Here is a 57,671-nt window from a genome sequence, read left to right as displayed (position 1 = left end):
TTGCATGGCCACGAAATTGAAAAATTACAAAAGGGGCAAACCCTACAAGGGTACACCATTGTGCCGTTGAACATTCACCTCAGTAAAGGCCGTGCAAAATTACAAATAGCCTTAGCGAAGGGAAAACATCTCTATGACAAACGTCAAACAGAGAAAGAACGCAGCCAAAAACGAGATATCCAAAAGGCCATGAAAGGTCAGTATTAGAGCCAGCGAAAGCGGCTCTTTTCCTTTAATTGACAATCAAATGCGAACGATGTACTATTAAAGTAATACAGGAGGTATCCGATATGATTGGATTATACGTATTAATAGGAATTGTTGTTATTGTGGCATTCTATGCGATTGCGCAATACAATGGCTTTGTAAAACTTAGAAATCTTGTGGAAGAAGCATTCTCAACAATGGATGTCTACCTCAAAAAACGTTATGACTTAATTCCTAACTTGGTGGAAACAGTCAAAGGCTATGCAGCACACGAATCAGAAACACTAGAAGGTGTTATTGCAGCTCGAAATGCCGCAGGACATGCGTCAACTCCAGAAGCACGTATGCAAGCAGAAGGTGACCTTAGTCAAGTAATGGGAAGACTCTTTGCATTAACTGAGAGCTACCCAGACTTAAAAGCGAACACAAACTTCATGGATCTACAGGGACAATTGAAGACCATTGAAACAGAAATTGCACAATCACGTAAGTACTACAATGGTACCGTACGTCAATACAATACGAAACGTGAATCATTCCCATCAAATATTATTGCTGGAATGTTTAACTTTACAGCGAAACCACTTTATGAAGTAACAAATGTGGAAGAACGCGAAAACGTTAAAGTTCAGTTTTAAGAAAAAGGGAGAATCTCCCTTTTTTTAACATAAGGAGAATGCTATGAAACATTTTAAACGCATGCTCGTCATGATGGTTGTACTCTTGGGGCTATGGAGTACACCGGTCCATGCAGCTCAAGATCCAAATATTATAGAAGATATGCATGTGGAGATAAACGTAAATGATAATGGTGTTTTAGAAATTGAAGAAACCATTAGAATGAATTTTAAAGAGCCGCGTCAAGGAATCTATATAAATATTCCCCAGGAAATGAAAATGGATTTTGATGGCAATCGGAATACTTATTTCTTCCCCATGAAAAACTTCAAAATGATTAGCAATGATGAATATTCTACCAATGAAAATCGTGAAGGTGTCGTGATTCGTGTTGGGAAAAAAGGTGAGTATATCAGTGGTACCAAAGAATACAAATATTCCTATGAAGTTCATACACGTGCACTTAAAGGCGTCGACCGTCAGATTCTTTACTGGAATATTATTGGTCGTGGTTGGGATTTCCCAATTGAACATACATCATTTAAAGTGACCATGCCAAAACCATTTGAGCTTGAACCACAATTGTATGCGACAACACAAAACCTACCTGTTAACTATACTGTCGATGGGAAGGTTATCACGGGGTCCTATGATAAAACCTTGAACCAACAAGGCTTGTCAATTTGGTTGGAAGTTCCAAATGGTTATTTTACATACCCTGTTTTTGACTATACAATCTATCCAACGATTGCGGCGGTTGTTTTAGCACTTCTTGCTATTGCAATTTATTTCAAATTTGGGGTTGAACACCCTGTTGTTGACTCGGTCGAGTTTGGTGCGCCGCAGGGATTATCCAGTGGTGAAATAGGATACATCTATCGAGGTTCAAGTAATAACAAAGATATCATTTCGTTGATCATTTATTGGGCTTCTAAAGGATATCTTATCATTGAAGAGTTGGATCCTAATGGCGACAACATTCGTCTCACAAAAATCAGAAAATTAGAATCAGAAAATGAAGAAGAACGGCGATTGTTTGGCGCATTGTTTGCAGGCCGTGAAGAAGTTACAACTAACGAGTTGAACGAAACCTTTGGGGCAACTGTTGCACAAGCTGTTGGCAATATCAGTGGGCGTTTCAAGCACAACCCTGAGATGAAAGTCTATGAAAGCAAATCAAGCTTTATGAAGTTCTTGGTTGGGTTCTGTGCAATTATCTTGATGGCTGCAAGCTATGGAATTTTTGCGATTATGGATTCAGGATATACGATGGATTTCATTTTAGCAGCTGCCATTGGTGGTGTCATCACGATGGTACTCACAATCGGAGGATATTACCTCTTGGCATTTGATGGCATAAATGGAAGTCAAAAGAAAGGTGTGTCATTCATCTTTCCGTTAGGGGTCCTCGTTCTCGCGATGAGCTCCATTAGCATTTTAGGACTCAATGCTAAGACCTTAGGTTTCATGGTTATCATTTTTGTGAGTTATACAATTACAGTGTATTGTGGTGCAAATACAGGTCGACGTACACCACAAGGGGCACGTTGGTATGGCCAAATTAAAGGACTCGAACGTTTCATTAAAGTTGCGGAAGAAGAACGTATAAAAGCATTAGCGATGGAATCTCCAGAAATATTCTACGATGTGCTACCTTATGCTTATGTCCTTGGAATTACCGATACGTGGATTAAAAAGTTCGAGAAAATCGCAATCCCACAACCGGATTGGTATGTATCGACAAACCCATCGACCTTCACATCACTCTACTTATGGAGTACGTTAAGTCGCTCGATGAATACGATTAATAGCGCTATGGTCAGTGTTCCTGCACCGAAAGGATCTTCGGGTGGGGGTAGCTTTGGCGGTGGTGGCTTCGGAAGTGGCGGCGGCTTTGGCGGCGGCGGTTTTGGCGGAAGCGGTGGTGGAAGCTGGTAATTCAAACTCTATCCATATGGATAGAGTTTTTTTAACGTCCGAAGTGGTGTATAATTGTGAAAGAAACAGGGTGACTTATGGATTATTTTAAAGGTTATAAATTTAAATCAGTTGCAGCTGTAACTGCAAAACTTGTGGAAGCGATATTTGAACTTATCTTACCGTTACTCATGGCAACACTGGTTGACCAAGGGATTAAAGGTCAAGATATGAACGTCGTGTATCGCATGGTTGTTTGGATGTTTGTACTTACATTATTTGGGTACATTTCATCATTAGTATGTCAGTACTTGGCATCCCACGTATCACAGCGTGTTGGTGGTCGAATTCGGACGGCAGTTTTTGCGAAAATCATGGGATTCTCAAAAGAGTCGTATGATTTATACCCCAGTGCAACACTCGCCAATCGAATTACGACGGACATTAACTTGATTCAAGATATGATTGCTCGTGTTATCCGTTTGGGTGTTCGTGCCCCAATTTTGATGATTGGAAGTCTAGTCGCACTTTCGGCAATTAGTGGGAAACTATCGGTGCTCTTACTAGCATCATTTCCCCTCTTTGTACTTGTCGTTGTAGGATTCATGTTTATGTCGATGTTTGGACATAAAAAAGCAGCCTTACAACTTGATCGATTGGTGTCAAAAGTTAGTGAATCGTTAAGTGGTGTTCGAATTATTCGCGCATTCTCAAAACAAGACGATTCTAAAAAAACATTTGACCAAGAAAATGAACTGTTAGAAACATATCAACGTAAGGTTGGGGTGATTACGACCCTTTCAAGTCCTGTGACAACACTAATTATGAATCTTGTATTGGTGGTACTTATTTATGTTGGGGCAATGGAAATCCAGGTTGGGACGATGACGCAAGGGGAAATTATTGCGGTCATTAATTACTGTACGCAACTTGTCTTAACGTTGATTGTAACCATGAATATTATGATGATTTTCTCCAGAGGTTATACATCCTCAATACGTGTTCGTGACATTATGCAAACGGAAGTTGTTGTTAGTGACACTGGAACCGAAACAATTAAAGATACCATGACATTACAGTTTGATAACGTTTCTTATCATTACCCTGAAGAAAAACGAAATGTCATTCAAGCCATTAATTTTGAACTGAAACCTGGTGAAGTCATGGGAATTGTAGGGTTAACGGGAAGTGGGAAATCAACACTGCTTAAATTAATTCCACGATTTGCGGATGCAACGCAGGGAACGGTCCGTATTAACAACCAACCAATACAAGATTATCAACTGAAAAATTTACGCGATAATATCGGATTTGTATCACAGAGTGCACAATTTATTAAGGGAACACTCGAATACAACATTTTGTTAGGTGGCTCAGGCGACGCATCACAAGCGCTCATTGATGCTCAAGGGGCAGATATCCTTAATAAAGGTTTGGATAGTATTATCGAAATGGAAGGTAAGAACCTATCAGGTGGTCAACGCCAGCGAGTCAGTATTGCACGTGCACTCGCTAAAAAACCGAAAATTCTTGTCTTTGATGATAGCTTTTCGGCTTTGGATTTTCTCACCGATCGAAATCTGCGGGATAGTTTAGCGAAAAACTATACGTCAATGTCCCAAATCATAGTAAGTCAGCGCACAACGTCAGTGATGGATGCCGACAAAATTCTTGTATTAGATGATGGAAAAATTGTTGCATCAGGAACTCACGATGAACTCATGCAAACGAGTGAATTGTATGCGACAATTCACCGTATTCAAACTGAAGGGGGTCAGACAAATGAAAAAAGCGAAAGTCTATCTCTTACTTAGCATCACGATTGTTTGTTCGCTTTTGGCAGCAATAACCCTCGTACTAACACCATTTTACTTAGGAAAAGCAATTGATTTTATGATTGGAAAAGACAATGTCGATATGGTCGGTGTTGTAGAAATGTTGAAGATTGCACTGATGCTCTATGGTGCCAACTTTATGCTGACATGGCTCGTTTCGCTTTTTGCGAACCAGGTTTCGGTTGGTGTCGTTGGGAGGCTTCGTGAAAAACTCTTTGCACACATCAACAAACTCCCTATTGGATATTTGGATACTCATTCCCATGGTGATATTCAGTCGCGCTTTGCAATGGATAGTGAGTTGATTCTTGATGGTATGTATCAACTGATTACCCAACTTATCGGAGGGATATTTGTTGTTGTCATATCCGCCTATTTTATGTTCTCAATCAATGTGATGATGACAGTAATTGTAATTGCACTTGTACCCCTTATGTACATAACATCACGATTAGTCGCAAAACACTCTTTACAACTCTATAAAAAGCAACAAGCCATTGCCGGTGAAATAAGTGGAACAGTGAATGAGTATTTTGCCAATAACACGTTATTACTGGCATACAATCATCAAGAAGACGCCATTGCTAAATTTGAAGCACTGAATGCAGAGTTAAATGATGTCGGTGAACGTGCCCAGTTTATCTCGGCAATTACCAATCCAACAACACGCGTCGTCAACAATATTAGTTATCTCTTGATTGGTTTGGTTGGTGCCTTTGCAGTTCGTGAATGGGGATTGACTGTCGGATTATTAACAAGTTTTATTAGTTATTCAATGATGTTCTCTAAGCCTTTTAACGAATTTAGCGCTGTCGTAGCTCAAGTTATGGCTGGGCGCGCCTCATTAGAGCGAATCAATGCCATTCTTAAAGAGCCGCTTGAGAGCAACAATCAGCACGAACAAAAACTAGACGGGAAAGTTGTTTCCTTCGAAGATGTTCAATTTTCTTATGTTGAAGGAAAACCCTTGATTAAAAACTTAAGTCTCGAAATTAAACCACTTTCAAAAGTTGCAATTGTTGGTCCAACAGGTGCTGGGAAATCAACACTTATTAACCTCTTAATGCGCTTTTACGATATTGATTCGGGAAGCATCAAAATTGATGGTGTTGATTTACAATCAGTGAGCAAACGGTCGATTCGCAACACAATGGGAATTGTCCTTCAAGATCCATGGCTCTTTGAAGGAACAATTCGCGACAACATTAAATACGGTAAAGAAGACGCGAGTGATGAGGCTATGTTTGAAGTTTCTAAGCAAGCAGGATGCCATGATTACATTATGAGTCTCGATAAACAATACGATACAATGATCGCTTTAGAGTCCAAGAACATCTCGTTGGGGCAACGTCAGATGATTACAATTGCACGGGCACTGCTCGTCGATGCACCAATAATTATTCTTGATGAAGCAACAAGTAGTTTAGATGTCGTAACCGAACAGCATATTCAAAGTGTCTTTGTTAAAATCATGGAAAAACGAACCAGTTTCTTTGTGGCTCACCGCCTTTCAACGGTGATTGACTCTGATGTCATTCTCGTCATGAAAGACGGACAATTGATTGAACAAGGAAACCATGAAGAATTAATGGCTCGAAAGGGCTTCTACCACAAGCTCTATATGAGCCAGTTCTAAATGATAATGTCATGAAAAAATCACATATTGTTTGTGAAATATGATATTCTATAAGACGTACATATACAAATTACGAAAGTGATATAATAAAAAGACCAGGGAGGTACTTATGGAGTTTACCCTACAAACATTACAGACAATTATTCAACAATTAAAAGTCGTTGCAGACTTCTTAATTATATGGGTTCTCGTGTATTACGTACTCAAAATTGTTCGTAATAACTCAAGAACAGTACAGATATTTAAAGGAATAATCCTTATTGTTGTTATGCACTTCATCGCAACGAAGATGAACCTAACAACGACTGCATCCTTATTAGGCATTGCTTTACAATATGGACTACTCGCATTCGTGGTTATTTTCCAACCGGAAATCCGCAACATGCTCGAGCGTCTTGGAAAAACATCTGTTTTCTCAACATTGCATTCACTTTCAGGAAATGAAAAAGAACGCCTTGTTGATGAACTTGTCGAAGCAACACGAATCCTGTCACAACGTAAGACAGGTGCTTTAATTACGATTGAACAAGGTCACTCACTCACAGACTATATTAAAACAGGTAAAGTTTTAAACTCAGCAGTCACAAGTGATCTTTTAACTTCGATATTTGTAACTTCAACACCACTTCATGATGGTGCGGTAATTATTCAAGGAGACCGTATCGCAGCTGCTTCTGCATACTTCCCACCAACAACGGTTGATTTACCTACAAAATATGGTGCACGTCACCGTGCTGCGATTGGTATCTCAGAAATGACAGACTCAATCACAATTGTTGTCTCAGAAGAAACGGGAACAATATCAATTGCGGAAGGCGGACGTCTTCGTGAAATGGATGAAACCAGTTTACGTGACTACTTAAACCTTGTCATCCAAAACATGGAGAAAGAAGTGAGCCATGCCGTTTCAACACGCCGTGCGCGCCGCTTAAACTTGTCAAAACTCAACATTGATCCAATTAAGATTGAAAAAATCAATGCTGATGATATCATGATTAAAGATTTTGATGAAGCGCAAGAAGATGATATGGACGTATCACGTCTCATGAATATCTTCAAACGTAAGCCTAAAGAACCAAAAGTTAAGAAGGCTTCAGAAGAAACACCTAAGGCATCAGAATCGGCAAAGAAACCAACCGAAGAAAAACCAAAGGCACCGGATGAGTCCATTCGAAAACTCTTTAAGAAACATAAAGTTGAAGACGAAGTAACAGCTACTCCAGAAACGCCTACCGAAACAGCCGTTGAAGCGCCAATCGAAACAATCGTTGAAGCGACAATCGAAGAAACGCCAACAAAAGTAAAAGCAAGCAAGAAAAAAACTTCAACAACAAAAAAAGATGATGTCGCTGTTGAAAAAACAGAAGAAACAACACTCGATGTAGCAGATGATGTTGTGAAAACAACAAAGACCAAGAGTACAAAAACTAAAAAAGTAACCGATACAAAGACTGTCGTTAAAGAAGTCAAAGAAGAGGCATCCGAAACCGTAATCCCTTCAGAAACGGAAGGAGGTAATGACAATGAGTAACAATAACAAAAAAGATGAAAAAAAGCCGCTTGATTCTTCAAAAGAAAAAGTCGAAATTGCGCAGTATATTGCTGATAAGTCGCAGAAAATTTCAAAACGAACAGAAGCATTAGCGAATGGAACAATGCGTGTTCTCCGTTGGATGAGTGATTGGTTTGACCGTTTCCTATTCAACCCACGCCACAGTAAACTTGTCGCATTTGCCGTTGCCCTTGTCGTATACCTCGGATTCAACTCCCAAGGTATTATGACGGCACCACTTGAATATACAAAACCGGATGTTGTTGTACCAGTATCTGTCACATACAATGCCGAAATGTATGAATTAAAAGGTGTTGACCAAGAAGTTAAAGTAACCTTTATTGGATCACAAAGTGATATTGGTCTGTTGAATGTTAACAGTGCCCTCAAAGTAGAACTTGACTTAAGTGGTTTAACAGAAGGAACACATCAAGTTAAATATAAAATTGATGGTGTTTCCCCACGTATTAAGACGATGATCGAACCATCCACAGCAAATGTCAAAATCATGACAAAAGAAGCTGAGAAGAAAGAACTATCATCAGACTTTATTAATATGGACAAACTCAATCCGAAATATGTATTGGGTGAACCAGAACTCGAACTTCGTGAAGTTTCAATTCGTGGATCCCGTGAAACACTGGATCAAGTAGCGTTTGTAAAAGCATTAATAGATGTAAGTGGTCAAACACAAAACTTTGAAACCGATGCACAAATCGTCGCTTATAACCAAAAAGGTGAAAAACTCGATAAAGTCGATATTATTCCTCAAACAGTTAAGGCGAAAGTAGCCGTAAACGAAACATACAAATCCGTTCCAATTCGTCCAATCTTTGAAGGTGACATGCCTGCTGGTAAAGCTGTCAGCCAATGGAAGATGGATGCGGAGTCAATTACGATTTATGCACCAAAAGAAATTCTCGATAACATCGATGAAGTTCGTGTTCCGATTCCAACTTCGGCACTGACATCCGACACCAACAAGTTGTCACAAACTGTAAGTTTACCAGCAGGTGTTCGTCATGGTACGGTAACTAAAGTTAACATTGAAGTTCAACTTGGACCCGTGGTCTCACAAAAAGTTGATAATGTAGAAATTCTCTTTACCTCGAATGTGAACGACCTGAAACCAAGTGTAAATGGACTTGATCAGGCCGTGATTTCACTCGAAGTCTTCTCAACAGAAGAAAATATTAAAGAATTCAAACGCGAAAATTTACGAGTATATATTGATTTACGCAATGCAGTCGTGGGTGACGGCCAACAATTACCTTTATTCATCGAATACAACTATCCAAAATCAGGAGTTGTTTACCGCATCGTGCCAGAAAAAGAAACAATTACAGTAGATATTATCAAGTAATACTTAGGTCATAAATGAAGGAGATTAAAATGGGAAAATATTTTGGAACAGATGGAATTCGTGGTAATGCGAATGAGAAACTCGATGTCGCGATCGCGATGAAAGTCGGAGCATATCTCGGACACCTTCATAAAGGAAAAAACATTGTTGTAGGACAAGACACACGCTTGTCCTCCACCATGTTTGCAAGTGCCATCGCAGCTGGAGCAACTTCAACTGGGGCCCATGTGTACATGTTAGGTGTATGTGCAACTCCTGCATTAGCCTATACAGTCAGTAAAGGTGATTTTGAAGGTGGTGTCATGATTTCCGCAAGCCATAACCCATTTAATGACAATGGTCTCAAGGTTTTTGCATCGAATGGTATGAAAATTCCAAACGAGTTAGAGCTAGAAATCGAATCCTACATTGATGGTGAAATTGCTATTGATGTCGCAACAGGTGCTGAGATTGGTCAAGTTATTGAGTACCATGAAGGGCTTGAAAAATACTTGAGCTACGCTGAAGGGCTTATTGACGCACGCTTTGATGGATTAAATATTGTGCTTGATCTTGCGAATGGATCTGCAACATCATCTGCCGAACGTGCATTCAAAGAATTAGGTGCAAATGTTACCGTGATGCATGGAAATCCAGACGGTATTAATATCAATACCAACTGTGGCTCAACGCATCCAGAATCTCTCATCGAAAAAGTTAAAGAACTGAACGCTGATATGGGATTTGCTTTCGATGGCGATGCTGACCGCTGTTTAGCAGTTAATGAACACGGTAAACTTGTCGATGGTGATGAAATTCTCTTTATCTTGGGACAATATCTAAGAGATAAAGGTATGCTTAAAGAGGATACTGTGGTCTCCACGGTCATGGCTAACCTTGGTTTTATGAAGTGCTGTGAAAAGATTGGACTGAACATTATCACCACGGATGTTGGAGATAAAAATGTCTTTGCTGAGATGGTCAAAAATGACTACAAACTTGGTGGCGAACAATCAGGACACATCATTCTTAAAGATTATGCAACAACCGGTGACGGCGTTTTAACTGCCCTTGTCATTGCGGAAGTTGTAGCGAAAGCCCAACAATCACTGGGAACCCTTGGTAAAGACTTTGTCCAATTTCCACAACTTCTTGAGAATCTAAAAATTGAAGATAAAAATGTTATTATGAATCATCCTGATGTCCAATCAGCAATTGAGCGTATTACAAATGAACTTGGTGATGCAGGCCGTATCTTAGTCCGCCCATCTGGAACTGAACAACTGATTCGTGTAATGGTTGAAGCAGAAACAAACGAATTGTGTAATCATTACGTGAATGATATGATGAATGTAATCAAAACTATTCAATAGAGGTGATCCTATGAAACATGTTATTAACATTGTTGAAGATGAAAAAGACTTGAATGAACTTGTAAAAAGCTATTTGGAAAATGCTGGTTACGAAGTGCGCTCGTATTTTACCTACGAAGAAGCACGTATTCATGCGCAAGATGATGATGTCCATCTGTGGATATTAGATATCATGTTGGATGACAAGAGTGGTTATGACCTCATTGAGCTCGTAAAATCTCACGATCCATCCACTCCCGTCATTTTCATGTCAGCAAGAGATAAAGAGTTTGACCGCATCATTGGGCTTGAAAAAGGAAGTGATGACTATATCACAAAACCATTCTCGCCGAAAGAACTAGTTTTAAGAGTTAATAATATAATCAAACGTGTCTATAGCCAAGATATTCAAACAGAAGTTGATGGCTATGTCATCGATGAAAAACAACGAAAAGCATCCAAAGATAACTATGAATTAGAATTAACAACCAAGGAGTTCGATCTCCTCATGCTGTTTGTCAAAAATAGAGGCGTTGCCTTTACCCGCGAACAAATCCTTGTTCACGTGTGGGAAACCAACTATTTCGGATCAGACCGTGTTGTTGATGATACACTCCGCCGTCTTCGAAAGAAGATGCCAGATCTTAATATCCAAACAATTTATGGCTTTGGATACCGACTCGGATAGTGAAAAAATTCGGGCAGTACATAAGAAAGTTATCGTTGACGCAGCAATTAGTATTGATTGTTGTTTTGACGATGACTTTCTTTTTATTCTTTATCTTTGGAACTATATCGAAGAACATGGATGTTCTCGTTGATTATCAAATATATGATGTGATTAAACTCAAACAACAAGATGTCATTTATAACTACACAAATGATATCGAAGCCCCGTACTTATTTGGCGCTCCCAATCCAAATATGATACATATTATTAGTACTCCCGATGGGAAATATCTGTCCAATGGTATGGAAACCTTGGATAAACGTTTGTTAAGACAAATCGAAATCCAAATGGACAATAATCAATATGGTGACTCTGTAAATTATATTTACTCCGATTCAAGATTGTATACAATAACCAATATCCCTTCAAAAAATGCATCAATTGCGACGATAATATCTCGGGATTATAACGATGCATTTAAAGACATGATGTTGAATAGTGTTGTTAATATCTTAATGGTATTAATTGCATTGGTATTTATGACACTCTTAATTTGGGTATCATCGATTATTCACCCCCTTAATGTAATTAGAAACTATATTGAAAAAGTGAAACGAAATGAAGATGCGACGCTGATTATTAATCGTGAGGATGAAATCGGTCAGTTAGCAGAAGTTTTGGTTGAAATGAATGATGTTATCCGACATCAAGAAAAAGTCAAAGAAGAGATGATTCAGAACATTTCTCATGATTTAAAAACACCAATTGCTACCATAAAATCATATAGTGAAGCAATCAAAGATGGTGTATATCCGTATGAAACGCTTGAAAAAAGTGTGGATGTGATTATTGAACATGCTGAACGCTTGGAGAAAAAGGTATACAACCTACTTACTTTAAATCGAATGGACTATTTAACATCTGAACAAATTGATCAAAATCACGAATTTGAAGTTAAGGAAATCATCGAGCAAGTAATTGTATCATCGAATCAATTGCGTCAAGATGTCAGTATTGTAGTTGTTGGTGATAAAAGTTTAATCTATGGATCTGAAGAGCCATGGCGTGTTGTGATTGAAAATTTATTGGATAATGCATTGCGGTATGCACAAACAGAAATCGTCATTGAAACCGATGATCATATGATTTCTGTATACAATGACGGAAGTCATATAGCAAAAGGCAAGATTGAGCAGTTATTCAAAGCATATGAAATGGGCGAAGGTGGCCAATTTGGTTTGGGCTTATCGATTGTCCACAAAGTCACATCGAATTATGGTTACCATGTATCCGCAATTAATACAGAACATGGCGTTATCTTTAAAATAGAGAGGTAGAACCTATGCAAACAAAAAATGATAAACGAATTGCGGTATTAATCGATGCCGATAATATCCCGTATAGTAACATTGGGGGTGTCTTGCGCGAAGTCGCACGTTATGGAACACCAACCATTAAAAGAATTTATGGAGACTGGACCCGTCAAACCGCATCAGGATGGAAAAGCCATTTGCTGTCGCATGCCATTACACCGATCCAACAGTATTCCTATACAACCGGTAAAAATGCAACAGATTCAGCACTGATTATCGATGCGATGGATATTCTTTATGAGGGCAATGTGGAACGCTTTTGTCTTGTATCTAGCGATTCAGACTTTACCCGTCTTGCGGTACGTTTGCGCGAGTCTGGGAAGTATGTCATCGGAATGGGTGAACAAAAGACACCGACAGCATTCATCGCATCATGCGATAAATTTGTTTATATAGAAAATATTGAAAAAGATGTTCCAGCTGTGCGTCCTTCTGTAAATGGACAACAAACAGCGGATCAAAAACTGTATGATCTTATCGCTGAATCGGTCAATGACCTCGCAGACGATAACGGATATGTCTTTATGGGGGATTTAGGAAACCACATCATCAAAAAACAACCGGATTTCGATCCTCGTAGCTTTGGTTTTCATCAGTTAACACCACTGGTTAAATCGATGAATGCATTTGAAATTGAAGAGCGACGAATTCCAGATACTAACGTGAAACATGTGTATATTCGGAACAAATAGTTTATAATACTATTTGGAAAGAGGAAGTTTATGCATAAGAAATTAGTTTTAGCGAGCCAATCCCCACGTCGTCGCGAATTGGTAACATTTTTAGGAATACCATTTAGTGTTGAATCCCCAACATCAAATGAAGACTTGAACCCAGCACTCACGATCGAACAACAAATTGAAGATTTAGCGCATCGTAAAGCAAAATCAGTATTCGAAGGATCACAGGATAATATTGTCCTAGGTTCAGATACGGTTGTCGTGCTGGATGGAAAAGTACTGGGTAAACCTAAAGACGAAGAAGACGCATGTAACATGTTACGATCGTTATCCGGTCGTACGCATGAAGTCATTACTGGCGTAGCGTTGATTTCAAGCAACCTTGAACGTGTCTTCTCGGTTAAAGCAACAGTAACGTTCTTTGATTTGAGTGACGAAGAAATTAAAAATTACGTAGCAACTAAAGATCCAATGGATAAAGCAGGTAGCTATAGTATCCAAGGACATGCAGCATTGTTTGTTGAATCTATTGTTGGTGATTATTACACCATCATGGGTCTTCCAATCTCACGTGTCTATCAAGAGTTGAAAGAAGGAAAGTGGTAAAATACCACTTTTTTTAACGTTTGTAACATCAAATAAGGTGTTCGTAACATATTGCGCCGAATCATAAAGAAAAAATCTATAATAGTTTTTGTTACCGGATATGGGGTAACGCCTTTCAATGAAGAAGAAACTGCAATAAAACTATAATGATACCGGTATACTGGTTAATGTATACAAAAAAAAGATATCTGGGCCATCAGATATCTTTTTTTGTTCATTGGAGTATTGTTATCATGGTTTCAAACTGACGTTCTTGTGCATAATCCAGTGCTGTTTTACCACTCTTGTCTCGAAGGTTCGTATCAGCACCATGATCAACAAGTAGTTGGACGATATCTTGGAAAACTTCACTTCCATCGGTAAGTGCTACAGCCTCAATAAGCGCTGTATAACCGAAGTTATTTTGAAAGTTGATATCAATATTCGGGTTTGCAACGAGTAAGCGCACGGCGTCAATATGACCTTTCTCAGCTGCAGGAATGAGTGTGTTGCCACCATACCGATTAACTACTGAAAAATCGATGTCGGCATGGCGTAACATGTAATCCAGTATCTCGGTACGCCCTTGTGCCCCAGCGTAGAGATACGCGGAATCGTGGATGGTATCTTGAAGATTCACATTCGCACCTTTATCAATTAACAGTTGCGCAATTGGAATATTATTGTTGTGGGTTGCGATAAGGATAAGCGTTTCTTGTTTTGAGTTCATAGCATTTATATCGTATGTCCCAGTGTTTAGAAGCGCTTGTAAAGTTGATAAATCAGAATCAGTAACGCTTTTCACAAGTGCTTCGTTTGATACATCAATCATCGTTGTTTCTCCTTGTGGTTGCTGTGGAGGTGTCGGGTGTCGTTGTGTATACACGACGAGTATGGCTATTAAAACAATAACTGCAGCAATGATGCTTAAGTTTCGAAATGTTTTATTCATAAGTAGACCTCCTCTCAGCCCAAGAATAGCATACAATAAAGATATTTGGAGGGAATGTGCTCATGCAAATGATTGTGAGTAAAAGCAGCTAATGTACAAGCCTAAGCAAAAATATCATGAAGTATTACTATTGTATTTTGAAAATGAAGAATGTAGCGATGAGTTAAGAATGTGTGTGCGATATGTGGCACATTCCTTGATAAGCTATGTATATCAAGCAAAATAGAGACTATTTAGCGGGCTTGTGAAACACAGAGGGAAATAATATGAAGCATAGAATGCGCAAATTTATGGTTCTACTGCTAGTTTTAGCAGTTGTATCAGGATGTACTACAGGTGGTTCAAAAAAAGTTGAATTACCTGAAGATAAATTTGAATTGGTATTTGCACTTGAAGGTGACAAAATTGAATTGCCGATGAAACTGGAAGACTTCGAAAAACTTGGCTGGAAAACAGGAGATGACTTAACATCACAAATTAAACCAGAACGTAGTGAAAGTATCTCATTTACTAAAGGGGATACAACAGTAAATACGCATGTTGGAAATCCTAGCAATAGTGTAATTACAGCTAAAGAAGGGTTTATCATGGGAGTATCGATTGAAGGTTCTTATGATTCGAAAGATAAAGCTCCAAATATCCAGCTTTCGAATGATTTAGACTTTAACTCCAAGAAGGAAGATGTTGTCGCAAAATATGGTACGCCATCAGAAAGCTATGTAGGTAAAGAAAAGGATTATGAATCATTGTCTTACAATAAAGATAAATACGGTGAGAGTGGATACCGTTTCGTTTTTATAGATTATGATGGAAAAGGCATGAGACTGGTTGAAGTTAGAGTTTCAAATGTTGAAATGGATAGTGAAGTCGTTAAGGGGATTAATGGTGAAGTTTCAAAAGATGCTCCAAAATTGCATGAGAAGTATAAGGCACCAACTGCATTGGGTGATAAATGGAACTAGTTTACAATTAAAATAAACGATACAGTCTATCAGTTACCTGCACCGCTTCCAGAATTTACAAAACATGCTTGGACACTCGTTTCAAATGATGAAACATTAGCTGCAGGTGATAGTAAATCAGGAGTAGATCTTCGTTATGATAACTATACAACACGTGCTGGAATTATGAACTATGATTCGAAAGAGAATTATTATTCAAACACATTTGTCATCTCGTTTACCTATGAGAAAGATACATCTCCATTCACATTTGAATTACCAGGCGGAATCACGCAAGCCTCAACAATTGAAGCGGTTGAAGCAGCATTTGGTAAAGGTAAAATTGATGATACATCAAGTTACCGTACACGTTTAGAATACGGTGACTATAATGCAGGTATTGAATTCTCATTCGACAAAGAAACAAAAGTAATGTCAAGAATGCGAATGACAAACGAAGTTAAAGAATTCAAATAGATTCATGAAAGCAGACTCCGGTCTGTTTTTTTTTGCGAAAATAGCACCAATTTAATATGAAAATCCTGTGAGATAACTATGGAATTTGTGTGATATTTGGAAGGTTAAGGGTCTATTAAGATTTATATAATTGGGTAGGAATGAATTTCGTTAAACATGAATGTTGCCCCTTAAACTAGACATTTAAGAACTCTCGCAGATTAAAAAAGTAGAGAAACTATTTTATAGAACGGACCCCAAAAGGGGTGGAATATGATAGAATTTACTTAATTGACTAATGGTCAATATTAAAATATAATCTAGAAAATTGGAGTGAAACTATGGCAGAACATAAATTACCGGAAGTAAGAAAGAAAGAAATTGTCGCAAAAGCCTATGATCTTTTTACAGAGTATGGTGTAGACAAAACGTCGATTACACAAATCGCGAAAGCGGTTGGAGTGGCAAAAGGGTTGTTGTATTACTACTTTAAATCCAAGGATGAGATTCTGGACGCAGTAGTTGATAGTCTGTGTGAAGAACAGGTATCGATTCTAAGTCGTCGCTTATCCAATCACGGACATAACGTCTTAGATAAAATTTTAATCTTACTCGATACTTTCTATGAAATTCATCCATACTATGGGCTAAGACCAATCCATCCCAATCAAGAAGATGCTTACTTAATTACATCATTTCACGAACGTTATCTAAAGTTTGCAGAGAAGATTGTGGAGCAAATTATTGAAGAAGGTCAGGCTCAAGGATACTTTCAGATTCAACATCCAAAACTTATGTTCGTCGTAACGCTTGAAGGAATCTATGGGTTAGCCAAAGTGTACCCTATCAGTAAACGGGAAATTACAGATCTTGTAGAGCAATCACTAGCGATACCGCATAACGCGTTATATGAACGCAGTGCAGAGGTGTTGACCAGTTTTTCATAAGAGAGGGTGAAGATTATTGAATAAAAAAATAGAAGCGATAAAAGCTGTTGAAATGTCATATCAAGAAACGATTGAAAGCCTATCCCAGGTTTATGACGACATTGTTGGCGACTACAGACATAGGGCACAAGAAGACTGTGCCAAGCAGCAGAAAGCGCAAGCTGAGGTGCAAAAACAACGCAATGCTCAAGCGGTTCACAATGCAGAGTCTCGCGGAAAGGTGCTGCATGCGGCGGCACAGGAAGCAGAGGCACAGATTTTGGCGTATTATGAAGCTAAAAAGGATATTGCGTTGAATTCAATCATAGAGGAGGTGTTTGCGTTTGGCGATTGTTAAAATGAGCGAATACAAACTCTTCGTAAATTCGGAAAATGTCGATCATATTATGAGCGAAATGCAAAAGTTCCAAACGGTAATGTTTGCAGAAAATCCAGATGTCTACGAAGGTTTCTCACACTATGAATCAACCTATGATTTCGAACGAAATCTTGAAAAACAAGAACATATTCAAACTGTATTAAAAAAAATCAAAGAACTTGATAAGAAAAATAAGAAGAAGGATCGTATGAACCAACTTGGCATCCAATCAATGTCATTGAGTGAACTCAATGCTGTTATTGAGGAACATAGTTTAGGTGCGATTACTGACTTATTTTTGGAATTTAATGAACACGATAAGAAAACCTTTAAACAATTTATCCATCACAGTCCGATTCGTAAAGGATCACTAACAACACAAGAAATCCGTAGTTTAATTCAGCAAAAACCGATTATTGGTAATGTTCCAGCGGAGAACGTATCTGCGATCCTTGATGAATTAAACCCAATTGAGTCGTTGTATTATATGCATAAATTTCAAAAAGGTGACCACTATGGTGTCTTTGTTATCATTCCATCATCTGAGAACTTTGAAAGAGTCTCAATTATTACAGAAAAATATGATATGGAATACCGATCATCCACATCACTTCATATCCAGGATATTGTCCAGAAGATGAAGTATACACTTCAAGATATTTTAGATAAACGTGAGAATGAATATGAGATTCTGACACAAGTAAGTCTTTATACTGAAATTCTCCAAGCACACTATGAAGCACTACGCAATGAATCACTTCGAGAAACTGAGAAATTGAAATTTCAAACATCATCTCATGTGACACTGATTCGTGGTTGGGTTGAAACGGAGGATGAAACCGTCTTTCGTATGATGATTGATGATGCAACGAAAGGTGCTTATGACTTAAGTCTCGAAGCGGCCCCGATTCATTCGCGCGAGGTTCCCATAAAATTAAGAAACAAACGGTTTGCACGTGCATTCGAACCCATTACAAACATGTACTCTCAACCACAATATAATGAATTAGACCCAACACCAATTCTGGCACCATTCTATGCATTTTTCTTCGGAATGATGCTTGCTGATGCTGGTTATGGTTTGGTTATGGCAATAATTCTTTCAATTGTACTCAAAAAAATAACACTTAAACCAAATGTGGAAAATATGGTTCGCCTCTTGCTGTACGTAAGTATACCGACCATGTTTTGGGGTCTAATATATGGCTCATTCTTTGGTGGTTTGATTCCACTGACACCAGTTATCGATATAAACAGTGAATACAACCGTGTGTTGATCATGGCGCTCATGTTTGGGGTTGTTCATCTATTCGTAGGATTGGGTGTAAAAGGCTATATCTATTACCGTGATTATAAAAAACGTTACATTTTATACGATGTCATTTTCTGGTACTTGACACTTTCAGGTGTGGGTATTTTTGTGACTCAACTCTTTACTGATGCCTATGTGGCATATATGGGATATGCCCAAATTGCGATGCTAATTGGGATGATTGGTATTGTCCTCACAAATGGACGTAATGCAAAATCTATCGGAGGTAAAGCAGCTGGAGGCCTCTACAGTCTGTATGGCCTTACCAATTACCTGGGTGATGTCGTTTCCTACTCTCGTTTAATGGCGTTAGGATTAGCGGGCGCATCAATTGGTGTTGCCTTTAACATGATGGTTGATATGGTCAGTGGTATGGGAATTATCGGTGTTATTGCCGGAGTCATTATCTTTATCTTCGGTCATACCTTTAACTTATTAATAAGTGGCTTGAGTTCGTATGTTCACTCAGCTCGACTTACATACGTCGAATTCTTCGGTAAATTCTTTATTGGTGGGGGAAAACCCTTTAAAAACTTTATTGAAGAACCAACATACATTAAATTAGAAAAGGAGTATTAATATGTCATTCATGCAATATTTTATGGAATACGGAGGCCTCATATTTGCGGTTTTAGGAATGGGACTTGTTGTTGCAATTCCAGGATATAATAGTGGAAAAGGTGTCGGTATGGTTGGTGAAGCAACAACAGGGTTGATTGTTGATGAGCCAGAGAAATTTGGAAAGAGTCTTTTACTTCAAATGATGCCTGCTTCACAAGGTCTGTATGGTTTTGTTATTGCAATCATGACGTTAAGTCGTTTGCACGTCGGCATGGGCTTGCAAGAAGGTTTATACATCTTTATGGCATGTTTACCAATGATTATTGTTGGTGGACCCACTGCACTCGCACAAGCTCGTGTCGCCGTATCAGGAGTTCATCTGCTAGCACGCAACGAAAATGAAATGACGAAAAATATCATTTATGCGGTTATGGTTGAGACGTATGCATTACTTGCATTTGTATCATCAATTATTATCTTAAGTACGGTGACGTTCTAATGACTCAAACAGGATTTGAATTGATCTTAGCATCCATTCAAAAATCTGCTGATGCATCGTTTCAAAAAACGGTAGAACAAGCTCATGAAGCTGGCCGAAAACTTTACGATCAAATGATACAAGAAGGTCATGACCGGGAAGCACTTCGGCTGAAAAAGGTTGAGGCGGAAGCAAAACAACTCGAAAAACGAACATTTCGAAATATCGAAAAACATGAGCATGAACGGATTGAGAATCTCAAGCATGAATTTGTGTCGAGAGTTTACGATGATGTGATTGTGACATTTGAAGACTTAAGTCCAGAACAAACAGTGCTCTTAATTAACAATGCTTTAAGCAAAGACGAAACGAAAAAACCGCGTATTTTGATCTGCGAAGCGCATTATCAAGTGTGTTTGGAAACATTTGGACAGGGATACCAAGTTGTCTGTGATTCCTCCATTCAAAATGGCTTTGTACTTAATTACGACAACTATGATGTGAATGTAGAGTACAAACAATACTTTGAAATGAATCGAGAATTATTCACGACAAAAATTTATCAAATTTTGTTTGGTGACCATCATGAACGCTAGTGTTTCAATGCTTAATGTGCTCTTGAATCGTGAGATAGTATCCTTAAAAAAAGAAATTCAACGCGCATCAGGTCAAGAAGGAGTCAATATGTATGCTGCCGACGCGATCATCAATGAGCATGTTTCGAATCTTAAAAGCATGCTTGTTCACCACGGAATTGATACACTATATATCCAGCTAATTACACTAACCTATGATTTAGAGACCTCAAAAAAGGTTGATCAGCAACTCGATTTGATGTTGCGTGACGTATGCCAACAATCATTTCATCTGAAAACTGCGAACCGTTATGCCGCAATGTTACTCGATTATGCGAACATTCTACGACACATGCATGAACAGGACATTGATACAAGCGCAGTTGGCTTAATTTCAGCGGAAGCATATCAACGATATGCCGATGTGAATCATTTACTAATCCACAGTCCCTATCATGCGACGATGCGTGATGTGACGGTCAATAACATCATGCGATGCTTTGATGAAACGGTATTTCATTTCTTTGATGATATGCTTAGAGATCTAACAACTGAGGACGCAACATTTGTACTCGGAATTCAATATATGTTACACCTCAACAATCTTAAGATTTATCTAAAACGTCCGTACTTAGATACACCGATTGAAAAATACATAAGGAGATATGATGCATAATATACTCTATCTTTCCTACGACGATGGCCATGCGTTACTTGAGAGTATGGGCATCGAAGTGTATCGCGTTAAACGTCATGAATCAATAGCACCATTACTACGCGAATTGAAACAAAACCAAAAAGAACTTATCCTTGTGGATGAAACGATTTATCGAGACCACAAAGAAACCATTCAAAATTATAATACAGACCCACTTTTAACCATCGTGATGCTATCGGATGGTGTTGGGTCCCATAAAGAAGCACAGAAGCGGCTCCACGAATCAATTGAACAAGCGATTGGAACGCTTAAAGTTTAGGAGGAATTAGTTTGAATTATGGAACAATAACCAAAGTATCAGGACCCTTAGTGGTCGCAAAAGATATCCCAAGCGCGCGCTTGTACGACACCGTTTATGTATCAGATAAGAATTTACTCGGTGAAATAATAGAAATACGCGGCAATAAAGCATCTATCCAAGTGTATGAGGAAACATCAGGCATCAAAATTGGTGAACCGGTTGTTTCAACACACCGTCCACTTAGTATAGTTTTAGGACCAGGTATCCTGTCGCAAATTCTAGATGGGGTGGGGCGAAATCTTGAAACATATGCTAAAAATGTTGGAGAATTTCTTGCCCGAGGCCTTCATTATGATGCCATCGATACAGAAAAAAAATGGGACTTCATCCCAAGGGTTGCCATCGCTGATTATGTAACTGAAGGCGAGATTGTAGGACATGTAATGGAAAATGGCATTGAACATCGTATAATGGTTCCCCACGGATTAAATGGTGAAGTCATTGCTATCTATCCAGGAATGAAGAATGTCACAGAACCCGTTGTGGTTATTAAAAATGAAGAAAGAAACCATGATATTGTGATGATGTCTTATTGGCCGATTCGAAAATCACGTCCCTACTTACAAAAAGAAATGCCCAATGAGCCCCTGATTACAGGACAACGAATTATTGATACGTTCTTTCCTGTTGCTAAAGGTGGTACCGCTTGTGTTCCAGGCCCCTTTGGATCTGGAAAAACCGTTGTACAACATCAGCTTGCGAAGTGGTCCAACTCGGACATGGTTGTCTATATTGGGTGTGGCGAACGAGGGAATGAAATTACAGATGTTTTAAATGAATTCCCACAACTCGAAGATCCCCGTACCCAGCAACCGCTTATGAATAAAACAATCCTTATTGCAAACACCTCGAATATGCCCGTAGCAGCACGAGAGGCGTCAATCTACACAGGAATGACGATTGCTGAGTATTTCCGCGATATGGGCTATGATGTATCACTCATGGCTGACTCAACATCTCGATGGGCAGAGGCTCTTCGAGAAATGAGTGGACGTTTAGAAGAAATGCCAGGAGATGAAGGATATCCAGCCTACTTGAGTTCCCGCTTGGCTGATGTTTATGAACGAGCAGGTGTGGTCCAAACGCTAAACAAGCAACATGGATCTGTGACAATGATTGGAGCTGTATCACCGGCTGGGGGAGATTTGTCCGAACCGGTAACACAAGCGACCCTTCGAATTGTCAAGGTTTTCTGGGCATTAGATGCATCATTAGCCCACATGCGTCACTTTCCGGCTATCGATTGGCTCGAAAGTTACTCGTTGTATCAAAAACCTACAGAACGGTTCTTGAAACAAAATGTACATAAACATTTTGTGAAAAATCGTCAAGAAGCTTTATCGATTCTTAAAGATGAGCAACAACTTTTAGAAATTGTACAACTCGTAGGAAAAGATACGCTATCTGACCAAGACATCTTAAAATTGGAAATAGCACGCATGATTCGCGAAGACTACTTACAACAAAATGCATTCCAAGAGGAAGATACGTATACTTCCTATGAAAAGCAAGCCAACATGATGATCGTCATTTTAGGATTCTATGCCCTTGCAAAAGAGTATCTAATTCATGATCATATTCTAATTGGAGATATTACAAATATGGACATACTCTATGATATTTCACGTATGAAGTACCAACCAAGTGATAAAACCCCAGAACTCTTGAAAATATTAGAAACAGCAGAAGAAGAATTTAGGGCTTTGAAGGAGGGGGACAATCATGAAGGGTTATAAGAATATTAACGAAGTGGTTGGGCCACTTCTCATTGTTGAAAATGTTGAAAATGTGCAGTTTGATGAACATGTTGAAATCATCATCGATAAACACGATCGTCGAATTGGCCGTGTCCTTGAAATAGAGGATGATAAAGCAATTATTCAGCTGTATGAATCAAGCATGGGAATTCGTCCTGATGAAACAAGGGTACACTTCCAAGGGAAGCCAATGAGCCTGAAAGTATCAGAAACGATGTTAGGACGCGTTTTTGATGGAAAAGGGGTGATTCGTGATAATGGACCAGTCTTACTCGGCGAAGCGGAGCGAGACGTAAACGGACGTGTCATGAATCCGTTACTTCGTGAATATCCGAACCAATTTCTCCAAACAGGTATTTCATCAATCGATGTGCTTAATACTTTGGTTGTTGGACAAAAACTCCCAATTTTTTCTGGATCAGGTTTGCCACATAATGAACTCGCAGCTCAAATTGTCCGTCAAGCCCAAGTCTTAGATGATGATGTTGATTTTGCAGTTGTTTTCTGTGCGATGGGAATTTCATTTGAAGAGTCGCGTTTCTTTGAAGATGAATTTCAAAGAACCGGTGCTATTGATCGAACGGTTATGTTTGTAAACCTTGCGAATGACCCAGCAATAGAACGAATACTTGCACCACGCATGGCGATCACCACAGCTGAGTATCTTGCATTTGAAAAAGATATGCATGTCGTTTTAGTCATGAGTGATATGAACTACTATGCAGAATCGCTGCGAGAAATTTCAGCATCACGTCGTGAAATTCCAGGACGTCGAGGGTATCCAGGTTATATGTATACAGATCTTGCAACCCTTTATGAGCGTGCAGGTAAACTAAAAAATAGAAATGGTTCCATCACTATGATTCCAATCTTGTCAATGCCAGAAGACGATAAGACACATCCAATTCCTGATTTGACGGGATACATCACTGAAGGACAAATCATTATGTCTCGCGATTTGAATCAACAAAATATTACACCACCTGTCGATGTTTTACCAAGTTTAAGCCGTCTTAAAGATAAAGGGATTGGTACAGGTAAAACCCGAGAAGATCATGCTGATGTCATGAATCAACTCTTTGCTTCCTACGCACGGGGTAAAGAAACATCTGAACTTGCAGCAATTCTCGGAGAAGGGTCACTTTCAAAAACCGACCGAGAATATTTAGCGTTTGCGCGCCGTTTCGAGCGTGAGTTTATTGGGCAAGGTTTTTATACAAATCGAAGTATTGAAGAGTCACTGGACCTTGGTTGGAATTTGCTTTCAATACTACCTAAAGGTGAGTTAAAACGTGTTCGTGATATTTATCTTGATAAATACTATAAGAAAGTAGATTAATATGGCTCGTTTAAAAGTTAACCCGACACGGATGGAACTTAAAAATTTGCAGCGACGCTTGATGATTGCAGAAAAAGGCCATCGCTTATTGAAACAAAAGCAGGATGCCTTGATTCGTAATTTTATGGAGTATTATGAAGATGCACTAAATCTTCGTAAGCAAGTTGATTATGAATTTGATGTCCTGAATCAAGAATATAATTACGCATCATTAGAACTAAGCAATCAAACTTTGAATGCGATATTAAGAAATAATCAATCATCACCAAGTTTGAAAATGGAATTTGAATCGGTTATGGGCATTGATATTCCACATTATGAACTAATTCAAGGGGAAGCACCAGCCAAAACGACTTCGGTGCTTCTAATGAATCCCCATGTCAATACGATGCAGGACGAGGGCGCTCAGAGTCTTCAACGAATCATTGAGCTAGCATCCCTTGAGAAGAAATGTTTCATGCTCTCGGAAGAGATTAAGTTAACACGACGTAGAGTTAATGCTCTCGAATACAAAACAATTCCAAATATCAAAGAAACGATTCGATATATTGAATTGAAGATTGATGACCAAACACGAAGCCAACAAGCTCGCGTGATGAAAGTTACGAATCGTTAAAAAAATCAAGCATGGCTTGATTCAAAGATAAATAAAAAAGGAGCCGAGGCTCCTTTTGTTGTATTCAGTTCTTATAAACCGCGTACGTTGTCAGCTTGTTTACCACGTTGTCCTTCAACAATATCAAATGATACTGCTTGGCCTTCGTTTAATGTTTTGTAACCTTCTGAAACGATTGCAGAAAAATGTACGAATACTTCTTCGTTTGATCCGTCAACGATGATAAAGCCGAAGCCTTTTTCTGCGTTAAAGAATTTTACTTTTCCTGATTCCATAGAATAATACCTCCCTCTAAAATATGAAGCATGTAATAATAGCGTAAAGTATTATTGAATGTTTTGGTCATATTCTTTTTAAATATTATCATACTTTATCCCATGAGTAAAGATATGAATGCGGTTTCTTTTGTAAAGTAAATAGGATTAAATGGTGGAATTTGTTTAATTGGTCGCAATCGAATAGATTGAGATTGTTCGAACTTGCTGATAACTAGACAAAAATGAACGAGAATGAGTATCCAATTAAATTACTGAACTATCCCCAATTTATGATGTGAGTTGAAGTGCTATTGCTTTAATACGATAATAAAGCCCTCATCTCTCACATCATCAACGAGATCATGTAAGGAGTCATCGTTCTCATCTACCAAATCAGAAATGATAAGTTGGTTACCATTGGACTCGAAATTAATTCCTACAAAATAAAATTCTTGCTTCTTGTGTCCATATCGGTCATAAGTAACCTGAAAAACTTTACCTACTTTATTGGTGCTTTGACTTACACCGATTTCTGTCATTGAATAATCATTGATGTAACCATGTTGTTGTTTATATGTGTACCGATAATTTGCATAGTCATGTAAGTATGCATCGACGGTGTCGATGCTGAGGCTCGTTGCATCAGGTGACGCAGATGCGGCGACATCTAGTGTAGGAGTTGGAGTGTTCGAATCGTTTGGCTTGCCTGGGTTTGTTTGTAATGGTGTCTCAATGTAAGATTCTGCTACGTTTTGTTCTGGCAGAATTTTGAAAATGTAAATTCCCGACCCCATGATCACGACAATTAAAAGTAGAATGATTGCGGATAAGAGTCCGATGATTATAGTGTATTTTGATTTCATAATGTTCCCCTTTACATTTGCGTATTATACATTATGGTCAACTGCACCTCGAAAGAATGACACGAATTACGTATCTTATGTCTTAGAAAACGGCACTTGATACGAAAGTTACACCACTTAGAAATGCAAGTTATACCACTCGAACAGATAATGTGTACTCATAAAAAAACCTGTGATATGTTTTTTCCATAAACCGAAGGGTTAAAGGAGAAAATGAAAATGAATAAACTACTTAAATTGTCATGTATTTCCATTCTATCCACATTAATTTTAATGGTAATCGCAATCCCTGTGAGTGCGGATGAAGATATCGTAAGTGCTGATGCCACAGTTGAAACTACAGAAATAGTCTATATTACCCAAACTGAGATGGATCTAATAAATATAGAGTTGTTTGGAACAGACTTCAAAAGAACGAAAAGAGATAGATATGACTATCCGAAAAGAACTACCATCAGTTATGGTAGTTACAACGGGTCATCGATATATTCAATGGCCGCAGGAATGGCCGGTAGTCTTCTAACATTTGGTAATCCAATACCAGCCCTCATGGGTTTTTCAGCTGCAATATATCAAAGAGTTTCGTACGGGACTGATTTGTACTATACAATAACGAGAACTCAATCAAGAGTTGATGGCGTGACAAGATTGAAAGCTAAAATCGATGTCTATCGAAATGCTGATTATTCTGTTTGGGTCTATGGTACAACTCTTACACGTGAGTATACTATTAATGACTGATTTAAAAAATCTCACAGGATTCTCTTATGCAATTGTAATTGTAAATCTACTATTCGGAATACTCTTTAAATACAAATCGACAAATGTAGATATTGCATCATTTGTAATTATCTTTGTAATCTTTTTGATAGATTCAGGAAGTCAGTCTCAAGAGAAAACTTCAAATAAAAAGTATCGAAAATTCATTCCTACAATACTTTTCTTACTCGTCGTTACATGGAAAAGTGTATTTATTCCTTTCCCCTATGTATAAAAGATAGACGTTATACAATTATCTATGCCCTAGATCTATGGTCTGTAGGCGAATGGCCTTTGAGAGTATCGGGTGAAGGATATTAGTGTTAATAGGAACCTATACAAAAACCACTTTATAGTGGTTTTCTTTTGTAATTTATAAACTATATAGTAGAAACCCTGCCGATATAACCGATCTTGGCACATTTTGCATAAAGGGTATTGATTTAGTTTCTGCTCACGGGCGAATAAACAATTGATGATCACGGACTAGTTTTTATCACTATTTCATTCCGAAGACAAACCTATTTTTCAATTTCAAAAACTCTATTTCTGGTATGTAATTAAAGGGAAATGTCTAAATTAATGGTATGATTGAAATGCTAATCAAAGTACAGAATTTAACTTTTACATTTGATATTGAATAGAGAGGTGCACTATGAAGAAAGACTATCGCTTAGTTGGCTTTTTGTGTATGGGTTTGTCCCTTGTTGCTGCTGTTTTAATTTACTTTATTGACCCATACTATTCACATTCCTGCAAATTAATCCATGATTTTCTACAATTCATAATTTTTCCTATAACTGTATTTGCTTCTGGTTTCTTTTTTTTAATAGAAAGAAATAAACATTTCCACGCTTCCGGATGAACAAAAAAGTTGGTGCCAATACCGAAGTATCAGAACCAACTGTTGTTTCAAATGGTGCCGCCACCGAGAATCGAACTCGGAACTGAGCATTACCATTGCTCTATTTTACCATTGAACTATGGCGGCATGTGCATTTCAATGATACTCAAATTAACAATAAAAAGCAAGATGAGAATTAAACAAAAAAGCGAAGTTTCGTGATTGCTCGAAAAGACAATGATTCATGGGTCAAAAACAAAATACTATAAGAATCAAAAGTTGAACTATGATACAATGAACAAGACAATAGGAGGATACTATGAAAGATCTAACTTTAGTAATTCTAGCAGCCGGAATGGGAAGCCGTTACGGTGGATTAAAGCAAATTGACAAATTTGGTGCAAGTGGTGAAGCAATCATTGATTTCTCAATCTACGATGCAATCCAAGCAGGGTTCAAGAAATTAGTACTAATTATTCGAGAAGAGCACAAAGATATTTTTGAAGAAGTACTCGTATCAAAAGTACGTCCACATATCGAAGTTGAATATGCATTCCAAAACATTACAGATGTTCCAGAATGGTTTGAAGGTGTTGAAGGCCGTGAAAAACCATGGGGAACAACTCATGCGCTTCTTGCAGCACGTAATACCGTGAATACACCGTTTGTCATCATTAATGCTGATGACTACTATGGCAAACACGCATTTGTCGAAATGGCGCGTTTCCTCAACGAAGAAGTTACGGATACAAACGCATCCATGATGGGATACATCGTGGACAATACAATTACTGATAATGGAACCGTAACACGAGGTGTATGCCAAAACGAAGGTGGCTATCTAACTGACATCGTTGAAGTTGATGGAATTCGCCGTACTGAAGCAGGTGTTGTTGGTGGTGAGGATCAACATCTTATCGCTGATGGAACACAAGTATCTATGAACTTCTGGGGCTTTACACCTGCTATCTTTGAAATGATGGAAGGCAAATTTGAAGCATTCCTCAAAAATGAAGTGGCTGCAAATCCAATGAAATCGGAAGCACTACTTCCAAATGATGTGGGTGCATTAATTCAAGAAGGCAAACTCAAAGTTCGTATTCTTGATACCCCAGATCGTTGGTTTGGTGTTACTTACCAAGATGACAAACCAATGGTATTGAAACAATTTGAAACATTCCAATCAGATGGAACTTACCCATCCGATTTATGGAAATAGACAAAACACATAAAAACATCTAAACTAAAGTAGGCAATTGCCTACTTTTAATTATGGAGGGCGTATGCGCGGATTTATTGAAAAACATAAAATGACAATATTTATTGTCTTAAACTTAATCTTAACGGTGGGAATGAACTTAGCACACCCTGTCACACCATCCTTGCTAAAAGATTTAAACCTACCACCACATGTATTTGGCGTTTCGTTTGCAGCAATGTGTACGACTAACTTTATCTTCGCGCTAATATGGTCGAATATGGCACATAGTATGAAGAAATCAAAAATTCTGGCGATTTCATCAATCGGGTATGCGCTCGCACAAATTCTTTTTGGTATTGCGCATACAGAAGTTGAGATTTATATCGCACGTCTGATAAGTGGGGTCTTTGCAGGAGGATTCCAAGTTGGATTTATGAGTTATATTGTTAATAATGCAAAGGTCGAAGAACAAGCTCACTATATAACGATATCATCCGTTATTGTAAGTGTTGGTGCAGCGCTTGGATTCTTTGTGGGTGGATTCTTGGGTGATGTTGATGTCCGAATGACATTCATGATTCAAGCTGCAATGCATATTGTTTTAGGTATTCTGGTATATATTATTCTTGTGCCAACAGAAGCATTCGAAGAACGTAAAATTGATACGCGTAGTGTGCTCAAAGAATCGAATCCAATCAAGATTGTTAACAATGCCAAGCACTTAATGATTGGCTTTATGATTCCGTTACTAATTACGGTGTTTATTACATCAATTGGGTCAACACTTTTTGATCAGAGTTTTAATTATTATATTAAAGATATTTTCAATTTTGTTCCAAGTCAGAACGGAATTATCAAATTTATAACGGGACTGTTTGCAGTTGTCCTTAATATTATTTTGATTCGACGAAAACAAGTTTTTGGACGCGTGTTCTTACGCAATCTCTTTATCGGGATGGCGACCCTTGCAGCGATTGTCGCGTGGTTGCCAACAGAATCAGGATTTGTGGGCGTATCATTACTTTGGTTTGGCGCCTATACAGTTATGATTCCTGCACTACAGAATGCAGTTTTATCGAAAAAACAAAATGCTACCGAAGGAAATCAATTAGCAGGTTTATATAATGCACTAATGATGTTTGGAAAAATCTTTGGAGCACTTGTAACGAGTGTTGTTTACACGATCAATCCGATTTTAAGCTTTGTAGTTTCGGGCGTGTTATTCTTGATTGCCTTTGTGATTATTGCGATGGCTAAAGAAACCCCAGCAACACAGCACTAAAAAAGTAAGTGTCCCAAAGGCACTTACTTTTTTAGTCGTGAAAACGAATAATTGTTGCTGTGAGTGGATCAAGAATCAAGGTTTGGCCTTTAAGTAAAACGCCATCAATAAAATCCAAACCGTTCAGGTTAACGTTTGTACGGTCTGCAATTATGGTTCCACTTGAAAGATGTCGAGCATATCCTGACAAATCAATATAACGTTCAATACTGTCAGCATTTACAACAACAAGATACTCACACAGACATTTAGGATCATATGCTGAGTAGGCAATAACGAGGTCATTTAAACCAATGCAGTTCGAACTGATGAGCCGCACGTTCTCGTGGATGGCTTCTTTTGTCGCGTGTGTAAATGCATGTGTGCTCTTTCGAAGTGCAATCAGTCCAGCTGTATAATTCATGGTTTTGACGTGCTCAGGGTAATTGACGAAGTCTGTCACCTTACGCCACTCAAAACGATTAATGAGGTCACTAGCTTGATAAGAATCATGTACAAAATAAGGATTCTCGAAGGGAGTACCATCTTCGTTATGCATCATGGTAGATTTATAGGGAATTTCTGAAACGGTATCAAGAATTTGTTTCGTACGTCCGTACTCTTGACCAGCATGTAGAAATGCGGTTCCTTGAGCGGTAAGAATCATAAGATTGCCAAGTCGTTGTCGTTGCAAGATTTCGTTCTCGTAGAATTTTGGATCTTTCCGTATTGATTGAGCGAGGACATCGTGCAACGTGAGGTTATCATGGGCTGCGATGTAGTTAACAACATCCCCTGGATCATCGGCATAAAAATTACTAGGATTCGCAATAAGATTGTCATAAATAGTGTGAATATTACGAGCGCCACCTGTGAGAAAACGTGGTTGCCCTTCGCTCCCATAACCTGACTTTAACTCATTTCGCATTTCGTCGGAGAAAGATCCAACTGCTTGGGTGAATTGCATCCATTGCTGATCTGCGGCATGGTCAATACGGATTCCCTCATCACCTGCGTAGGAAAGCCAACCTTCACCAATCATCAAAACATTCGGGTTGATGGCTTTTGCTGCGTCAAAGGCATTTTGGATGGTGGTGGCATCATGGTCACCCATCATATCGAATCGGAATCCATCAATTTTAAATACTTCTGTAAAATAACAAATGGAATCGATTAAGAGGCGTCGGCTCATTGCGTGAGTCGTTCCAAGACGACCGCCACCGAAACTCTCTCGAGGTGATGCATCCAGATTCATAAAATGATAGTAATTGGGTTCAATGTCTTCAAGGATGTGCATTTGGGCTGTATGGTTGTAGACAACATCCATGGTAACGCCCATGCCACGATTGTGGATTTCTTGAATAAGATTCTTGAATTCGATGATGCGCAGCTCGGGGTTGCGTGGGTCTTGTGAATACATTCCGCTTAGTGAGAAATAACTATGTGGATCATAACCCCAGTTGTAATTGTTGTTGGAAGATGTGTAGTTTAAAAGACGATCGCGGTTAAGTTCGTCAATGAAGTAGTAACTCATAACGGGTAAGAGTTGAATGTGGGTTACACCTAGATTTTTAATATAATCAAGCTTCTCAATGAAGGATGCGAATGTTCCAAACTCGGCTTGAAGTGTTTCCGAAATATCAGGGTCTGAAGTAAAGTCGCGAACATGGATCTCATAAATGATGGCATCCTCACGTGTTTCATACCCCTGAATGGATGCAAAATCGAGTTCTGGACCTAGCTGTTGAGCATTTACAATGGCGCCTTTACCAATTGTAGAACCGTTGTCGCTTGCCCATGCCGCCATGGACTGAGCATAAGGATCTAAAGTGAGATAGGTTTGACCATCACGAAGGATTTCAAACTGATAATAGAACCCGCGAACTGAAGAGCGTGATGTATTTTCACTATTTAGAAGACCATGCCATACCCCATGCGTTCTTCTAGCCAACGCAAAACGTCCAATGACGATCTCTGGATTATCTTTATCGTAAAGAACAAGCGTCACCGTTTCTGCACTTGGCGCCCATAAATAAAAATCTGCGGTTCCGTCAGGATACAACAAAGCCCCCAAAGGTCCATCATATTGATAAAGTTCATCTTTGAGCTGCCAAGCCATGATGACGGGATATGTCGCGCCACCAAGGGAAATATGTGTTGGATAGTTAATATCATAATCGCCGATCAAATACACAGTATGTTGATCATATTCGATTTGAACATCGACCGGTTTGAATTGCATGGATTTGTTTGTAAGCATAAGCTTCTCTAAAATATTGTCAGTGGTAAAACCTGTGGTCGTTGTGAACTGGAGAATAACAACACTGTCATTAACCAGTAGTGCACTTTTTATTATTGATTCAGAGTTGTGATCGGGTTCGGGATACATCATAAAATCACCCTTTCTAAATTATTCAACATGAAACATGTTTCGGTTGAACAAAATTAAGCCTTTAAAGTATACGGCAAGAATTGCAATACATGCAAGTTATGCCATAAAAAGAGAATCCAAAGTCATTAATGAAGCCTAAACGGCAAATATTGACTTTGGATTCGTGGTGAGATTAATAATTCTTGGTATCGGGGTCTGGTGCTGTTCCCGCAACGCCATGTAACGCATCGATTCGGGCCATATCCTCGTTAGAAAGTTCAAAATCATGGATTTGGAAGTTTTCTTCGATGCGTGAAGGTGTTACCGATTTGGGTAACGGCAAGAATCCGTGCTGTAAGGACCAACGGAGTGTTACCTGTGCAACGCTACGGTTATACTGTTTCGCTATCGCGATGAGTTCCGGAACTTCAAAAAGATTCCCGGTTCCCAATGGACTGTATGCTTCTGTAAGCATGCCGTGGTCTGTATTATATGCCACAAGCTCGGCCTGCATATCGCTAGGGTTTAAGTAAATTTGGTTGACCATAGGTTTGATACGAGCGGTTTCGTACAGTGCTTCAAGATGATGTTGGTGGAAATTAGATACACCAATCGCACGAAGTTTGCCTTGATCGTATGCATCCTCGATAGCGCGCCATGTTTCACTGTTAATGCCTTTCCAGTCATCACGATACGCGACAGGGTTGGGCCAATGGACTAAATACAAATCAATGACATCAATTTGTAATTTTTCTAAAGATGCGTCAATCGCAGTCATAACCTCGTCATAATGACGCATATCGTTCCATAACTTTGTAGTGATAAAAAGGTCGTTGCGATCAATGCCACTTTCTACAATTGCATCCCCAACACTTTGCTCGTTACCATAAATGGTTGCAGTATCGATGTGACGGTAACCGACATCCAAAGCTTTGAGCACAGACGCTTTAGCAACGTCGCCATCCGGGGTTTGCCAGGTTCCAAAACCGATTGCAGGTATTTCAACGCCATTTGTTAATGTATAGTTTTTCATGTGTGATCCTCCTACATGTAATTATACGTTATATTCAAACAGAGATAAATTAAAAGCCTCTTTGAAGAGGCTAAAAGTTGAAGAGAGTTTTAATGATATTCCCACCCGCAATAAACGTTCCAATTGAACTGAGCAAGTTGGTGAGTAACAGTACGAGTAAAATACGTAAGACCTTATTTTGAAACCAGCATGTTGGCTTTGTGATGTCGTCTGACAAAGCGTCAAAGTCCTTAGTGGTCGGTGGGCGTTGATAAGCTTCCATGAGACCTGCGAAAATCCCAACTGCAAGAAAGGGGCTCAACGTTCCAATCGGCGCAGTGACGAGCGTGGTAAGGATGGTGAGTGGGTGTGCCCCGGCAATGATAGCCCCCAGTGTTGCAAGTCCGGCACTTAGACCCATCCACACAAGAAACTGCTGTAATCCTACTTGTGGGTTTCTAAAAGTAAGCAATGTTACAAGTAGAATCAAGATTCCAGGAACAAGCCATTGAACCCAAGAATTCTTTTTCTTAGGAGGCACAACATTGAGCTCGCTTAGCGAATGTGTTTCATACAAAGCTTCGATAATACCCTCGGTATGCGCGGCACCAATCACAACAACTAATGTATCACCATAAACGGCTTTGATTTTCTCGGCCATGTAGTAGTTACGTTCGTGTAAAAGGCGCAACGAAACATCCGGCAAATGCTCATCCATTTCACGTACCGCTTCAAAAAGTAAGTCACTTTGTTTTAAGGCTTCAATATCAGTGCCGTCAACAGTGTCATCTGTGAAGAAGCTTGTGATTAATGTTGCAATTAGGTTAAGTTTCTTCCAAAATGTCAGATTACGCCATATGCGCTGAAATGTCACTTGAACATCACGGTCAATCATGTGTGTTCGTGCACCAACCGCTTGGGCACTTTCGATTGCCTGAAGCATTTCTTGACCAACTTGGGTGTCAAGGTCATCAGCCATTCGCTTCTGATAGGATGATAGAATCAAGTTGGTTACAAACGATCCGACTTTTTTATTTTTAATGACGTGTTTGATATCGATGTCTTTTTGTTCATCACGATGCTGTAGACTATGTGCGCGTTGCGCATCGAGCTCAATACAGACGGCATCGGGTTGCGTTGTTTCAATCACCATTTTAACTTCTTCAATGGATTCTTTCGATACGTGGGCAGTAGAAACAAAATGAATCACTTTATTTTCAAAATTTATCGTTTTCATGCAATTACCTCTAGCCCTATGATACCAAAAAATACTCTAAGATTGGAATTTTTAAATAAATTGCGAAAAGTATGAATAAACTTGTGAAAAAGCATATTAAAATGCGTAAAATCATGTATAATGAAACGCGGTGATGGAAAGATGTTACATTTTAATTTAAGAAAAATTAGAAAAGAACTCCGTCTAACACAGAATAAATTAGCTTCACGTATAAACTATTCGCAACAAGCTGTTGCGAAATGGGAAAGTGGGAACTCGAATCCTGATATGAGGAACCTCATTCGTCTTTCAAATGAATTGAAAGTAACGATTGATACCCTGGTTCGAGAGGTACCCGACGCAATCGATCAAAAGCATTGTGCAGTGAGTATTAAGAGAAATTTATTCCACGTTGTTAACAACGTGAGTTCACACGAAGAACTAGGTGTTGATTTATATAGCCTGGATGAAGCTGACAAGCTTTTACTTGTCGATGAATTGTTCGATTGTCTCGTCAATAGTTCGGTAATCGCAAGAAACACAGCAGAATAACAACATAAGTGTTTGATGGAAGGAGCGAAAGCTCCTTTGTTTGTGTTAAAATCAAGACAACAGAAACGAGGCAATATCTATGAAAGTTGCGGTAATTAGTGATATTCATTCGAATTTGAACGGACTGGAGTGGGCGATAAGTGATGCTCAAAGCCGAAATGTAGATCAGATTATTTTTCTCGGTGATTATATTACAGACGGCTATCAAGATAACGAAGTACTGGATTTGGTGAGGGAATATGGAGAAATCCAAATCTCTGGAAATCGAGAACGCATCTTTGAAACATTTGATTTCAATCATGTACCCATTAATCTGGAACCAATCGCATGGACGTATGCGAATTTAACCCAAGCAAATCGTAAATACATAAGAGCATTGCCTAAAGTTGAAGAAATAAAATTGGGTAACTATCGCGTTCTTGTGATCCATGGCGATGGCTTTGAACACTATCCGTCAATTGAAAAGGCGTTTGACAATCTTATAACAGTTTATGATTTTAATGTTTGTCTATTTGGACACTCCCATGATGCTCAAAATTATTACTATGGCAATAAATACTTTATCAATCCTGGTTCTGTGGGGATTCCGATTACACAATACGGGTACCAATACAAAATTGTGACCTTTTACCCAGAACTTTCGATAGCAACTTACAATAGACAAACGTACCACCATTTATCTACGGTTGTGGAAGACTATAAACAGTCTCAATACTATCGCGATAATCCGCTATGGGCATCACTCATCCTCCGAAATATAATAACGAGCGAGGATTCTGGTCCAAAGTTTTGGCGATGCTTCCATGAAGTTGCAACGTCATACAATCATCTAAGTCTGAGCGATCAATGGCGACTTGCGTTTTCACTTTATAATACACGTCATTGTAAGTCAAAACATCGATGTATCCCTAAAATTCCAGATAATAGTCTCTAAAAAACGGCACATCAACAAATATGTAATACTTTCTAGAAATAAATGGAAAAAATGTCGCGATAAGATTGACATTCGCTCAAATGTTGGTAAAATACTAGTGTTATCAAAATATGCCAAAGACAGCAACGGCCTAGCGCTTAATCATGTTGCCGAGGTAAAAGTATAAAAAACTTTTAAACCTACGTCTTTGATGTGGGTTTATTTATTTGGTTATAATTTGATTTCCGCGAGATCGAATGGAGGTGAATCATTTGCGTAACGAAGTCTTAGAAAATAAGAAAGCAGTTGTTGCAGAGATTCAAGATAAGGTTAAAAATTCAGCATCATCAATTATTGTTGAGTATCACGGATTAGACGTTGGTCAAATTACAACATTACGTCGCCAACTTCGTGAAGAAGGAATTGAGTTCAAAGTTTACAAGAACAAATTATTCCAACGAGCAGTTGAAGGTACAGAATTTGAAGGCTTAAAAGATGAATTAGTAGGACCTAACGCTGTAGCGTTTGGTACTGATGCAGTGGCACCTAGCCGTGTACTTGCACAATTTGCTAAGAAAAACAAAAAATTAGTCCTCAAGGCTGGTGTAGTTGACGGAAACATCGTTAACGCTGAAGAAATTAAAGAACTTTCAGCATTACCAAACCACGATGGCATGATTTCAATGTTACTTGGTATGTTCCAATCACCAATCCGAAGCTTTGCATATGCTGTGTCACAAGTGGCAGAACAACGTGCAGAAGCTGAAGGAGTTGTTGTTGAAGAAACAGCTGCTGAAGCAGTAGCTGAAGAAGCTACAGAAGAAGTAGCAGCAGAAGCAGTTGTTGAAGAAACAACTGAAGCTTAATTAGAAGGAGAAAATTTACAATGGCTAAATTAACATCAGAAGAATTAATCGCTTCCCTAAAGGAAATGACAATTCTTGAATTAAACGAATTAGTAAAAGCAATCGAAGAAGAGTTCGGAGTTAGCGCAGCAGCTCCAGTAGCAGTTGCAGCAGCAGGTGCTGAAGAAGAAGCAGAAGGACCAAGCGAAGTTTCAGTTTACATCAAAGAAATTAGCGGTTCAAAAGTTGGAGTCATCAAAGCACTTCGTGAAATCACAGGTCTTGGTATGATGGAAGCTAAAGCATTAGTTGACAGCGCACCAGCAGCAATCAAAGAAAACATCAAACCTGCAGAAGCTGAAGAGCTTAAAGCTAAGCTCATGGAAGCTGGCGCAGTTGTTGAAGTTAAATAATTCAAAACTGATTGAAGATAATCTGTGAGTCATTACTTTACAGACAATTCAGATCTAAAGCAAAACCGGAAAGAAGTTCCTTTCCGGTTTTTAGACATTGAATATGTCGTTCATTCAGACGATGGTGTGTTTTCTAAAAATGGTCTTGATCGAGGGACCGAAGTCCTTCTGAAAGTTGTAACAAATCAAGAATTAACGGGAAATGTTGCGGATTTAGGAAGTGGCATTGGTGTGATTGGCGTTATTTTGTCATCATACTTTGATATCAATATCACAGGGGTTGATGTTAACCCACGTGCAGTTGAACTCGCAAACTTAAATTTCAAACGGTATGATGTAAAAGGAAAAAATATCGTTCAAGATGGGTTGATGGGAACGTTTGATGCAGTCATAAGTAATCCCCCAATTCGTGTTGGAAAAGAAAAATTATACGAATTATTCGATTCGGCGTACGAATCACTTACTCGCGGTGGGTCATTCATATTTGTTATGAGAAAATCTCATGGTGCTAAAAGTGCGCAGGCAAAATGTATCGAATTATTTGGTAATTGTGAACTACTAAAAAAAGACAAAGGTTTTTATGTCTATCAAGCCAAAAAAGATTGACTTATGGATCACGAAGTGATAACATATAAAATTGCATAATAGTGGATTTATGCGCGTTTTTTTGGTTGTTGTAAAAGTACAGGAAAGGATGGCATAAATGGGAAAAAACCAAGTATATAGTGTAAAGAAATTTGGTAACAAAGCGACACGTCGTGACTACTCACAAGTTAGTGGAACTTTGGAATTGCCAAATTTAGTAGAAATTCAAACGGAAGCGTATGAATGGTTTAAAAATGAAGGTCTCGATGAGGTTTTCAATGAAATCTATCCTATTCAAAGTTATAACGAAAATGTAAAACTGAAATTTGTTGGTTACTCATTCGGAGAACCGAAATATGATGTAGAAGAGAGTCGATCACGCGAGGCAAACTATGCCGCGCCTTTACGTGCTGTCATGCGTCTTGAAATAATTAACAAACAAACAGGTGAAGTTATCGAAAAAGAAGAAGAGGTCTTTTTAGGCGATCTTCCTTTAATGACAGATAACGGAACATTTATCATTAATGGTGCAGAACGTGTTATCGTATCACAAATCGTTCGTTCACCAGGGGCATACTTTAAGTCCGAAACAGATGATAAGACTGGCCGTGAAACATTCATGTCAGAACTTATCCCAAGCCGTGGTACATGGTTAGAATTTATGAGTGACGATCGTAAGGCTGCTAATGGACGTGTTTTAAACATGAAAGTTGACCGTAAACGTACAATCGTTTCTACAATTCTATTCAAAGCATTTGGTCTAAGTTTAGACTTACAAGAAGGTGAAGATACATTTGATGTTTCATCATTCAAAACATTCTTACGAACATTGGACTTACCAGTTCATGATGAGTGGGAAGAGTTAGATAGTGAACGTCGTGAGTTCTTGACATTGTATGCACTACTTTATACTGCATACTTCGGAAACTATCCTGAACTTGTAAATACATTAGCATTAGACAAAACCGTAACATTTGAGGATTCATTACGATCAATGTACGAAAACCAACGTGCAGATGAGATTCCTACAACGGATGGTGCGATTAACTTGATGAACGCGAAGTTTTTAGATCCACGTCGTTATGACCTTAACAAAGCGGGACGTTTCAAACTTCATAAAAAACTTGAAATCTTTAACCGTATTAAAGACACATATCTAACAGAAGATTTAGTAGATCTTCAAGGAAATGTGATTTTTGCAAAAGGAACACACATCACACATCGTGATGATGTCAATAAAGTTCGTGATGTATTACGCCACGGCGGATACATGAACGTGTTCCCACTTCGTAATATCTTCTCAGCTCCAGGGGTAGATACATTTGAAGTTACTGAAGACATTAACTTAGTAGGACGTATCCTTGCAAAAGATATCTACGAGGATAACTTTGAGTTTGATCGTGGAACAGTTTTAACAGAGCAAGATATTGCAACTCTCAAAGGATTCGAAATCACAATCTATACAGGAATTGCAGCAAAACCTGTTCAAGTAACAGCAGATAACGTATGGTCAGTGTTAAACTACGGACAACGTCTCTTTACATTTGGTCGTCTACAAACGGCAACTGGAGAGACATTGATGTCAGCAAAAGGAACACCTGTTGTTGATTTATTTGTACCAAATGTTAACCACCCACGTTTAAATAAAACAAATGAAAAATTGGTTACTGAATCATTAAGTGATGGACCATTAACACTTTGGTTAGTGGGTGCAGCAATGCAAGAAATGTACGTTTCGACATCAGAAGACCTTCAAGACCAAGTTAAAATTGTCGGAATGGATCCATTGTTGGATAAAACAACAATCGTGGCTTCTGACGTCTATTCAACATTCTCATACTTCTTAAACTTCTTAGATGGTTTAGGAAACGAAGATGACATTGACCAATTAGGAAACCGTCGTATTCGTACCGTTGGAGAATTAATTCAAAATCAATTCCGCATCGGGTTAAGCCGTATGGAACGTGTCGTTAAAGAGCGTATGTCAATCTCTTCAGATTCTGCGAACTTAACACCTAAAACACTTACAAACGTTCGTCCGTTAACAGCAATGGTTAAAGAGTTCTTCTCTTCATCCCAATTGTCACAATTTATGGATCAATTGAACCCATTAGCAGAGCTTACAAACAAACGTCGTATTTCAGCGTTAGGACCTGGTGGTCTTACACGTGACCGTGCCGGATTCGAAGTTCGTGACGTTCATACATCACACTACGGCCGTATCTGTCCAATTGAAACACCTGAAGGACCAAACATTGGTTTGATTTCTAACTTAACATCATATGGTCGTCTTGACCGTTATGGATTCATCCAAACGCCATACCGAATCGTTTCGGAAAATGGTGATGTATCTGAAGATGTTGTTTACTTATCAGCTGATGATGAATTCGAATATGTTATTGCGCAAGCGAACGAAATCGTTGACGGCAAACTTGTAAATGATGAAGTTGTTGTTCGTTACCAAGGCGAAAACATTCTTGCACGTCGTGAGACTGTTGAATTGGTTGACGTTTCACCAAAACAAATTGTTTCGGTTGCGACTGCAGCGATTCCATTCCTCGAAAATGATGATGCGTCTCGTGCGCTCATGGGTGCCAACATGCAACGTCAAGCGGTGCCACTCTTAATTCCGAATTCACCTTATGTTGGAACAGGTATTGAACACCGTATTGCGAAAGACTCTGGATCTGCTGTCATCTGTAAGACAGATGGTATGGTTTCATATGTTGACGCAAACAAAGTCATTGTTAATAGTGTAGAAGGAAAACCTCGCACCTATACAATGCAAAAATTCCGTCGTTCAAATCAAGGAACTGCAATTAACCAAAAACCACTCGTTAAGATTGGTGAAAAAGTATTTGCAGGAGATATTCTTGCGGATGGACCTTCAATGCAAAATGGAGAGTTGGCATTAGGACAAAACGTTACTGTTGCCTTCATGACATGGAATGGATATAACTACGAGGATGCGATCATCATGAGCGAGCGCCTTGTTAAAGAAGATGTTTATACATCAATCCACATTGAAGAATATACAATTGAAGTCCGTGAAACAAAACTCGGGCCTGAAGAAATTACACGCGATATACCAAACGTAAGTGAAGTTGCAAGTCGTCACCTTGATGCACGTGGAATCGTCATGATTGGTGCTGAAGTAAAAGAGGGCGATATTTTGGTCGGTAAGGTAACGCCAAAAGGCCAAAGCGAAATTTCACCTGAAGAAAAACTCTTACTTGCTATCTTTGGAGAGAAATCACGAGAAGTTCGTGATAACTCACTCAAAGTTCCACACGGTGGATCAGGGATTGTTCAAGACATTCGTATCTTCCGTCGTGAAGATGGCCATGACTTGCCACCTGGAGTGAGTGAAGCTGTTAAAGTATATATTGTACAAAAACGTAAAATCTCTGAAGGAGATAAAATGGCGGGTCGTCACGGTAATAAAGGGGTTATCTCCCGTATCTTACCTGAAGAAGATATGCCATTCATGGAAGATGGAACACCAGTTGACATCATGCTTAACCCATTAGGGGTTCCTAGCCGTATGAATATTGGTCAAATTCTTGAGTTACACTTAGGTATTGCAGCGAAGAACTTAGGCGTTAAATTTGCGACAAGTGTCTTCGACGGTATCGAAACAGATGAGCTCTTCCGTATCATGGAAGAAGGAAATGTCGCACCTGACGGTAAGATGGTACTTTATGATGGACGTTCTGGTGAACGTTATGATGAACGTATTTCAGTCGGTGTTATGTACATGTTGAAACTATCACACATGATCGATGACAAATTACATGCTCGTGCAACTGGTCCATATTCACTTGTTACACAACAACCACTTGGTGGTAAGGCACAAAATGGTGGCCAAAGATTTGGAGAAATGGAAGTTTGGGCACTTTATGCTTATGGTGCTGCAAACACACTTCAAGAAATCCTTACAATCAAGTCTGATGACGTCAATGGACGTACGAAGACCTATGCCGCAATCCAAAATGGTGAAGATATTCCTGAACCAGGAATGCCAGAATCATTCCGAGTGCTTAAACACGAGCTCCAAGCATTGGCGCTTGATGTTAAATTCTTAGATGAAAACCAAGAAGAAATCATTGAAAGTGAAGAACGTATTGAAGATGGAAAAATTGCACTACAATACGGAACTGCACTTGAAGAAGAACCTGTAGAAGATACAGCAGATGAAATTTCAGAATACGAAACAAATGCTGAAGATGAAAACTTTAGCATAGAAGCTTAAGGAGGCTGATGTTGATGAGTAGTAATAAAGAGTTTGCCTCAATCCAATTGGCCTTGGCTTCACCAGAACGCATCCTTGAATGGTCACATGGTGAAGTTAAGAAACCTGAAACAATTAACTACCGTTCACAAAAACCAGAACGTGACGGTTTATTCTGCGAGCGCATTTTCGGTCCTACAAAGGACTGGGAATGCTACTGTGGAAAATATAAAAAAGTACGTTACCGCGGTGTAATTTGTGACCGCTGTGGTGTTGAAGTAACAAAATCAGCTGTACGTCGTGAACGTATGGGTCATATTACTTTAGCAGCTCCAGTTGCTCACATTTGGTATCTACGTGGAATTCCTTCACGTATGAGTTTATTGTTAAACATCACACCAAAAGTATTGGAAGAAGTTGTTTACTTTGTAAAATGGGTTGTTACAGATCCAAAGAATTCAACACTTCAATACAAACAAATTATTGACGACCGTGAATACCGCGATTATGTCAATGAATTTGGACACAATGGTTTTGTCGCACAAGCAGGTGCTGAAGCAGTAAAAACATTACTTGAAGAAATGGATTTAGAAGCAGAACGTAATGATGTTCTTGCGCAACTTGAATCCGCTAAAGGCGATAAACGTAAACGTTTAATTCGCCGTCTTGAAACTGTTGAGGCTTTTGTGAATTCAAACAACCAACCTGAATGGATGGTACTCACTGAGCTTCCAGTCATTCCACCAGATTTACGACCAATGTTACAACTTGATGGTGGCCGTTTTGCAGCATCTGATGCGAACGACCTTTACCGTCGTGTAATTACACGTAACAACCGTCTAAAACGTCTTTTAGAAATGGGAACACCACAAGTTATCGTTCAAAACGAGAAACGTATGCTTCAAGAAGCTGTGGATGCGCTTATTGATAACGGACGTCGTTCAAAACCTGTTACAGGTGCTGGTGGACGTGCACTAAAATCACTATCACACAGTCTTAAAGGGAAACAAGGACGTTTCCGTGCTAACTTGCTCGGAAAACGTGTTGACTTCTCAGGTCGTTCCGTTATCGCTGTTGGGCCAGACTTAAAAATGTACGAATGTGGTATTCCAAAAGAGATGGCGATTACACTCTTTAAACCATTTGTCGTCAACGAAATGAAAGTTCGTGGAATCAGCAACAACGCGAAAGCTGCTGAAAAACTCATCGAACGTCAAGACCCTCGTGTTTGGGATATTGTTGAAGAGGTTATTCAACATCACCCAGTTCTCTTGAACCGTGCCCCTACACTTCACCGTCTTGGTATTCAAGCCTTTAAACCAAAAATGATCGAAGGTCGTGCAATTCGTCTTCACCCTCTTGTAACGCCTGCGTTTAACGCGGACTTTGATGGTGACCAAATGGCGGTTCACGTTCCATTGTCAGAAATGGCACAAGCTGAGGCAGAATTGCTCATGCTTGGATCACGTAATATCCTTGGACCAAAAGATGGTAAACCTATTGTTACACCATCACAAGATATGGTTCTTGGAAACTTCTACCTCAACATGGAACAATCTCCAGAAGAATTCTATGAAAAGGCAGACAAATTTGAAGCACGTGGTGACTTAACAGAAGCTGCTAAATGGCGTCGTTTCGGAGATAATCAAGGGAAATCATTCCGTAACACTTCAGAAGCACACCTCGCGTATGAAAACGAAGTAATTCACTTCCATACACGTATTAGTGTGCGTGCCTCATCGTTATCGAAGAAGACATTCAGTGCGAAACAAAACGACTTGTACTTAGTGACAACACTTGGAAAATTAATCTTTAATGAAATGTTCCCAAGTGACTTCCCATACCTCAATGAAGTTACAGCAGATAACTTCAAAGCTACACCCGATAAATTCTTTGTGCAGCCCGGTCAAGATGTTCGTGAAGTCATTGCAGCAATGCCTTTAAATAACGACTTTAAGAAAAAAGACTTAGAGAAAATTATCAAAGAAATCTTTGATCGTTACTCATTAACCAAAACATCTGAAATCCTTGATAATATCAAAGACCTCGGATTCAAATATTCAACGATTGCCGGTATTACAGTTTCACTTAGCGATATCAACGTTGCACCGAATAAAGCGAAATACGTTGAAGAAGGTAAAGAAAAAGCTGCACGCCTCATGGTTCTTTACAAACGTGGACGTTTGACTGCCCAAGAATGGGAAGGAAAACTCATGTCATTGTGGGACGGAATCAAAAACCGTGTTGGTGCCGAGTTAATGGAAAACTTACCGCGTCAAAATCCTATCAACATGATGGCGACATCAGGAGCTCGTGGTAACGTTTCTAACTTTACGCAGCTTGCTGGTATGCGTGGTCTGATGGGTAAACCAACTCAATCAAAATCAAAAGCTGGATACCAACCATCAATTATTGAGGTTCCAATCTATTCATCATTCCGTGAAGGATTGAACGTGAGTGAATTCTTCGTTTCAACCCACGGTGTGCGTAAAGGACTAACCGATACAGCGCTTAAAACTGCTGAATCTGGATACCTTACACGTCGTCTTGTTGATGTTGCTCAAGATGTTACAATCGTTGAGGAAGATTGCTACACAGATAACGGATATGTCGTCCAAGAAATTGTTGATCGTAAATCAAACTCAGTTGTTGAGTCATTACACGACCGTCTTGTCGGACGTTACATTAAAGAAACAATCGTTGATCCAATGACACGTGAAGTAATCATTGAAGAAGACGAATTTGTAGATGAATTAACTGCAAAACGCATTGTTAACGCAGGCGTTAAGCAAGTACGTATTCGTTCAGTATTTACATGTGAATCAAAACATGGATCATGTGTTAAATGTTATGGACGTAATATGGCTACAGGTGAAGATGTTGAAGTTGGAGAAGCAATTGGTATCGTTGCGGCGCAATCAATTGGGGAACCAGGAACTCAGCTTACAATGCGTACCTTCCATACTGGTGGGGTTGCCGTTGCAGGTGGAGAAGATATCACTCAAGGTCTTCCTCGTGTTGAAGAATTGTTTGAAGCACGTTCACCGAAGTTACCTGCGGTTATCTCAGAAATCCATGGAAACATTACAGATATTCATCCAGCCGAAGATGGCTTGGGTTATGTCATTACTGTAACGAATGAAACTCGTACAGTAGAACACTTAACATTACCACACCAACCTGCTCGTTCATGGTTGAAAGTTGGTTCTGAAGTTGAAGCTGGAGATAAATTGACAGAAGGATCCGTAGATCCTAAGAAACTTATGGAATATGCTGGACGTCTTGCAGTTCAACAATACATCCTTAAAGAAGTTAAGAAAGTTTACCAAAGTGGTGGTATTGAAATCTCAGATAAACATATCGAGGTTATGATTAACCAAATGATGCGTAAAATCATCGTTATCGACGGACAAGACACAGGAATCTCTCCTGGTGTACAAATGCACGTTGAACGTATGCAAGATATCAATACAGAAATCCTTATGGAAGGTAAAAACCCAGCACGTTACCGCGCTGTCCTTCTCGGTATTTCAAAAGCCTCTGTTGAAACAGAAAGCTTCTTATCAGCTGCTTCATTCCAAGAAACTACAAAAGTTCTTACAGATGCAGCAATTAAATCAAAAATTGATCCACTTATGGGTCTTAAAGAGAATGTTATCATCGGTAAGAAAATTCCGGCTGGTACTGGTTCAGTTCTCTACCGTGAATCTACAGAGCGTGTCAAGGAATTGGCAGCCCGCTTAAAAGAAGAACGTGAAGAACGTAACGCAGTCCAAGAAGAAGATTCAATGATGAGCGAATTTATTCGTTAACAGAGTACAAAAAAGACAACTTCGGTTGTCTTTTTTACGTATTCGAATAAATAAGTCGAAAATTATGTTTTCTTGCGATAAGTTATATGAAATTTGCGATAGGAGCCTTGCAAAAGTGAAAGCGTTATCATATAATGTATGAGTAAACCGGTTTAGTGGACGCTAAGGAAGGTTACAGGTAAAATATGAAAATCAAAAAATTAATGGCGATGTTTATCGCAATTCTTTTAGGTGTCACCATACTACAACCGATTCCTGTGAAAGCACAGGAACAATCTACTGGCGATTTAGATCAGATCGTAGAGAATTTTGAAATCTATCTCTTAGGAAATGCAACGATCAATAATGATCCAATGAGTAAAAATAAAATTAATGACATAATCAAAAAGGGGACAGCTAACCGTCCATCCTTTGATAAATCACAGAACGCTGTTTATCCAGGAGTCGAATTAGACAACACTGGTGGGACGGAGCACGTCGTTGCGAAGTTATCAGCAAACTTAGAAACAACTTATAAAAACTTATATGCAGTTGCTTTAGCTTATGGTACAGAAGCTGAAGGAAATACACTGTATAAAAATCCAGAAGTCTACGCTGAATTAGTTGATACGATGTCATGGATTCATGACAAGTATCTAAAAGATACGGACAATGGATATTATGGGAACTGGTATAGCTGGGAAATTGGCGTACCGATGAACTTAACCAAAATTCTTTTCATTCTTCGTGATGAAATTGAACCTGAATTTATTACCGATTCGATTACGATGATGGATGCATATATCCGTGGAGATGAACAATTAGGTTCACCGCTCATTGGAGATGTAAATCTTGATGCACGTCAACATACCGGTGCGAACCTTACGGATACTACATTTAACCGTATTATCCAAGGTGCAATTACAGGTGATGTCAAACGTGTTGATAAAGCCGTTAAAGATATGATGACCGTATTTAATACTATAGATCCAAATGATCTTCAACATGGCGTTACAGATGGGTTCTATGAAGATGGTTCATTTATCCAACATTCAACTGTTGCATATACAGGATCCTATGGGAAAGTACTTTTAGGTCGTATCGCACAATTGGTAACAGTCTTAAACAATACACAATGGCAAGATGATACACTCATGAACACAGTTGAAGAGTGGGTCTATCGTGGATTTGGACCTGTTATGTACGAAGGGTATATGATGGAAATTGTTAAGGGGCGTGCAGTCTCTCGAACAGGTACGGGTTATGCCGATGGTGCAGGAGTTGTTGAGGCGCTTGTTCAATTATCATTAGGCATGAATGATGCATCAAAATCTAAGATGCAAAGTTACGTTAAATACTTAATTACAATTCCTGAGTTTAAAGTAAATACAAATAGTTTTGTATCGGTAAGCAATATTTTTGCCTATGAACACATTAAGCAAGATGGTTCAATAATTGGTGTGAATCCTATCGATGCAAATTCACATTTTGCATTTAACTTGATGGATAAATCTGTTCATTTACGCGATGATTACGCATTCTCACTGGCACGTAGTTCAACACGTGTCTCCAAATATGAGTACATGTCTGGAGAAAACTTGCGTTCATGGTTCCAAGGGGATGGAGCATATTATCTCTATCAAAGTGGTGTTGACCAAACCGATGTTTATGGTATTGATTTCTTTGCTACGGTTGATCATTATAAACTTCCAGGAACCACAACCGTAAATGCAGAACGTAAAACAATGCCTGAACTTTATGGCACTGATTTCTATCTCCATGAACCTGAATTTACATCAGGGTCTGTAACACAGAATAAGTATGTCTACTTCCCACTAGGAACCAATGAGTTTTCAGGAAGTGCAACATTAGATAATCTTGCAGTTTCTGGAATGCAGTTAGGTGATGAGGAATCTTACAAAGATCGTGATAGCTTACCAGCAGATTTTGTGACCTACAAAAATGCAGAAGCAAACAAATCATGGTTTATGTTTGATGATGAGATTGTTGTCTTAGGGTCAAACATACATGATATCGAAGGTCGTGATATGAAAACTACAGTCGATAACAGAATGTATGATGTGAATGATACGTTACAGGTAGATTCCAATAAAGGGGTCTTATCAAATGGATCTCATGAAGGCATTGAGTGGATTAGTCTTGCATCGGATGATTCGAAACGTGATGTAACGTATAAATTCTATGATGATAATGCAGTATCTTTTGACATTACAAACCGTACAGGGAAATACTCTGACGTTCGTAATAAAACAACAGGAACTGCGGATAAAGAAGTTACAAAGCAGTATGCGACGGTAATGTATAACCATAATGGTAGTGAAACATCATCATATGCTTATAGTATTCTTCCAAACGTTAATGCGACAGCAATGCAAACACGTACAAATAACGACGTGGTTCGTATTCTTGAAAATAGTGATAACGTCCATGCGGTAGTACATGATGGTTTAGGTGTTGAAGGATATGTATTCTTTGAAGCTGCAACATCGAATGATGTTACAGCAAACAACAAACTTATTATGATGCGTAAAGGTAATACATATGGAATTCAAGATCCGACACAAGCACAAGCGACAGTTTCATTTACAGTAGATGGCCACTTTGATGTAGCGAGTGGTGATGCAACTGCAGTCATTAATGGCGATACAACTACAGTTACAGTGAACACACATAACAAAAATGGTGTGACACAGACAATCAATTTAACTGAAGTAGAAGTTGCTCCAGAAACAGTGAATGAACTTGTAGATGCAGCAACAGGAGTTCGTGTTAAATTCACAACACCTCAAGTTAAAGAAGGGCTAGAGCTCATTGTTTCAAAAGAAGCAGGAACTTATGAAGGGCTCAGTGATGTCACAACATATGCAATCTCACTCCAACGTGATGGTGTTGATGTTGTATTGAATGAAGCAGTCACTGTAGTATTGCCTACAGATGGTCAAGCAAAATCGCTAAAAGTATTGGGTGGTCAAGACTTTAAAGACATCATTGCCTTTGAAGTTAGTGAGCAAACAATTCAATTTACAGCTAATGTGCTTGGGAACTTCCTTGTAGGAACGATAATAGATCCAATTGATCCAGTTGACCCAGTCGATCCTACGACTCCAGAAGGTCCAGAAACAGGCTCTAAGGAAGAAGAAAAGCTTCCTGGGACTGGAGTTGGTAATAATGGTTTAGTAATGATTGGTGCGGTTCTGGTGGTAACAGGAGCACTAGCAGTTATTCTAAATCGTAGAAAACAAATGAAACACTAATATAACGAAAAAGAACCTCCTATCTGAAATGATAGGAGGTTTTATAATTGCATAATACTTCTGATGAGAAACAAAAAAAAGAGAGCATTGCTCTCTTTTCATTATGATATTTTTTCAAGGAACGCGCCGGCCTTTGTGAATTGCGTAAATTCAAAACGTGATGTCAGGAAGTCTACAAAGATTTGAGACAACTTCCCAGTGAATAAGAACCCAAGGACGGTTCCAATTCCGATTCCATCTAAATGTTTGATAAATAACAGTGTGACCACTAGGGAAATGGTCAAGGATACACCATCATAACGCATACGAACGAAGTGAACTGACTTGTTGGAGGCGTCAACAACTTCGCGTACAAATAAATCAAAAGGTTGGATAGGTAGCTTGCAGAGTAGGAAGAATGCAGCCCCTATAGCGGTTCCCACAAGCCCCACTCCCAGGCATAACACGCGAAACGGAAGTGAAGTAGGGATGAGTGCAATTAATGGCGCTGTTAGATCAACAGAATAACCAAATAGAATTGCAACAAAGAAGGAGAGAATATACCCAATCTTAAAGCGTCGTGCAATCACCATCATCACAAGCAGTGTGAGACTTTGGATTATGATTGTCCAAGTCCCAAGTGATGTAATTGGAAACGCAACGGATAAGACATAGGGTACGGAGGAAAGGGTGGAAATCCCAAACCCTCCGTGTACTAATAAGTTTAAGTTAATACTGTTGTAAATAATCGCAATTAAGAGTGCGAGTTCACCACTAAATTTCTTTTTAGACATGAGCGCTTACGATGTTCATTAATCTAAAATTGATTTAAGGTAATCAGAGATTTCTTGATCTTGTGATGCTGCAAAGAAATATTCTTTGAATTCAGGGTAGTCGATTGCTGATCTGAGGAAGTCTTGATCGATTTCTTTAAGAATTGTAATTAACGGACGGTGTGTCACAGCCTTAACGCCATCAAGAATCTTTTTGTTACGTTGTTCAGGAATAACGCGGTCTTTTGGATATCCACCTCCAAAAGGCTCTGAGAATAATTTTTCGAAGGTGTAGTTTAGGTTCACTTCACCACCCCATCCGAAACCTTGCGCGAATGGCATTGCAATACAGTTTCCATCGTTTACTTGACCAAAGAGGTACGCATCAAGTGGTGATGTTACATGACCACATAAGACGTTTGGGAATGAGTTGGCTGCAAGCATGGCACCCTGACCTGTTCCACATCCTGTAACGACAAAATCAACAGCTTTAGTAGTAAGTAGGATTGATGCAAGAAGACCGTTTTGTACATAAGTGAGTTGGTGATCTTGTTCGTTTGAGTACATACCATAGTTTACGACAGTATGTCCCTTTTTCTCTGCTTCTTGTTTGAGAGAAGTATAAATAATTTCATTTTTTGATGCTTGTGAATTTTCATTAATTAATGCGATTTTCATTGAATCCTCCTAGATATTTTAATGATGAATACTATTCAGGTTGTTTACCGATATACGCTAAGATACCACCATCAACGTATAATACATGACCGTTAACAAAGTCTGAAGCATTAGATGCTAAGAATACTGCTGGTCCCATTAAATCTTCAGGTGTTCCCCAACGTGCTGCTGGTGTTTTTGAAATAATGAAGCTATTGAATGGATGTCCATCAACGCGTAATGGTGCAGTTTGTGGTGTTTCGATATAACCAGGGCCAATTCCATTACATTGGATATTATGTTCACCGTATTCTGAAGCAATATTACGTGTTAACATTTTTAGACCACCTTTAGCAGCTGCATATGCAGATACTGTTTCACGGCCTAGTTCACTCATCATTGAGCAAATGTTGATAATTTTACCAGCATTTTTTTCAATCATGCTTGGTAAGACGGCTTTTGCCATGATAAATGGTCCGGTTAAGTCGATATCAATAACTTGGCGCCAATCTTGAACACTCATTTCTACCATTGGAATACGTTTGATGATTCCAGCGTTGTTTACAAGAATATCTATTGATCCAACTTCTGCTTCGATTTGTTTAATCATTGCTTGAACGTGTTCTTCGTTTGTAACGTCGCATACATATCCATGTGCTTTGATTCCAATTGCTTTGTATTCTGCAAGTCCTTTGTTTACTAAGTCTTGATTAATGTCGTTGAAGACGATTGTTGCACCAGCTTCAGCAAATCCTGTAGCTAATGCTAAACCAATACCATATGAAGCACCTGTTACAAGTGCTACTTTTCCGTCTAAACGGAAGTTATCCATTTTAAATGTTGTCATAATAATTGTCCTGTCCTTTTTAGCGTTGTACGCGTCCTGATCCGTCACCTTGAACTAAAGTCATGACTTCTTCAACGGTAACGCGGTTGAAGTCGCCTTCAATTGAATGCTTGAGGCAGCTTGCTGCTGTCGCAAAGTTGATTGCATCTTGATTGCTCATATCGTGTGTTAGGGCATAGATGAGACCAGCACCGAAGCTGTCTCCGCCTCCAACGCGATCGACAATATGCATGTTATAACGTGGTGTGAAATATGCAGTACCATCAGCATAAAGCATGGTTGACCAAATGTTGTCGTTTGCTGTAATGGATTCACGAAGTGTAATTGCTACTTTCTTGAAGTTAAAGCGTTCTGTGAGTTGTTTCGCAACACTAATGTAGTTTTCATGGTCAATTTCACCTTGATCAACGTTCGTTGCATCAGCATGGATGCCGAATACTTTTTCTGCGTCTTCTTCGTTAGCGATTAGAACATCAACATATTCCATAAGCGTTGACATCGTATCGTTTGCTTCTTGTTGTGTCCATAATTTTTTACGGTAGTTTAAGTCACAGCTAACGGTAATGCCTAAAGCTTTTGCTGCTTTAAGTGCTTCCAAAGTGATTGCTGCAACTTCAGGGTTTAATGCGGGAGTAATCCCAGTAAAATGAAACCAATCATGTCCTTTTAAAATTTCTGGCCAGTTGAAATCTTCGGGTTGTGCTTCTGCGATTGCAGAATGGGCACGGTCGTAGATAACTTGGCTTGGACGTTGTGATGCTCCTTTTTCAAGATAGTAAATTCCAATACGATCACCACCGCGAACGATGGATGATGTATCTACGCCAAAGTAGCGTAGGGAATTTACGGCATTTTGTCCCATTGCATGTGCTGGAAGTTTTGTAACGAAGGAAGCATCCATACCAAAGTTTGCTAGGGAAACTGCAACGTTTGCTTCACCACCGCCATAAGTTGCTTCTAAGACATCCGCTTGTGAGAAGCGGTAGTAGCCTTGTGGTGCTAAACGAAGCATAATCTCACCAAATGTAATTACTTTTTTCATAAATCCTCCTGAGCTTAAATTTCTGATTTTACAAGACGAATGTTGAAACCTGCAATGTCACGGTTTAGAGCGACACTTGTAATTGCGTGTGCTTTGTTACGAATAAGTGTTGCCTCATTGGCATGAATGTCTTGTTTTGCAAGTTGGTAGAGTGCGCGTTCGGGATAACGTGTATGAATACCGAAGTATCCAAGACTCTCGGTTGGCGCATGTAGGAATTCAAAACCTGCGTCAGATTTTGATCCAACTGCTGTCTCGTAAAATTTAAAATTAAAGAGTGTTGCTAAATCGTGAGCAAGTGTTTGTGCTTGTTCTTTTGATTCGCTGTTGACGCCGATATGCATAAGTTTATACTCAAGCATGAATTTGATTGCTTCTTTCGAGAGGGCTTCAATTCCGTCCCAATCGCCTGCGGCAATTAAATCGTTCGGGAGCATAAAACTACCGCCAATTGCAGCAACATTAGGGAGATCCAAATAGTTGTGCATGTTCGATTTATTGATGCCACCTGATGGCATAAATTTAATATGGCTGTAAGGTCCACTAAAATCTTTGAGTTTTTTTACACCGCCACTTGATTCGGCAGGGAAGAATTTAAGTGTTGTGAGACCAAATGCCATTGCAGCTTCAATTTCTGATGCTGTCTGTACTCCAGGAACAATGAGAATGTTGTGATCAACAGCCCATTTTACAACGTCAGGATTGAATCCAGGGGTCACAAGGAATTGTGCACCAGCCTCAAGTGCCTGTTGTGCATAGTCAACGGATGTGACTGTTCCTGCACCAATAATCATATCTGGGTAAGCATTGCGAATTTCATGAATTGCTTGAACTGCAAATTCGCTGCGGAAGGTAATTTCCATGCAGTTGATGCCGCCTTCATTGAGGGCATGTGCCATGGGTAGAATATCCTCCGTTTTTTGAATCTTAACAACCGGTACAATTCCAATATTTTGTATTGCGTTTAAAATATCATTCATAAGAAATCTCCTTAATAACTTTGTCCAGTGAAACTGTGTATTTAAGTACCAGTGAACCCATAATATCGCAGTAAACCGGTTTTGTCAACCGGTTTACTGAACCAAAATTTAACGATAAAAATTTCGCCATTATATAAGGTTGATAATTTTCTATCTTGTGAAAAAATGGATTTTCATCACTTGTAAGCGTTTAACATTTTTTCGAAAATCTATTGACTTTCGTTTATTTCAGGTCTAGTATGGGGGTGTCCAGTAAACCAGTTTATATGAATTTGGAGGAATTATGTTTAACACAGTAAAGCACGTAAATGTTGAGTCAATTTCAAGACGCGACGAATACCTAAATGCACCTAAATTGACAGAGGCAGAGCTGAAAAAAGCAATCGAAGATTCAATTGCAAAGATTGATAAAAACATTGCTTACTTCGACGGGAAGTTCCCATGGAGTGCTACAAAAGACCTCAAATATCCGATCATTGAAAACACTGATTGGACTGAAGGATTTTGGACCGGACAACTCTGGCTCGCTTATGAATACACTCAAGATGAGAAGTATAAAAATCTTGCGTTGGAGCATGTTGTGTCATTCAGACATCGTCTTGATAACAATATCGAACTTGAACATCATGATTTGGGTTTCTTATATTCACTATCATGCGTCGCCGGCTATAAATTAACAGGCAATGAGCTCGCAAAAGAAACAGCGATTCTTGCAGCAGAAAAATTGATTACACGTTGGCAAGAAAAGGGTGAATTTATCCAAGCTTGGGGTGAATATAACAATCCTGAACACTATCGTTTTATTATCGATTGCTTGCTAAACATTCCCTTGCTCTATTGGGCAACAGAAGTCACAAACGATCCAAAGTTTGCAGACATGGCACAACGCCATTTCCAAACAAGTATCAAGTATGTTGTTCGCGATGATGCGAGTGCTTATCATACGTATTACATGGATCCTGAAACCGGAGCTCCTGTTCGTGGTGCAACCCGTCAAGGATACAACGATGATTCGTCATGGGCACGTGGTCAAGCATGGGGTGTTTATGGAATTCCATTAAACATTCGATACACAAAAGCAAATGATGTTACCGAACTGTATAAAGGCATGACCCACTACTTCCTCAATCGTTTACCGAAAGATAATGTTCCATTCTGGGACCTCATCTTTAATGACGGTGATGATCAATCTCGTGATTCTAGTGCAGCTGCAATTGCAATTTGCGGCATGGATGAGATGAATAAATACCTACCAGACGATGCTGATAAAGCTGTTTATGAAGGTGCTATTCAAACGATGATGCGATCATTGATTGATAACTATACAGAGGAAACTCACGAACCGGGAAATCCAGTGCTTTACCATGGTGTTTATTCATGGCATAGCGGTAAAGGTGTTGATGAAGGCAATATCTGGGGAGATTATTTCTACCTTGAAGCCCTCATGCGCTTATACAAAGATTGGAACCCATATTGGTAGATAAGAGGAGAATATTATGACACAACCAAATATTGTAATGACACGTATTGACGAACGTCTTGTACACGGACAAGGTCAATTATGGATTAAAACACTTGGTGTAAACACTGTAATTGTTGCGAACGATGAAGCAAGCAATGATCCAATGGCACAAACACTGATGAAAGCTGTCATTCCAAGCGGAATTGCAATGCGTTTCTTTACTGTTGAAAAAACAATTGAAGTAATTCACAAAGCGGCTCCAGCACAATCAATCTTTATTATTATTAAAGATTGTAAAGATGCATTACGTCTTGTGGAAGGTGGTGTTCCCATCAAAACCATCAACATTGGTAATATCCATAACACCGAAGGAAAAGAAAAGATTACACGCTCAATTTTCTTAGGTGCTGAGGATAAAGCACATTTAAATAAACTCGTTAACGAATATAACATTGAATTTAATACTAAAACGACCCCTCGTGGAGACGATGGATCCGTTGAAGTAGACATTAGAAAACACATTTAAATAGGAGAAAGAAAATGGAAATAACATTTATTCAAGCCGTCTTAATCGGTCTATGGACAGCAGCATGTTATGCAGGGATGCTCTGGGGTGTATATACAAACCGCGCAATTTTCCTCGCATTTGGTGTTGGTGTTATCTTAGGAGATATTCAAACAGCATTACAAGTTGGTGCTATCGCTGAGTTAGCATTTATGGGATTCGGAGTTGGTGCTGGTGGAACAGTTCCACCTAACCCAATTGGTCCTGGTATTATTGGTACTTTAATGGCAATTACAAACCCAGCAGTTACGCCAGAAAGTGCATTAGCATTGTCAATGCCATTTGCTGTTGCAATTCAATTCTTACAAACTGCAATCTATACAGTTCGTGCGGGTGCTCCTGAAAGTGCTACACGTGCATTAGAAAAACAAGATTTCCGTGGATTCAAGTTACATTCAAATATGACAATTTGGTTGTTTGCATTAGTAGGTTTCCTTCTTGGATTCTTAGGTGCATACAGCATGGAATTGTTAACAACTCTTGTTGGCTATATCCCAGCATGGTTACTCACAGGATTAAACGTAGCCGGTGGAATGTTACCTGCAATTGGATTTGCAATGATCTTATCTGTCATGGTTAAGAAAGAATTAGTACCATTTGTCTTAATGGGATATGTTCTTGCAGCTTACTTCAAATTACCAGTTATTGGTATCGCACTCTTTGCAACAATTTTCGCACTACAACAATACAATCAAGCATCAAACAAATCAGTTGCTGCAGCTAATACGGAGGTAGGAAACGATGACTGGATCTAATACACAACTAACAAAAAAAGATTATTTTAAAACAACATTGCGTTCATACTATCTACAAAATGGATTCAACTACAGTAACTATCAAGGGTTAGGTTATGCATTAGTGCTATACCCTGGATTACGTAAAATTCATAAAGATGACGCTGACTTTGCAGAAGCATTGAAAGCAAATACAGAGTTCTATAACACAAACCCACAATTACTACCATTTATTACCTCATTACACTTAGTAATGGCTGATGAAGGTCGTCCTGAATCAGAAATTCGTGGTATTAAGATGGCACTTATGGGACCTCTTGCTGGTATCGGTGATTCTTTATCACAATTTGCGATTGCACCACTCTTCTCAACAATCTTTGCATCCCTTGCAATGGAAGGTGTTTCAATTGCTCCAGTATTGTTCTTAATTACAATTAATGCTGTATTATTCTCAATCCGCTATTTCATGGGATACTACGGTCATAAAGTTGGTACTTCGATCATTGATAAACTCAGTGAAAAAATGGAAGTTATCTCAAATGCCGCAAACATTATTGGTGTTACTGTTATTGCAGGTCTTGCAGCGACATTCGTAAAAATGAACGTTAAAATTTCATTCGCAGCCGGTGAAGTTATTGAAGGTGGAAAACAGTCAACCGTTAATATTCAAGCCCTTTTAGATAAAGTTGCACCAGCGTTACTTCCAATGTTATATACAGGTTTAATGTACTACCTAATCAAGAAAAAAGGTTGGAATACATACAAACTTGTTATCTTAACAGTTGTCATCGGAGTTGTCTTGAGCTTCTTTGGTATTTTAGGATAATTATACAAAGGAACTACCACGGTAGTTCCTTTTATCACTGGAGGATTTATGGAAAAACTTACAGAAAAACGACTCGTGCAATACCGTTCGTTATTGATGCACCATCGTGAATCAATTCTTACACAAGCTGAAGATATCCTAGATGATATTTATTATTTTGTGGGAACATGGGATATGGAACGTTGTGCGACACCATATCAGTTAAAGGGTATCGATTGGGATGCTACTCCTAATGGCGATGATGAATGGACTTTTATGCTGAACCGCATGACATTCATGCCAACACTCATTAATGCAACGGTATTGACGGATGATCGTCGTTTCATCACCAAAGCATGG

General features: G+C 39.0%; 53 protein-coding genes, 1 tRNA gene and 1 other annotated feature (2 of these 55 running past the window's edge). Of the genes, 42 read left to right on the top strand and 12 right to left on the bottom strand.

The genetic code is table 11. The features are described 5' to 3' along the window. The 12 genes from smpB to GVV22_RS04840 form a co-directional block, all read left to right on the top strand. Positions 1-207 carry the 3' portion of an SsrA-binding protein SmpB gene (gene smpB, locus GVV22_RS04895; protein WP_159649020.1) on the top strand. It extends 240 nt beyond the left edge of the window, so only the last 207 of its 447 coding nucleotides appear in the window; its start codon lies beyond the left edge, outside the window; it ends in the stop codon at positions 205-207. Positions 208-290: 83 nt separating this feature from the next. Then, positions 291-845, top strand: a complete 555-nt coding sequence (locus GVV22_RS04890) for a LemA family protein (RefSeq protein WP_159634431.1) — start codon at positions 291-293, stop codon at positions 843-845. 43 nt (positions 846-888) lie between these two features. Next, positions 889-2,763, top strand: a complete 1,875-nt coding sequence (locus GVV22_RS04885) for a DUF2207 domain-containing protein (protein WP_159649019.1) — start codon at positions 889-891, stop codon at positions 2,761-2,763. Between the two features lie 77 nt (positions 2,764-2,840). Beyond that, the gene (locus GVV22_RS04880; protein ID WP_159649018.1) at positions 2,841-4,556 is read left to right on the top strand and encodes an ABC transporter ATP-binding protein; all 1,716 of its coding nucleotides are present in this window, start codon (positions 2,841-2,843) and stop codon (positions 4,554-4,556) included. Then, positions 4,525-6,213 carry an ABC transporter ATP-binding protein gene (locus tag GVV22_RS04875; protein WP_159649017.1) on the top strand — a complete coding sequence of 563 codons (1,689 nt, stop codon included), beginning with the start codon at positions 4,525-4,527 and terminating at the stop codon, positions 6,211-6,213. The genes GVV22_RS04880 and GVV22_RS04875 overlap by 32 nt, the downstream gene beginning before the upstream one ends. A gap of 109 nt (positions 6,214-6,322) precedes the next feature. Continuing rightward, entirely contained in the window at positions 6,323-7,744 is a 1,422-nt protein-coding gene (gene cdaA / locus GVV22_RS04870; RefSeq protein ID WP_159649016.1) for a diadenylate cyclase CdaA, read from the top strand. Continuing rightward, positions 7,737-9,128, top strand: a complete 1,392-nt coding sequence (locus tag GVV22_RS04865; RefSeq protein ID WP_159649015.1) for a YbbR-like domain-containing protein — start codon at positions 7,737-7,739, stop codon at positions 9,126-9,128. The genes cdaA and GVV22_RS04865 overlap by 8 nt, the downstream gene beginning before the upstream one ends. A 29-nt stretch (positions 9,129-9,157) precedes the next feature. After that, positions 9,158-10,480, top strand: coding sequence for a phosphoglucosamine mutase (glmM, locus tag GVV22_RS04860; RefSeq protein WP_159647009.1), 1,323 nt, complete (start codon positions 9,158-9,160; stop codon positions 10,478-10,480). 10 nt (positions 10,481-10,490) lie between these two features. Beyond that, entirely contained in the window at positions 10,491-11,147 is a 657-nt protein-coding gene (locus tag GVV22_RS04855; RefSeq protein WP_159634410.1) for a response regulator transcription factor, read from the top strand. A 35-nt stretch (positions 11,148-11,182) separates the two neighbouring features. Beyond that, positions 11,183-12,466, top strand: a complete 1,284-nt coding sequence (locus tag GVV22_RS04850; protein ID WP_236261920.1) for a sensor histidine kinase — start codon at positions 11,183-11,185, stop codon at positions 12,464-12,466. Positions 12,467-12,471: 5 nt separating this feature from the next. Then, positions 12,472-13,194 (top strand): NYN domain-containing protein, encoded by a 723-nt coding sequence (locus GVV22_RS04845; RefSeq protein ID WP_159634407.1) that lies wholly within the window; start codon positions 12,472-12,474, stop codon positions 13,192-13,194. A gap of 30 nt (positions 13,195-13,224) precedes the next feature. After that, on the top strand, positions 13,225-13,788 hold the full coding sequence (locus tag GVV22_RS04840; protein ID WP_159649014.1) for a Maf family protein: 564 nt from the start codon (positions 13,225-13,227) through the stop codon (positions 13,786-13,788). 214 nt (positions 13,789-14,002) lie between these two features. Here the strand turns inward: GVV22_RS04840 and GVV22_RS04835 are convergent, their stop codons facing one another. Beyond that, a complete protein-coding gene (locus GVV22_RS04835; RefSeq protein ID WP_159649013.1) occupies positions 14,003-14,719 on the bottom strand; it encodes an ankyrin repeat domain-containing protein in 717 nt (238 codons plus the stop codon). A gap of 266 nt (positions 14,720-14,985) precedes the next feature. Between GVV22_RS04835 and GVV22_RS04830 the strand changes: the two genes are divergently transcribed. From GVV22_RS04830 to GVV22_RS04775, 12 genes are all read left to right on the top strand, one after another. Beyond that, the gene (locus GVV22_RS04830; RefSeq protein ID WP_159649012.1) at positions 14,986-15,681 is read left to right on the top strand and encodes a hypothetical protein; all 696 of its coding nucleotides are present in this window, start codon (positions 14,986-14,988) and stop codon (positions 15,679-15,681) included. Positions 15,682-15,846: 165 nt separating this feature from the next. After that, a complete protein-coding gene (locus GVV22_RS04825; RefSeq protein WP_159649011.1) occupies positions 15,847-16,137 on the top strand; it encodes a hypothetical protein in 291 nt (96 codons plus the stop codon). Between the two features lie 320 nt (positions 16,138-16,457). After that, on the top strand, positions 16,458-17,063 hold the full coding sequence (locus GVV22_RS04820; RefSeq protein WP_159649010.1) for a TetR/AcrR family transcriptional regulator: 606 nt from the start codon (positions 16,458-16,460) through the stop codon (positions 17,061-17,063). A gap of 16 nt (positions 17,064-17,079) precedes the next feature. Next, positions 17,080-17,400, top strand: coding sequence for a hypothetical protein (locus tag GVV22_RS04815; RefSeq protein WP_159649009.1), 321 nt, complete (start codon positions 17,080-17,082; stop codon positions 17,398-17,400). After that, positions 17,387-19,312, top strand: coding sequence for a V-type ATP synthase subunit I (locus GVV22_RS04810; RefSeq protein ID WP_159649008.1), 1,926 nt, complete (start codon positions 17,387-17,389; stop codon positions 19,310-19,312). Before GVV22_RS04815 ends, GVV22_RS04810 begins: the two co-directional genes overlap by 14 nt. A 1-nt stretch (position 19,313) precedes the next feature. Further along, complete coding sequence (locus GVV22_RS04805) at positions 19,314-19,793, top strand: V-type ATP synthase subunit K (RefSeq protein ID WP_159634392.1); 480 nt, start codon at positions 19,314-19,316, stop codon at positions 19,791-19,793. Further along, on the top strand, positions 19,793-20,368 hold the full coding sequence (locus tag GVV22_RS04800; protein WP_159649007.1) for a hypothetical protein: 576 nt from the start codon (positions 19,793-19,795) through the stop codon (positions 20,366-20,368). Before GVV22_RS04805 ends, GVV22_RS04800 begins: the two co-directional genes overlap by 1 nt. Then, positions 20,358-21,023 carry a hypothetical protein gene (locus tag GVV22_RS04795; protein ID WP_159649006.1) on the top strand — a complete coding sequence of 222 codons (666 nt, stop codon included), beginning with the start codon at positions 20,358-20,360 and terminating at the stop codon, positions 21,021-21,023. The genes GVV22_RS04800 and GVV22_RS04795 overlap by 11 nt, the downstream gene beginning before the upstream one ends. Then, positions 21,016-21,324 (top strand): V-type ATP synthase subunit F, encoded by a 309-nt coding sequence (locus GVV22_RS04790; RefSeq protein ID WP_159649005.1) that lies wholly within the window; start codon positions 21,016-21,018, stop codon positions 21,322-21,324. The genes GVV22_RS04795 and GVV22_RS04790 overlap by 8 nt, the downstream gene beginning before the upstream one ends. A gap of 11 nt (positions 21,325-21,335) precedes the next feature. Further along, a complete protein-coding gene (locus GVV22_RS04785) occupies positions 21,336-23,102 on the top strand; it encodes a V-type ATP synthase subunit A (protein WP_159649004.1) in 1,767 nt (588 codons plus the stop codon). Then, complete coding sequence (locus GVV22_RS04780; protein ID WP_268890712.1) at positions 23,089-24,462, top strand: V-type ATP synthase subunit B; 1,374 nt, start codon at positions 23,089-23,091, stop codon at positions 24,460-24,462. The genes GVV22_RS04785 and GVV22_RS04780 overlap by 14 nt, the downstream gene beginning before the upstream one ends. A 1-nt stretch (position 24,463) precedes the next feature. Next, positions 24,464-25,078, top strand: a complete 615-nt coding sequence (locus tag GVV22_RS04775; RefSeq protein ID WP_159649003.1) for a V-type ATP synthase subunit D — start codon at positions 24,464-24,466, stop codon at positions 25,076-25,078. A gap of 71 nt (positions 25,079-25,149) precedes the next feature. Here GVV22_RS04775 and GVV22_RS04770 read toward each other — a convergent pair whose 3' ends face one another. Both GVV22_RS04770 and GVV22_RS04765 read right to left on the bottom strand, forming a co-directional pair. Beyond that, entirely contained in the window at positions 25,150-25,353 is a 204-nt protein-coding gene (locus GVV22_RS04770) for a cold-shock protein (RefSeq protein WP_159634380.1), read from the bottom strand. Positions 25,354-25,643: 290 nt separating this feature from the next. Next, the gene (locus GVV22_RS04765; RefSeq protein WP_159649002.1) at positions 25,644-26,198 is read right to left on the bottom strand and encodes a hypothetical protein; all 555 of its coding nucleotides are present in this window, start codon (positions 26,196-26,198) and stop codon (positions 25,644-25,646) included. Between the two features lie 219 nt (positions 26,199-26,417). Here GVV22_RS04765 and GVV22_RS04760 point away from each other — a divergent pair, with 219 nt between their 5' ends. From GVV22_RS04760 to GVV22_RS04750, 3 genes are all read left to right on the top strand, one after another. Then, positions 26,418-26,939, top strand: a complete 522-nt coding sequence (locus GVV22_RS04760; protein ID WP_159649001.1) for a hypothetical protein — start codon at positions 26,418-26,420, stop codon at positions 26,937-26,939. Next, on the top strand, positions 26,932-27,192 hold the full coding sequence (locus GVV22_RS04755) for a hypothetical protein (RefSeq protein ID WP_159649000.1): 261 nt from the start codon (positions 26,932-26,934) through the stop codon (positions 27,190-27,192). The genes GVV22_RS04760 and GVV22_RS04755 overlap by 8 nt, the downstream gene beginning before the upstream one ends. Positions 27,193-27,612: 420 nt before the next feature. Further along, positions 27,613-27,822, top strand: coding sequence for a hypothetical protein (locus GVV22_RS04750; RefSeq protein ID WP_159648999.1), 210 nt, complete (start codon positions 27,613-27,615; stop codon positions 27,820-27,822). A 52-nt stretch (positions 27,823-27,874) separates the two neighbouring features. Here GVV22_RS04750 and GVV22_RS04745 read toward each other — a convergent pair. Then, positions 27,875-27,948 (bottom strand) — tRNA-Thr (locus GVV22_RS04745). A 172-nt stretch (positions 27,949-28,120) separates the two neighbouring features. Here GVV22_RS04745 and GVV22_RS04740 point away from each other — a divergent pair. Both GVV22_RS04740 and GVV22_RS04735 read left to right on the top strand, forming a co-directional pair. After that, complete coding sequence (locus GVV22_RS04740; protein WP_159648998.1) at positions 28,121-29,020, top strand: nucleotidyltransferase family protein; 900 nt, start codon at positions 28,121-28,123, stop codon at positions 29,018-29,020. A gap of 64 nt (positions 29,021-29,084) precedes the next feature. Beyond that, entirely contained in the window at positions 29,085-30,284 is a 1,200-nt protein-coding gene (locus tag GVV22_RS04735; protein ID WP_159648997.1) for an MFS transporter, read from the top strand. A 31-nt stretch (positions 30,285-30,315) separates the two neighbouring features. Here GVV22_RS04735 and GVV22_RS04730 read toward each other — a convergent pair whose 3' ends face one another. From GVV22_RS04730 to GVV22_RS04720, 3 genes are all read right to left on the bottom strand, one after another. After that, entirely contained in the window at positions 30,316-32,655 is a 2,340-nt protein-coding gene (locus GVV22_RS04730) for a pullulanase (protein ID WP_159648996.1), read from the bottom strand. Positions 32,656-32,827: 172 nt separating this feature from the next. Then, positions 32,828-33,667: an aldo/keto reductase gene (locus GVV22_RS04725; RefSeq protein ID WP_159648995.1), complete on the bottom strand. Its 840-nt coding sequence runs from the start codon at positions 33,665-33,667 to the stop codon at positions 32,828-32,830. Positions 33,668-33,737: 70 nt separating this feature from the next. Continuing rightward, positions 33,738-34,883 (bottom strand): TraB/GumN family protein, encoded by a 1,146-nt coding sequence (locus tag GVV22_RS04720; protein ID WP_159648994.1) that lies wholly within the window; start codon positions 34,881-34,883, stop codon positions 33,738-33,740. Positions 34,884-35,024: 141 nt separating this feature from the next. Here GVV22_RS04720 and GVV22_RS04715 point away from each other — a divergent pair, with 141 nt between their 5' ends. From GVV22_RS04715 to GVV22_RS04680, 8 genes are all read left to right on the top strand, one after another. Continuing rightward, complete coding sequence (locus GVV22_RS04715) at positions 35,025-35,414, top strand: helix-turn-helix domain-containing protein (RefSeq protein WP_159634350.1); 390 nt, start codon at positions 35,025-35,027, stop codon at positions 35,412-35,414. 79 nt (positions 35,415-35,493) lie between these two features. Further along, positions 35,494-36,348, top strand: coding sequence for a metallophosphoesterase family protein (locus tag GVV22_RS04710; RefSeq protein ID WP_159648993.1), 855 nt, complete (start codon positions 35,494-35,496; stop codon positions 36,346-36,348). 95 nt (positions 36,349-36,443) lie between these two features. Then, positions 36,444-36,561, top strand: a sequence feature (ribosomal protein L10 leader region). Positions 36,562-36,599: 38 nt separating this feature from the next. Then, positions 36,600-37,193 (top strand): 50S ribosomal protein L10, encoded by a 594-nt coding sequence (gene rplJ / locus GVV22_RS04705; RefSeq protein WP_159648992.1) that lies wholly within the window; start codon positions 36,600-36,602, stop codon positions 37,191-37,193. Positions 37,194-37,213: 20 nt separating this feature from the next. Continuing rightward, positions 37,214-37,585 carry a 50S ribosomal protein L7/L12 gene (gene rplL / locus GVV22_RS04700; protein WP_159634339.1) on the top strand — a complete coding sequence of 124 codons (372 nt, stop codon included), beginning with the start codon at positions 37,214-37,216 and terminating at the stop codon, positions 37,583-37,585. A 24-nt stretch (positions 37,586-37,609) separates the two neighbouring features. Beyond that, complete coding sequence (locus GVV22_RS04695) at positions 37,610-38,191, top strand: class I SAM-dependent methyltransferase (protein WP_159648991.1); 582 nt, start codon at positions 37,610-37,612, stop codon at positions 38,189-38,191. Positions 38,192-38,288: 97 nt separating this feature from the next. Continuing rightward, on the top strand, positions 38,289-42,422 hold the full coding sequence (locus GVV22_RS04690; RefSeq protein ID WP_159648990.1) for a DNA-directed RNA polymerase subunit beta: 4,134 nt from the start codon (positions 38,289-38,291) through the stop codon (positions 42,420-42,422). Between the two features lie 14 nt (positions 42,423-42,436). After that, on the top strand, positions 42,437-46,213 hold the full coding sequence (gene rpoC / locus GVV22_RS04685) for a DNA-directed RNA polymerase subunit beta' (protein WP_159648989.1): 3,777 nt from the start codon (positions 42,437-42,439) through the stop codon (positions 46,211-46,213). Positions 46,214-46,398: 185 nt separating this feature from the next. Beyond that, a complete protein-coding gene (locus GVV22_RS04680) occupies positions 46,399-49,467 on the top strand; it encodes a polysaccharide lyase family 8 super-sandwich domain-containing protein (RefSeq protein ID WP_159648988.1) in 3,069 nt (1,022 codons plus the stop codon). 101 nt (positions 49,468-49,568) lie between these two features. On the opposite strand, the gene GVV22_RS04675 is transcribed toward GVV22_RS04680, so the two are convergent. From GVV22_RS04675 to GVV22_RS04655, 5 genes are read right to left on the bottom strand one after another with little or no spacing between them, the layout of a single operon-like run. Then, the gene (locus tag GVV22_RS04675) at positions 49,569-50,240 is read right to left on the bottom strand and encodes a DUF6198 family protein (protein WP_159648987.1); all 672 of its coding nucleotides are present in this window, start codon (positions 50,238-50,240) and stop codon (positions 49,569-49,571) included. 18 nt (positions 50,241-50,258) lie between these two features. Then, entirely contained in the window at positions 50,259-50,897 is a 639-nt protein-coding gene (locus GVV22_RS04670) for an RpiB/LacA/LacB family sugar-phosphate isomerase (RefSeq protein WP_159648986.1), read from the bottom strand. A 31-nt stretch (positions 50,898-50,928) separates the two neighbouring features. Then, the gene (locus GVV22_RS04665; RefSeq protein ID WP_268890711.1) at positions 50,929-51,723 is read right to left on the bottom strand and encodes a gluconate 5-dehydrogenase; all 795 of its coding nucleotides are present in this window, start codon (positions 51,721-51,723) and stop codon (positions 50,929-50,931) included. 19 nt (positions 51,724-51,742) lie between these two features. Further along, positions 51,743-52,765 carry a sugar kinase gene (locus tag GVV22_RS04660; protein ID WP_159648985.1) on the bottom strand — a complete coding sequence of 341 codons (1,023 nt, stop codon included), beginning with the start codon at positions 52,763-52,765 and terminating at the stop codon, positions 51,743-51,745. Between the two features lie 14 nt (positions 52,766-52,779). Next, entirely contained in the window at positions 52,780-53,745 is a 966-nt protein-coding gene (locus tag GVV22_RS04655; protein WP_159648984.1) for a bifunctional 4-hydroxy-2-oxoglutarate aldolase/2-dehydro-3-deoxy-phosphogluconate aldolase, read from the bottom strand. Between the two features lie 283 nt (positions 53,746-54,028). Here GVV22_RS04655 and GVV22_RS04650 point away from each other — a divergent pair, with 283 nt between their 5' ends. The 5 genes in view from GVV22_RS04650 to GVV22_RS04630 are tightly spaced (at most 48 nt apart) and all read left to right on the top strand, a layout consistent with a single transcriptional unit that may run on beyond the window. Beyond that, positions 54,029-55,225: a glycoside hydrolase family 88 protein gene (locus GVV22_RS04650; RefSeq protein ID WP_159648983.1), complete on the top strand. Its 1,197-nt coding sequence runs from the start codon at positions 54,029-54,031 to the stop codon at positions 55,223-55,225. Positions 55,226-55,241: 16 nt separating this feature from the next. Next, positions 55,242-55,733 carry a PTS sugar transporter subunit IIB gene (locus GVV22_RS04645; RefSeq protein WP_159648982.1) on the top strand — a complete coding sequence of 164 codons (492 nt, stop codon included), beginning with the start codon at positions 55,242-55,244 and terminating at the stop codon, positions 55,731-55,733. A 14-nt stretch (positions 55,734-55,747) separates the two neighbouring features. Then, positions 55,748-56,527, top strand: a complete 780-nt coding sequence (locus GVV22_RS04640) for a PTS mannose/fructose/sorbose/N-acetylgalactosamine transporter subunit IIC (protein ID WP_159648981.1) — start codon at positions 55,748-55,750, stop codon at positions 56,525-56,527. Beyond that, on the top strand, positions 56,514-57,332 hold the full coding sequence (locus GVV22_RS04635; RefSeq protein WP_159634303.1) for a PTS system mannose/fructose/sorbose family transporter subunit IID: 819 nt from the start codon (positions 56,514-56,516) through the stop codon (positions 57,330-57,332). The genes GVV22_RS04640 and GVV22_RS04635 overlap by 14 nt, the downstream gene beginning before the upstream one ends. Before the next feature lie 48 nt (positions 57,333-57,380). Next, on the top strand, positions 57,381-57,671 hold the beginning of the coding sequence (locus GVV22_RS04630) for an alginate lyase family protein (RefSeq protein ID WP_159648980.1). 1,563 nt of this gene lie beyond the right edge of the window; only the first 291 of its 1,854 coding nucleotides appear in the window; the start codon lies at positions 57,381-57,383; its stop codon lies off the right edge, out of view.

This window comes from Erysipelothrix aquatica (assembly GCF_009828825.1).
Lineage (GTDB): Bacteria > Bacillota_I > Bacilli_A > Erysipelotrichales > Erysipelotrichaceae > Erysipelothrix > Erysipelothrix aquatica_A.
The sequence above is the reverse complement of the archived record's forward strand: the minus strand, read 5'-3'. Positions and strand labels throughout refer to the sequence as shown.

Excerpts from the sequence above, each read along its gene's own strand:
- GVV22_RS04710 (WP_159648993.1), top strand. The coding sequence starts at position 35,494 with ATGAAAGTTGCGGTAATTAGTGATATTCATTCGAATTTGAACGGACTG.
- glmM (WP_159647009.1), top strand. The coding sequence starts at position 9,158 with ATGGGAAAATATTTTGGAACAGATGGAATTCGTGGTAATGCGAATGAG.
- GVV22_RS04750 (WP_159648999.1), top strand. The coding sequence starts at position 27,613 with ATGAAGAAAGACTATCGCTTAGTTGGCTTTTTGTGTATGGGTTTGTCC.
- GVV22_RS04880 (WP_159649018.1), top strand. The coding sequence starts at position 2,841 with ATGGATTATTTTAAAGGTTATAAATTTAAATCAGTTGCAGCTGTAACT.
- GVV22_RS04825 (WP_159649011.1), top strand. The coding sequence starts at position 15,847 with ATGAACTATGATTCGAAAGAGAATTATTATTCAAACACATTTGTCATC.
- GVV22_RS04800 (WP_159649007.1), top strand. The coding sequence starts at position 19,793 with ATGACTCAAACAGGATTTGAATTGATCTTAGCATCCATTCAAAAATCT.
- GVV22_RS04765 (WP_159649002.1), bottom strand. The coding sequence starts at position 26,198 with ATGAAATCAAAATACACTATAATCATCGGACTCTTATCCGCAATCATT.
- GVV22_RS04690 (WP_159648990.1), top strand. The coding sequence starts at position 38,289 with ATGGGAAAAAACCAAGTATATAGTGTAAAGAAATTTGGTAACAAAGCG.
- GVV22_RS04855 (WP_159634410.1), top strand. The coding sequence starts at position 10,491 with ATGAAACATGTTATTAACATTGTTGAAGATGAAAAAGACTTGAATGAA.
- GVV22_RS04735 (WP_159648997.1), top strand. The coding sequence starts at position 29,085 with ATGCGCGGATTTATTGAAAAACATAAAATGACAATATTTATTGTCTTA.
- GVV22_RS04715 (WP_159634350.1), top strand. The coding sequence starts at position 35,025 with ATGTTACATTTTAATTTAAGAAAAATTAGAAAAGAACTCCGTCTAACA.
- GVV22_RS04645 (WP_159648982.1), top strand. The coding sequence starts at position 55,242 with ATGACACAACCAAATATTGTAATGACACGTATTGACGAACGTCTTGTA.
- GVV22_RS04820 (WP_159649010.1), top strand. The coding sequence starts at position 16,458 with ATGGCAGAACATAAATTACCGGAAGTAAGAAAGAAAGAAATTGTCGCA.
- GVV22_RS04875 (WP_159649017.1), top strand. The coding sequence starts at position 4,525 with ATGAAAAAAGCGAAAGTCTATCTCTTACTTAGCATCACGATTGTTTGT.
- GVV22_RS04740 (WP_159648998.1), top strand. The coding sequence starts at position 28,121 with ATGAAAGATCTAACTTTAGTAATTCTAGCAGCCGGAATGGGAAGCCGT.
- GVV22_RS04770 (WP_159634380.1), bottom strand. The coding sequence starts at position 25,353 with ATGGAATCAGGAAAAGTAAAATTCTTTAACGCAGAAAAAGGCTTCGGC.
- GVV22_RS04780 (WP_268890712.1), top strand. The coding sequence starts at position 23,089 with ATGAAGGGTTATAAGAATATTAACGAAGTGGTTGGGCCACTTCTCATT.
- GVV22_RS04890 (WP_159634431.1), top strand. The coding sequence starts at position 291 with ATGATTGGATTATACGTATTAATAGGAATTGTTGTTATTGTGGCATTC.
- cdaA (WP_159649016.1), top strand. The coding sequence starts at position 6,323 with ATGGAGTTTACCCTACAAACATTACAGACAATTATTCAACAATTAAAA.
- GVV22_RS04655 (WP_159648984.1), bottom strand. The coding sequence starts at position 53,745 with ATGAATGATATTTTAAACGCAATACAAAATATTGGAATTGTACCGGTT.
- GVV22_RS04680 (WP_159648988.1), top strand. The coding sequence starts at position 46,399 with ATGAAAATCAAAAAATTAATGGCGATGTTTATCGCAATTCTTTTAGGT.
- GVV22_RS04725 (WP_159648995.1), bottom strand. The coding sequence starts at position 33,667 with ATGAAAAACTATACATTAACAAATGGCGTTGAAATACCTGCAATCGGT.
- GVV22_RS04830 (WP_159649012.1), top strand. The coding sequence starts at position 14,986 with ATGAAGCATAGAATGCGCAAATTTATGGTTCTACTGCTAGTTTTAGCA.
- GVV22_RS04835 (WP_159649013.1), bottom strand. The coding sequence starts at position 14,719 with ATGAATAAAACATTTCGAAACTTAAGCATCATTGCTGCAGTTATTGTT.
- GVV22_RS04640 (WP_159648981.1), top strand. The coding sequence starts at position 55,748 with ATGGAAATAACATTTATTCAAGCCGTCTTAATCGGTCTATGGACAGCA.
- GVV22_RS04650 (WP_159648983.1), top strand. The coding sequence starts at position 54,029 with ATGTTTAACACAGTAAAGCACGTAAATGTTGAGTCAATTTCAAGACGC.
- GVV22_RS04865 (WP_159649015.1), top strand. The coding sequence starts at position 7,737 with ATGAGTAACAATAACAAAAAAGATGAAAAAAAGCCGCTTGATTCTTCA.
- GVV22_RS04845 (WP_159634407.1), top strand. The coding sequence starts at position 12,472 with ATGCAAACAAAAAATGATAAACGAATTGCGGTATTAATCGATGCCGAT.
- GVV22_RS04665 (WP_268890711.1), bottom strand. The coding sequence starts at position 51,723 with ATGACAACATTTAAAATGGATAACTTCCGTTTAGACGGAAAAGTAGCA.
- GVV22_RS04795 (WP_159649006.1), top strand. The coding sequence starts at position 20,358 with ATGAACGCTAGTGTTTCAATGCTTAATGTGCTCTTGAATCGTGAGATA.
- GVV22_RS04755 (WP_159649000.1), top strand. The coding sequence starts at position 26,932 with ATGACTGATTTAAAAAATCTCACAGGATTCTCTTATGCAATTGTAATT.
- GVV22_RS04670 (WP_159648986.1), bottom strand. The coding sequence starts at position 50,897 with ATGAAAATCGCATTAATTAATGAAAATTCACAAGCATCAAAAAATGAA.
- GVV22_RS04840 (WP_159649014.1), top strand. The coding sequence starts at position 13,225 with ATGCATAAGAAATTAGTTTTAGCGAGCCAATCCCCACGTCGTCGCGAA.
- GVV22_RS04805 (WP_159634392.1), top strand. The coding sequence starts at position 19,314 with ATGTCATTCATGCAATATTTTATGGAATACGGAGGCCTCATATTTGCG.
- rplL (WP_159634339.1), top strand. The coding sequence starts at position 37,214 with ATGGCTAAATTAACATCAGAAGAATTAATCGCTTCCCTAAAGGAAATG.
- GVV22_RS04660 (WP_159648985.1), bottom strand. The coding sequence starts at position 52,765 with ATGAAAAAAGTAATTACATTTGGTGAGATTATGCTTCGTTTAGCACCA.
- rpoC (WP_159648989.1), top strand. The coding sequence starts at position 42,437 with ATGAGTAGTAATAAAGAGTTTGCCTCAATCCAATTGGCCTTGGCTTCA.
- GVV22_RS04635 (WP_159634303.1), top strand. The coding sequence starts at position 56,514 with ATGACTGGATCTAATACACAACTAACAAAAAAAGATTATTTTAAAACA.
- GVV22_RS04885 (WP_159649019.1), top strand. The coding sequence starts at position 889 with ATGAAACATTTTAAACGCATGCTCGTCATGATGGTTGTACTCTTGGGG.
- GVV22_RS04775 (WP_159649003.1), top strand. The coding sequence starts at position 24,464 with ATGGCTCGTTTAAAAGTTAACCCGACACGGATGGAACTTAAAAATTTG.
- GVV22_RS04790 (WP_159649005.1), top strand. The coding sequence starts at position 21,016 with ATGCATAATATACTCTATCTTTCCTACGACGATGGCCATGCGTTACTT.
- GVV22_RS04675 (WP_159648987.1), bottom strand. The coding sequence starts at position 50,240 with ATGTCTAAAAAGAAATTTAGTGGTGAACTCGCACTCTTAATTGCGATT.
- GVV22_RS04760 (WP_159649001.1), top strand. The coding sequence starts at position 26,418 with ATGAATAAACTACTTAAATTGTCATGTATTTCCATTCTATCCACATTA.
- GVV22_RS04720 (WP_159648994.1), bottom strand. The coding sequence starts at position 34,883 with ATGAAAACGATAAATTTTGAAAATAAAGTGATTCATTTTGTTTCTACT.
- GVV22_RS04730 (WP_159648996.1), bottom strand. The coding sequence starts at position 32,655 with ATGATGTATCCCGAACCCGATCACAACTCTGAATCAATAATAAAAAGT.